55 protein-coding genes, 1 tRNA gene and 1 pseudogene (2 of these 57 only partly in view) are annotated in these 56,732 nt (G+C 59.9%); 26 read left to right on the top strand and 31 right to left on the bottom strand.

Features of this window, described 5'->3' with window-relative positions; translation table 11 throughout:
• The 4 genes from C8N43_RS00605 to C8N43_RS00590 form a co-directional block, all read right to left on the bottom strand.
• Positions 1–918, bottom strand: the 5' portion of a protein-coding gene (locus C8N43_RS00605; RefSeq protein ID WP_107843769.1) for a GMC family oxidoreductase. The gene continues 654 nt to the left of window position 1, outside the view; the window shows 918 of its 1,572 coding nt (coding positions 1–918); its start codon is at positions 916–918; its stop codon lies off the left edge, out of view.
• A 21-nt stretch (positions 919–939) separates the two neighbouring features.
• Positions 940–1,464 carry a Twin-arginine translocation pathway signal gene (locus tag C8N43_RS00600; protein WP_107843768.1) on the bottom strand — a complete coding sequence of 175 codons (525 nt, stop codon included), beginning with the start codon at positions 1,462–1,464 and terminating at the stop codon, positions 940–942.
• A 17-nt stretch (positions 1,465–1,481) separates the two neighbouring features.
• The gene (locus tag C8N43_RS00595; protein ID WP_107843767.1) at positions 1,482–1,877 is read right to left on the bottom strand and encodes a VOC family protein; all 396 of its coding nucleotides are present in this window, start codon (positions 1,875–1,877) and stop codon (positions 1,482–1,484) included.
• Positions 1,878–1,992: 115 nt separating this feature from the next.
• Positions 1,993–2,286: a ribbon-helix-helix domain-containing protein gene (locus C8N43_RS00590; RefSeq protein WP_107843766.1), complete on the bottom strand. Its 294-nt coding sequence runs from the start codon at positions 2,284–2,286 to the stop codon at positions 1,993–1,995.
• A gap of 144 nt (positions 2,287–2,430) precedes the next feature.
• Here C8N43_RS00590 and C8N43_RS00585 point away from each other — a divergent pair, with 144 nt between their 5' ends.
• The 3 genes from C8N43_RS00585 (at position 2,431) to C8N43_RS00575 (ending at position 6,484) form a co-directional block, all read left to right on the top strand.
• Positions 2,431–3,129, top strand: coding sequence for a GntR family transcriptional regulator (locus tag C8N43_RS00585; protein WP_107843765.1), 699 nt, complete (start codon positions 2,431–2,433; stop codon positions 3,127–3,129).
• A 65-nt stretch (positions 3,130–3,194) separates the two neighbouring features.
• Complete coding sequence (locus C8N43_RS00580) at positions 3,195–4,742, top strand: class I adenylate-forming enzyme family protein (protein WP_211308547.1); 1,548 nt, start codon at positions 3,195–3,197, stop codon at positions 4,740–4,742.
• Positions 4,739–6,484: a thiamine pyrophosphate-binding protein gene (locus C8N43_RS00575; RefSeq protein ID WP_211308546.1), complete on the top strand. Its 1,746-nt coding sequence runs from the start codon at positions 4,739–4,741 to the stop codon at positions 6,482–6,484. Before C8N43_RS00580 ends, C8N43_RS00575 begins: the two co-directional genes overlap by 4 nt.
• A 459-nt stretch (positions 6,485–6,943) precedes the next feature.
• Here the strand turns inward: C8N43_RS00575 and C8N43_RS00570 are convergent, their stop codons facing one another.
• The 5 genes from C8N43_RS00570 to C8N43_RS00550 are packed head-to-tail and all read right to left on the bottom strand — an operon-like array spanning position 6,944 to position 9,573.
• Positions 6,944–7,627, bottom strand: a complete 684-nt coding sequence (locus C8N43_RS00570; RefSeq protein ID WP_107843763.1) for a methyltransferase domain-containing protein — start codon at positions 7,625–7,627, stop codon at positions 6,944–6,946.
• A complete protein-coding gene (locus C8N43_RS00565) occupies positions 7,624–8,046 on the bottom strand; it encodes an MAPEG family protein (protein ID WP_107843762.1) in 423 nt (140 codons plus the stop codon). Before C8N43_RS00565 ends, C8N43_RS00570 begins: the two co-directional genes overlap by 4 nt.
• 16 nt (positions 8,047–8,062) lie before the next feature.
• Positions 8,063–8,551, bottom strand: a complete 489-nt coding sequence (locus C8N43_RS00560; protein ID WP_107843761.1) for an SRPBCC family protein — start codon at positions 8,549–8,551, stop codon at positions 8,063–8,065.
• Complete coding sequence (locus C8N43_RS00555; protein ID WP_107843760.1) at positions 8,551–8,940, bottom strand: hypothetical protein; 390 nt, start codon at positions 8,938–8,940, stop codon at positions 8,551–8,553. The genes C8N43_RS00560 and C8N43_RS00555 overlap by 1 nt, the downstream gene beginning before the upstream one ends.
• A 42-nt stretch (positions 8,941–8,982) precedes the next feature.
• Positions 8,983–9,573 carry an SRPBCC family protein gene (locus C8N43_RS00550; protein ID WP_146174137.1) on the bottom strand — a complete coding sequence of 197 codons (591 nt, stop codon included), beginning with the start codon at positions 9,571–9,573 and terminating at the stop codon, positions 8,983–8,985.
• Between the two features lie 112 nt (positions 9,574–9,685).
• On the opposite strand from C8N43_RS00550, the gene C8N43_RS00545 reads away from it, so the two are divergent.
• Positions 9,686–10,282, top strand: a complete 597-nt coding sequence (locus C8N43_RS00545) for a TetR/AcrR family transcriptional regulator (protein ID WP_107843758.1) — start codon at positions 9,686–9,688, stop codon at positions 10,280–10,282.
• A gap of 190 nt (positions 10,283–10,472) precedes the next feature.
• Here C8N43_RS00545 and C8N43_RS00540 read toward each other — a convergent pair whose 3' ends face one another.
• Complete coding sequence (locus C8N43_RS00540) at positions 10,473–11,375, bottom strand: LysR family transcriptional regulator (RefSeq protein WP_245912860.1); 903 nt, start codon at positions 11,373–11,375, stop codon at positions 10,473–10,475.
• A 138-nt stretch (positions 11,376–11,513) separates the two neighbouring features.
• Between C8N43_RS00540 and C8N43_RS00535 the strand changes: the two genes are divergently transcribed.
• The 4 genes from C8N43_RS00535 to C8N43_RS00520 are packed head-to-tail and all read left to right on the top strand — an operon-like array spanning position 11,514 to position 15,651.
• On the top strand, positions 11,514–12,476 hold the full coding sequence (locus C8N43_RS00535; protein ID WP_107843756.1) for a Bug family tripartite tricarboxylate transporter substrate binding protein: 963 nt from the start codon (positions 11,514–11,516) through the stop codon (positions 12,474–12,476).
• Between the two features lie 41 nt (positions 12,477–12,517).
• On the top strand, positions 12,518–12,949 hold the full coding sequence (locus C8N43_RS00530) for a tripartite tricarboxylate transporter TctB family protein (RefSeq protein ID WP_245912859.1): 432 nt from the start codon (positions 12,518–12,520) through the stop codon (positions 12,947–12,949).
• A gap of 3 nt (positions 12,950–12,952) precedes the next feature.
• The gene (locus tag C8N43_RS00525) at positions 12,953–14,461 is read left to right on the top strand and encodes a tripartite tricarboxylate transporter permease (protein WP_107843754.1); all 1,509 of its coding nucleotides are present in this window, start codon (positions 12,953–12,955) and stop codon (positions 14,459–14,461) included.
• The gene (locus C8N43_RS00520) at positions 14,461–15,651 is read left to right on the top strand and encodes a CaiB/BaiF CoA transferase family protein (RefSeq protein ID WP_107843753.1); all 1,191 of its coding nucleotides are present in this window, start codon (positions 14,461–14,463) and stop codon (positions 15,649–15,651) included. The genes C8N43_RS00525 and C8N43_RS00520 overlap by 1 nt, the downstream gene beginning before the upstream one ends.
• Before the next feature lie 447 nt (positions 15,652–16,098).
• On the opposite strand, the gene C8N43_RS00515 is transcribed toward C8N43_RS00520, so the two are convergent.
• The 10 genes from C8N43_RS00515 to C8N43_RS00465 all read right to left on the bottom strand — a co-directional run bounded on the left by C8N43_RS00515 (position 16,099) and on the right by C8N43_RS00465 (position 25,916).
• Complete coding sequence (locus C8N43_RS00515; RefSeq protein ID WP_107843752.1) at positions 16,099–18,288, bottom strand: NADP-dependent isocitrate dehydrogenase; 2,190 nt, start codon at positions 18,286–18,288, stop codon at positions 16,099–16,101.
• A gap of 231 nt (positions 18,289–18,519) precedes the next feature.
• Positions 18,520–18,681 (bottom strand): hypothetical protein, encoded by a 162-nt coding sequence (locus tag C8N43_RS19515; protein ID WP_158269880.1) that lies wholly within the window; start codon positions 18,679–18,681, stop codon positions 18,520–18,522.
• Positions 18,682–18,904: 223 nt separating this feature from the next.
• Positions 18,905–19,681: a hypothetical protein gene (locus C8N43_RS00505; RefSeq protein ID WP_146174136.1), complete on the bottom strand. Its 777-nt coding sequence runs from the start codon at positions 19,679–19,681 to the stop codon at positions 18,905–18,907.
• On the bottom strand, positions 19,647–20,744 hold the full coding sequence (locus C8N43_RS00500) for a hypothetical protein (protein ID WP_107843749.1): 1,098 nt from the start codon (positions 20,742–20,744) through the stop codon (positions 19,647–19,649). The genes C8N43_RS00505 and C8N43_RS00500 overlap by 35 nt, the downstream gene beginning before the upstream one ends.
• Entirely contained in the window at positions 20,741–21,961 is a 1,221-nt protein-coding gene (locus tag C8N43_RS00495) for a DUF4123 domain-containing protein (RefSeq protein WP_107843748.1), read from the bottom strand. The genes C8N43_RS00500 and C8N43_RS00495 overlap by 4 nt, the downstream gene beginning before the upstream one ends.
• A gap of 164 nt (positions 21,962–22,125) precedes the next feature.
• Positions 22,126–22,743 (bottom strand): hypothetical protein, encoded by a 618-nt coding sequence (locus tag C8N43_RS00490; protein ID WP_158269879.1) that lies wholly within the window; start codon positions 22,741–22,743, stop codon positions 22,126–22,128.
• Between the two features lie 8 nt (positions 22,744–22,751).
• Positions 22,752–23,591, bottom strand: coding sequence for a hypothetical protein (locus C8N43_RS00485; protein ID WP_107843746.1), 840 nt, complete (start codon positions 23,589–23,591; stop codon positions 22,752–22,754).
• The gene (locus tag C8N43_RS00480) at positions 23,591–24,526 is read right to left on the bottom strand and encodes a DUF4123 domain-containing protein (protein ID WP_107843745.1); all 936 of its coding nucleotides are present in this window, start codon (positions 24,524–24,526) and stop codon (positions 23,591–23,593) included. Before C8N43_RS00480 ends, C8N43_RS00485 begins: the two co-directional genes overlap by 1 nt.
• A 455-nt stretch (positions 24,527–24,981) precedes the next feature.
• Positions 24,982–25,548, bottom strand: coding sequence for a TetR/AcrR family transcriptional regulator (locus C8N43_RS00470; RefSeq protein WP_107843744.1), 567 nt, complete (start codon positions 25,546–25,548; stop codon positions 24,982–24,984).
• Complete coding sequence (locus C8N43_RS00465) at positions 25,545–25,916, bottom strand: hypothetical protein (RefSeq protein WP_107843743.1); 372 nt, start codon at positions 25,914–25,916, stop codon at positions 25,545–25,547. The genes C8N43_RS00470 and C8N43_RS00465 overlap by 4 nt, the downstream gene beginning before the upstream one ends.
• Positions 25,917–26,071: 155 nt before the next feature.
• Between C8N43_RS00465 and C8N43_RS19930 the strand changes: the two are divergent.
• The 8 genes and pseudogenes from C8N43_RS19930 (at position 26,072) to C8N43_RS00425 (ending at position 39,814) form a co-directional block, all read left to right on the top strand.
• Positions 26,072–26,664, top strand: a pseudogene (locus tag C8N43_RS19930) (phosphopyruvate hydratase family protein).
• Positions 26,665–26,889: 225 nt separating this feature from the next.
• Positions 26,890–33,936, top strand: coding sequence for a Calx-beta domain-containing protein (locus C8N43_RS00455; protein ID WP_107843741.1), 7,047 nt, complete (start codon positions 26,890–26,892; stop codon positions 33,934–33,936).
• Positions 33,937–33,958: 22 nt separating this feature from the next.
• Positions 33,959–34,561, top strand: coding sequence for a hypothetical protein (locus C8N43_RS00450; protein WP_107843740.1), 603 nt, complete (start codon positions 33,959–33,961; stop codon positions 34,559–34,561).
• 656 nt (positions 34,562–35,217) lie between these two features.
• Positions 35,218–36,144, top strand: a complete 927-nt coding sequence (locus C8N43_RS00445; protein WP_107843739.1) for an N-carbamoyl-D-amino-acid hydrolase — start codon at positions 35,218–35,220, stop codon at positions 36,142–36,144.
• Complete coding sequence (locus C8N43_RS00440) at positions 36,144–36,770, top strand: flavin reductase family protein (RefSeq protein ID WP_107843738.1); 627 nt, start codon at positions 36,144–36,146, stop codon at positions 36,768–36,770. Before C8N43_RS00445 ends, C8N43_RS00440 begins: the two co-directional genes overlap by 1 nt.
• Positions 36,770–37,690, top strand: a complete 921-nt coding sequence (locus C8N43_RS00435) for a dihydrodipicolinate synthase family protein (RefSeq protein ID WP_107843737.1) — start codon at positions 36,770–36,772, stop codon at positions 37,688–37,690. Before C8N43_RS00440 ends, C8N43_RS00435 begins: the two co-directional genes overlap by 1 nt.
• Before the next feature lie 3 nt (positions 37,691–37,693).
• Positions 37,694–39,157: a dihydropyrimidinase gene (gene hydA, locus C8N43_RS00430; protein ID WP_107843736.1), complete on the top strand. Its 1,464-nt coding sequence runs from the start codon at positions 37,694–37,696 to the stop codon at positions 39,155–39,157.
• Between the two features lie 9 nt (positions 39,158–39,166).
• The gene (locus C8N43_RS00425; protein WP_211308545.1) at positions 39,167–39,814 is read left to right on the top strand and encodes an aspartate/glutamate racemase family protein; all 648 of its coding nucleotides are present in this window, start codon (positions 39,167–39,169) and stop codon (positions 39,812–39,814) included.
• Positions 39,815–40,119: 305 nt separating this feature from the next.
• Here the strand turns inward: C8N43_RS00425 and C8N43_RS00420 are convergent, their stop codons facing one another.
• The 3 genes from C8N43_RS00420 to C8N43_RS00415 form a co-directional block, all read right to left on the bottom strand.
• The gene (locus C8N43_RS00420; RefSeq protein ID WP_107843734.1) at positions 40,120–40,365 is read right to left on the bottom strand and encodes a hypothetical protein; all 246 of its coding nucleotides are present in this window, start codon (positions 40,363–40,365) and stop codon (positions 40,120–40,122) included.
• Positions 40,366–40,710: 345 nt separating this feature from the next.
• Positions 40,711–40,797 (bottom strand): hypothetical protein, encoded by an 87-nt coding sequence (locus C8N43_RS19925; protein WP_425437070.1) that lies wholly within the window; start codon positions 40,795–40,797, stop codon positions 40,711–40,713.
• A 167-nt stretch (positions 40,798–40,964) separates the two neighbouring features.
• Positions 40,965–41,040 (bottom strand) — tRNA-Thr (locus C8N43_RS00415).
• A gap of 160 nt (positions 41,041–41,200) precedes the next feature.
• Here C8N43_RS00415 and C8N43_RS00410 point away from each other — a divergent pair.
• Entirely contained in the window at positions 41,201–42,073 is an 873-nt protein-coding gene (locus C8N43_RS00410; RefSeq protein ID WP_107843733.1) for a hypothetical protein, read from the top strand.
• 4 nt (positions 42,074–42,077) lie between these two features.
• On the opposite strand, the gene C8N43_RS00405 is transcribed toward C8N43_RS00410, so the two are convergent.
• Positions 42,078–42,338 (bottom strand): DUF2312 domain-containing protein, encoded by a 261-nt coding sequence (locus C8N43_RS00405; RefSeq protein WP_107843732.1) that lies wholly within the window; start codon positions 42,336–42,338, stop codon positions 42,078–42,080.
• A gap of 135 nt (positions 42,339–42,473) precedes the next feature.
• On the opposite strand from C8N43_RS00405, the gene C8N43_RS00400 reads away from it, so the two are divergent.
• Positions 42,474–42,689, top strand: coding sequence for a hypothetical protein (locus C8N43_RS00400; RefSeq protein WP_107843731.1), 216 nt, complete (start codon positions 42,474–42,476; stop codon positions 42,687–42,689).
• On the opposite strand, the gene C8N43_RS00395 is transcribed toward C8N43_RS00400, so the two are convergent.
• A complete protein-coding gene (locus C8N43_RS00395) occupies positions 42,686–43,435 on the bottom strand; it encodes an SDR family NAD(P)-dependent oxidoreductase (RefSeq protein ID WP_107843730.1) in 750 nt (249 codons plus the stop codon). The two genes, C8N43_RS00400 and C8N43_RS00395, sit on opposite strands and share 4 nt — an antisense overlap.
• Before the next feature lie 21 nt (positions 43,436–43,456).
• Between C8N43_RS00395 and C8N43_RS00390 the strand changes: the two genes are divergently transcribed.
• Positions 43,457–44,392: an NAD(P)-dependent oxidoreductase gene (locus C8N43_RS00390; protein WP_281257863.1), complete on the top strand. Its 936-nt coding sequence runs from the start codon at positions 43,457–43,459 to the stop codon at positions 44,390–44,392.
• A 208-nt stretch (positions 44,393–44,600) separates the two neighbouring features.
• Here the strand turns inward: C8N43_RS00390 and C8N43_RS00385 are convergent, their stop codons facing one another.
• From C8N43_RS00385 to C8N43_RS00360, 6 genes are all read right to left on the bottom strand, one after another.
• Positions 44,601–45,644: an ABC transporter ATP-binding protein gene (locus C8N43_RS00385; RefSeq protein WP_107843728.1), complete on the bottom strand. Its 1,044-nt coding sequence runs from the start codon at positions 45,642–45,644 to the stop codon at positions 44,601–44,603.
• Between the two features lie 4 nt (positions 45,645–45,648).
• On the bottom strand, positions 45,649–46,527 hold the full coding sequence (locus C8N43_RS00380; RefSeq protein WP_107843727.1) for a carbohydrate ABC transporter permease: 879 nt from the start codon (positions 46,525–46,527) through the stop codon (positions 45,649–45,651).
• A 1-nt stretch (position 46,528) separates the two neighbouring features.
• The gene (locus tag C8N43_RS00375) at positions 46,529–47,557 is read right to left on the bottom strand and encodes a carbohydrate ABC transporter permease (RefSeq protein WP_107843726.1); all 1,029 of its coding nucleotides are present in this window, start codon (positions 47,555–47,557) and stop codon (positions 46,529–46,531) included.
• Between the two features lie 89 nt (positions 47,558–47,646).
• Entirely contained in the window at positions 47,647–48,900 is a 1,254-nt protein-coding gene (locus tag C8N43_RS00370; RefSeq protein ID WP_107843725.1) for an ABC transporter substrate-binding protein, read from the bottom strand.
• A gap of 199 nt (positions 48,901–49,099) precedes the next feature.
• Positions 49,100–51,196 carry a 3-hydroxyacyl-CoA dehydrogenase NAD-binding domain-containing protein gene (locus C8N43_RS00365; protein WP_107843724.1) on the bottom strand — a complete coding sequence of 699 codons (2,097 nt, stop codon included), beginning with the start codon at positions 51,194–51,196 and terminating at the stop codon, positions 49,100–49,102.
• Positions 51,193–52,239, bottom strand: coding sequence for a phosphotransferase (locus C8N43_RS00360; RefSeq protein ID WP_107843723.1), 1,047 nt, complete (start codon positions 52,237–52,239; stop codon positions 51,193–51,195). Before C8N43_RS00360 ends, C8N43_RS00365 begins: the two co-directional genes overlap by 4 nt.
• An 82-nt stretch (positions 52,240–52,321) precedes the next feature.
• On the opposite strand from C8N43_RS00360, the gene C8N43_RS00355 reads away from it, so the two are divergent.
• The 7 genes in view from C8N43_RS00355 to C8N43_RS19860 are tightly spaced (at most 54 nt apart) and all read left to right on the top strand, a layout consistent with a single transcriptional unit that may run on beyond the window.
• Complete coding sequence (locus tag C8N43_RS00355; protein WP_107843722.1) at positions 52,322–53,542, top strand: acyl-CoA dehydrogenase family protein; 1,221 nt, start codon at positions 52,322–52,324, stop codon at positions 53,540–53,542.
• Positions 53,539–54,249, top strand: a complete 711-nt coding sequence (locus C8N43_RS00350) for a dienelactone hydrolase family protein (protein WP_158269877.1) — start codon at positions 53,539–53,541, stop codon at positions 54,247–54,249. Before C8N43_RS00355 ends, C8N43_RS00350 begins: the two co-directional genes overlap by 4 nt.
• Before the next feature lie 54 nt (positions 54,250–54,303).
• Complete coding sequence (locus C8N43_RS00345; RefSeq protein ID WP_107843720.1) at positions 54,304–55,167, top strand: MBL fold metallo-hydrolase; 864 nt, start codon at positions 54,304–54,306, stop codon at positions 55,165–55,167.
• Between the two features lie 39 nt (positions 55,168–55,206).
• The gene (locus C8N43_RS00340) at positions 55,207–55,620 is read left to right on the top strand and encodes a YeeE/YedE family protein (RefSeq protein ID WP_107843719.1); all 414 of its coding nucleotides are present in this window, start codon (positions 55,207–55,209) and stop codon (positions 55,618–55,620) included.
• The gene (locus C8N43_RS00335; protein WP_107843718.1) at positions 55,617–56,036 is read left to right on the top strand and encodes a DUF6691 family protein; all 420 of its coding nucleotides are present in this window, start codon (positions 55,617–55,619) and stop codon (positions 56,034–56,036) included. The genes C8N43_RS00340 and C8N43_RS00335 overlap by 4 nt, the downstream gene beginning before the upstream one ends.
• 6 nt (positions 56,037–56,042) lie before the next feature.
• A complete protein-coding gene (locus tag C8N43_RS00330; RefSeq protein WP_107843717.1) occupies positions 56,043–56,453 on the top strand; it encodes a protein tyrosine phosphatase family protein in 411 nt (136 codons plus the stop codon).
• Positions 56,454–56,732, top strand: partial view of an SH3-like domain-containing protein gene (locus C8N43_RS19860; protein WP_281257861.1) — the 5' portion only. Its footprint extends 57 nt past the window's final position; only the first 279 of its 336 coding nucleotides appear in the window; it begins with the start codon at positions 56,454–56,456; its stop codon lies off the right edge, out of view.

Genomic DNA, 56,732 nt, shown 5'->3' with positions numbered 1-56,732 from the left:
GGTCATGTGCCGCATGTAGTTGCGGCCAACCTGGCCCGAGCTGTTGGCAAGCCCGTCGGGAAACATCGACGAGGCGGAGTTGAGCAGCAGGCGCGGGCTCTCGAACGAATTGCCCGCAACGCAGACTACCCGGGCCTTTTGCATCTGCAGGTTGCCCTCTGCGTCGAAATATTCGACACCCGTGACCTTGCCCGCGTCGTTGTGCAGGATGCGGGCCACGTGGGACTGCGGACGCACCTCCAGATTGCCGGTCGCTTCGCCTTCGGGGATGTCGACGTAGCCAGCCGACCATTTCGCGCCCCATTTGCAGCCTTGGAAGCAGAAGCCCGTCTGCTGGCACATCAACCGGTCGCGCTTGTCGTCGGCGTTGATGGCCATGCGCCCGGTATGGACGTCCTTGTAGCCGAGCGCCTTCGCACCTGCCTCGAACACCTTGTAGTTGTTGTTGCCCGGCAGGCCCGGACGGTCGCCGGTGCGGGTCACGCCCAGCTTGTCTTCCGCCTTGGTGTACCACGGGTCCATCTCGGCCGCCTCGATTGGCCAGTCGAGCAGAGAGGCACCCTGGACGTTGCCATAGGTCGACGCGGCCTTCCATTCATGCTCTTGGAACCGCAGGCTGGCGCCCGCCCAGTGCTGGGTCGTGCCGCCGACCGATTTCACGATCCACGCAGGAAGCCCGGAGAAGTCCTTGGCCACGCGCCAATCCCCGCTGGTCGTGCGCGGGTCGAGCCAGGCCAACTGCCCGAAGCTGTCCCACTCGTCGTTGATGAAATCTTCCGGCAAGTGACGACCGCCGGCTTCCAGCGCGACGACGCTGACGCCTTTTTGTGCCAATTCATTCGCCAAGACACCGCCGCCTGCGCCGGTGCCAATAATGACGACCACATTGTCGTCGTTCAGATCAAATGGAGCTGCCATAAGTCTGTCCTCCCTTATGGCTCAAAGCCAATTGATGTCGTTGAAACCGCGCTCGAGATAGCCGCCCTGGCTGAAGCTCTCGCCTTCGTAGCCAAAGATCGGCCAGACAGCTTTCTGGTTATAAAGCCCGGTCACCAGGCCGCCGCGGATCTGCTGGAAGAACGCGCTGTCTTCGATACCGCGCAGGATATCGACACGGTCGCGCTCCCACCCGGTGCCAAGATAGCTGTCGTGGCCCTTGCCTTGCGCGGCGGCATCCAGGGCCGCGATCCCGGCCTCGATGCCTTCGGCGGCCTCGGCCGTGTCATAGCCCTTGACCGCAATGACGTAGAATTCGTCCGCCACCTTGTCATGCGGATAGATATCGCGGGCCATCTGGACGAGGGTCGCAAACGTGTCCGGCTTGAGCGCTGTCGTCTCCATCGCCCATGCCGCGTCCTTTGCCGCCATGAAGCCGCTGCCGATCACGAACGAGGCGCCGGCCGCCGTTGCCTGCGACAAGAGCTGCCGTCGTGTCAGCCCTTTCGGGCCCATTCCTTCGGTCATGTCTGATCCTCCCTTTATCATTTGAACCGTCCCCCGCGTTCCAGAACCTCGATCTGGTAGCCGTCCGGGTCTGCGACGAAAAAGAACCGCGCGACGAGCTCGCCGTCGGGCGCGAACTCCACCAGTTTGCGGGGTGCGAGGCCTTCGGCCTCAAAGCGGGCATGCTCGACCTCCAGGTCGCCTACCGAGACGGCCAGATGGCCGTAGCCGTCACCAAGGTCATAGGGCTCGGTCCGGTCCTTGTTCACCGTCAGCTCTAGCTCGAACTCTTGCTCGGCGTTGCTCAGGTAAACGAGCGTGAACTCCGGAAAATCCAGACGGTCCGCGACCGTTAGCCCAAAGGCTTTATTGTAGAACTCGACCGATCGTGCCTCATCAAGAACACGGATCATCGAATGAATTGTCTTGGCCAAAATGCCCGCTCCCCTACGCGATTCCAGTTTGTGAAATCAGCGTAAGGGGTGACCCGGTATGGCTTGGTAGTATGCCTTTACTACCTGCCTGGATTCTTTTCAGGCAGTCTTGCGCTTATTCCGCCGCGAAAGCTGCAGCGGGCTCAGGCCGGGAGATTTCGATGAATTTCAGGCACGCACAACGCAACAGAGATGTGAAATTCTCCGGCTCGCCCCGCAGCTCGAGGACCTCTGAATGAAGTGTCGAAATGAACATCGGTGTACTCACCCCATCGCGCGCGGCGATTTGGTCGAGCGTGTCCCAATAGGCATTTTCAAGACGGATACTGGTACTCTGGCCGTTCAAGCGCAAACGGCGCGTGCGGCTGGCATATCGTTCCGGATCCTGTCCGGCAAAGACATGGCACATGTCAGTTCCTCCCATGTGTTGGCCGGTTCACCTGAAAACAGGAGGCAAATCGACTCAGACTAATAGAATTTCGTATACGAAATACCGAATTATGTCTATTCATCTCGCGCAACCGCCCGATCTGCGGGCGAAGAAGGAGAGCACATGGAATCGATCAAGCCCCAGAAATCATTGGTAGAACAGGTCTACGATATTCTGCTTGATGCCATCTGCTCCGGCGAAATTCCGCCGGGCGAACGCCTGAACCAGGACGAGATCGCGACCCGGCTCAATGTCTCCCGCCAGCCGGTGAACAGTGCGATCTCCATTCTGAAGGCCAATGGTTTCGTCCGCGACAACGGTCGTCGGGGGGGCGTGGTCAGCGAAGTCGATATGGAGCAGTACCGTTCCATCTACGAGTTTCGCGGTGTCGTCGAACCCTTCGCCGCGAAACGCGCCGCCGAACGGATCGGCGATGATGCGGCATCCGAGGCGCGCGACATCCTGCGCGAAGGCAGCGCCGCCATCGAGGCGCGCGATATCAAGCGGCTCCTGAAGGCCGATGTACGCTTTCACCAGACGATCTACCGCTGGAGCGGCAACCACGTCATCGAGGACTCCATGCGCGCGAACTGGCCGCACATGCTGCGCTCGATGACCGAGATTTTGCGCGACCCTGACTCCGCCCGGCAATCGTGGGACGACCATAAAGACATCATGGAGGCCTTGCTTGCACGCGATGGCCCCGCCGCCGAAGCCGCCATGAAGCGCCATATTGGTTTGGCATTCGAGAAGACCCGCAAGGTTCTGGTGCCCAGACGTGGTGGTGAACCGTCGCCGGAGATCGTTCGCAGTGGCACCTGAAACCACGACATTAGCCTGCCGGAAAGGTCCGTAGCCCCGTGTCTTCCTTGCCCCACGCCGGACAAATGCTCGCTGCGCAGGCGCGGTTGCAGCCCAGTCGCGTCGGGGCCCGCGATCTTGAGCGGGAGCTGACCTTCAGCGCGTGGAACACCCGTGCTAATCAGTTGGCGAATGCTCTGATCGGCTTGGGCATCGGCAAGGGTGAGAGGATCGCTATCTTTGCCTTCAACCGCTTGGAATGGGCCGAGATCTATTGCGCGGTGGCCAAGGCCGGCATCGTCGCCGTTCCGATCAATTTCCGCCTGACCCCGCCCGAGGCCCTGTTCATCTGCCGCGATTGCGCGGTTTCCGCGGTGATCGCCGGGTCTGATCTGGTCGGGACAGTAAACACAATCCGCCCCGATCTGGGATTGCCGCCGGAGCGGTTCATCCTGATGCACGACAGCCCTGCGCCGGGTTGGCGGAGCTACGAAGAGGTGCTGATCGCAGGCGCGAAGATAGAGCCTGACGTCCCTATCACCCCCGAAGATCCGTGGTGCCTGATGTACACCTCGGGCACCACCGGCAACCCTAAAGGCGCGATCCGCAGCCATCGCGGGATGGCGATGCTGGCGTTGATGACGCAGGTCGAGCTTGGGCTCGCCCGCCGCGATGACGCGCTTCTGGTCATGCCGATGTGCCATGCCAACTCGCTCAACTTCTTCACTTCTTTTCTGGCCATCGGCGCGGCGGTGACGATCTTCTCGCGCCAAAGTTTCGACCCCGAGCTGTGCCTGAAAACCATCGGTGAGATCGGGGTCACCTTCTCGTCCATGGTGCCCACGCATTACATGATGATGCTCGACGCGCCGAACCGCCATGCCAGCGGTTTCAAGCGGGTCGAGAAGCTGATGGTCTCCTCCGCCCCGGCCCGGATCGAGACCAAGCGCGCCATCATGGAGATGTTCCCCCGCTCCCAGCTCTTCGAACTCTATGGCTCGACCGAAGCGGGCTGGGTCACTCTTCTTCACCCCGACGAGCTGTTCGACCACTTGGGCACGGTCGGCCGCGAAGTCACGGGCTCTGCCCCGGTCCGCATCCTCGACGATGATGGGAACGAGGTGCCAGATGGCGCGGTCGGTGAGCTGTTTTCCTGCTCGCCCTACGCGTTCGAGGGCTACTGGAACTTGCCCGAAAAAACCGCCGAGGCCTTTCGCGGCGACTACCTGACCGTGGGCGACATGGCGCTGCGCGATGAGCATGGGTTCATCAAGCTTATCGACCGCAAGAAGAACTTGATCATCACTGGCGGCGAAAACGTCTACCCGGCCGAGGTTGAAAGCGTCCTGTCCCAGCATGATGCCGTGCGCGATGTCGCGGTCGTCGGCATCGAAGACGCCCGTTGGGGAGAACGTGTCGCCGCCGCCGTCGTCCTTCGACCGGGCGCTGATGTCAGCGCCGACAACCTTCTGTCATGGGCCCGCGACCGACTGGCGGGCCACAAACGCCCGCGCCAAATCGTGTTCCTCGACCAAGACGAGATGCCCCGCAACACCACCGGCAAGATCCTGCACCGCGTCTTGCGCGAAATGCTGAAGGATCAGGTCACCAACACGACGGAGACACCCACGTGACAGAGCGACAGGACCTGAATCAGGACGAAGACAGCGTTGCGGCATGGATGGCGGAGGCCCTGGAAAAACGCGGCATCGATCGCGTATTCGGGCTTCAGGGTGGGCACATCCAACCCATCTGGGACCACCTTGCGCGTCGCGGCATCCGCATCATTGACGTGCGCGACGAAGGCGCGGCCATCCACATGGCTCATGCCCACGCGGAGCTGACGGGTGGTCTGGGCGTCGCGATGGCGACCGCGGGCCCCGGTGTGACGAATTGCGTGACGGGGATGGCCAATGCCTCCCTCGCGCGGGCACCGGTCCTGCTGATCGGTGGCTGCACCTCGCGGCCACAGGCGAATATGGGGCCGCTGCAGGATATCCCCCATGTGGACATCATGCGCCCGGTGACGCGCTATGCCCGCACGGCCCGCGTCGCCGAACAGGTTTTGCGCGAAATGGACGAGGCCATCGCCCGCGCGCAGGGCGACATGGGCGAACCCGGGCCAAGCTATATCGAGGTGCCGACCGATGTGCTGCGCACCCGGATCGCTGCCAATCTGCTCCCACAGGACTGGCTTGCGCCGAAACCCCCGCGCAGGCCAAATCCTGACCCCGACGCACTGGACGAGGCTGTTCGGGCAATCCGCGCCGCCAAGCGGCCGCTCGTCATCAGTGGCCGCGGCGCGCGTGGTGCGGGCGACGCTCTTGTGGGCTTCCTTGATGCGACCGATGCGCTCTATCTCGACACGCAGGAAAGTCGGGGCCTTGTTCCTGCGAACCACCCATCGATCGTAGGTGCCGTGCGCGCCGCCGCCATGGGGCAAGCCGATTTGGTCATAACACTTGGCCGCAAGCTGGATTACCAGCTTGGCTTCGGGTCGCCCGCCGTGTTCCCCGATGCGATCTTCCTTCGCATCTCGGATACAGCGGGTGAGTTAATCGACAACAGGCGCGGAGCGCCCGAAATCCTTGCACCCGTTGCGACGGCTTTGACCGCCCTCACAGAGGCACTTGGCACCGACGCCGGTACGCGCGACGCGGATTGGCTGTTGGGACTTCGCGGCAAGCACAAGGAGCGGATTGCTAAGGGCAAAAGCAATCCACCACCCAAGCTGGGCAACGATGGCAAGATCCACCCGTTGGCGATCTTCTCAGCGATCGAGGAGATCGCGGACCCGGATTACATCGCCGTGGCGGATGGCGGCGATCTTCTCAGCTTCGCCCGCGTCGGCCTGCAGGCACGGACGTATCTCGATGCCGGCGCGTTCGGGTGTCTCGGCGTAGGTGTGCCATTCGCCATCGCTGCAGCGCTCGCGCATCCCGATCGTCAGGTGATCTCGGTCAATGGCGACGGGGCATTCGGGATCAACGCGATGGAGATCGACACGGCGGTACGCCACGGCGCAAAAGCCGTGTTCATTGTCTCCAACAACGCCGCCTGGAATATCGAGCGCTTCGATCAGGAGTTTAACTATGGCGGCCGCGTGGTCGGGACGACGCTGCGCCACTCGGACTACGCCGGTATGGCCCGGGCGCTCGGTGCCCATGGGGAGCGGGTTGAAAACCCCGAAGACCTGCCAGATGCGCTACGCCGCGCGCTGGAAAACGCCCCCGCCGTGATCGACGTTGTGACCTCGCAGGAGGTCGTTTCGTCAGACGCGCAGAAGGGTTTGGGGTTTGTCCCGGACTATCAAGCTCTAACAGCATGGGACGACGCCGAGCGCCGCCGCCGTCAGCGGACAGATCACAGCAAATAGCCCCGAGGTCTTTACTCCGCTCTACGGAAGTGGCTCGGCCTTCCTTGATTTCAGTTCCGTTGCATCGTCGGCGCGACGCGATTTGCATTTCGCAGAGGAAAATCGCGCGCAAACCTGAATCCTCGAAGAGCGAAGAATACTCTCATGAAATCAACCAAAATCATAACCAAGACGATAATATCTGTGATCGTCGCCTGCCCGCACCTAGCGGTGCCAGACCACCGAACGGCCATGGAAAAGTTATCGAAAGCACTTTTCGCCCGCACATTCCTTTCCCCAATCTTACGACATTCTGCGGGTCACCCGTCTGTCGCGACGAGTGGCAGCGAAGCCGACAGAGTTACACGAAACCGTTTTGATTTTCGGGTCTTCTTAAAGGTCACGAAGAGACTTGGAGATTTGATGGCAACGGCTAAACACGACGTGTCTGGTGCCTAAGGTCTGTTCGCCTTGATCAAACTACCTCATAAAAACCTGTGCGAATTGCTTGGTCTTCAAATGCACTTTTGGATCGTAGGTCGGGACGTCGAGCGGGTCGTCGGTTTCACTGATCCAGTTTCGGTCTTCATGGCTCAGGCGTAAGCCCGTCTCTTCAATGAGTGCTCTGAGCTCCTCGGGCACGCTTCGATGCAACGCCCCCGCGGACGCTTGACCAATCCCCGATGGAGCAAGGTTGTCTATCAGCACGAGCTTTCCCTCAGGCTTAAGAACACGAGCGATTTCGGCGAAGACGTTGCTGGGGCGGCCGAAGGTTATGCCTGGCCCCGGCACGAACCACAGCTCATGCGGCCCCTGCAACCAAATGACACGGTCAATTGAGGCCTCATCGGCGTCGAGCGTCTCCCAGGATGAAGAGCTGTACCGCGCATTTGGCTTGCCCGATCTTTCCACCCGCCGCCGTGCATCCTTTCCAAAGAACGCGTCCAACTCGGAAGGCTGCTGCACGGTCAACTGCCCTGAACTGCCAATCAGCTCAAGAAGGAGGCCTGTGAACCATCCCTTCCCTGGCTCCAGTTCCAGCACTGAATGGCCAGGCTCAAGCTCCGCCAATGTCAGCGTATCTGCGGCCCTGCGACGGTTGTCGAAAGCGCGATCCGCGTTGGACCGCCCTTCCGATTTCATCAGTCTTCCCAGCAAGCTCATTGGCCAGCGACAACGCCGATCGTGCCCAGTCCCAACACGACACCGACGGCGAACACGGGGGCCGCGAACAGGAACAGGGCCCAGCTAAGGCTTCGGAACGGCGTGATGCCGAACGCATATAGAGGCAGATAGAAAATCCGCGACACGATCATCGCGAGTGAGGCCCAATATGTCAGCGCCCCCGAGGATCCGGTGATCTGTTGAACGAGGACCAGCGCGATCCACACGGCGGCCACATCGCTCTGGTTGCGCACGGCACGAAGCAATCGGCCCTGTGCCGGGGAATCCGGCGGCGGATCTGCGCGATTAGACAGCGCGTAGGCCGTGCCGCCGATCTTGTCGAGATGGAGTTGCTGTATGACGATGGATAGCCAAAGCATACCACCGGTAACGAAAACGGACCAAAGTTCTAGTGTCATTGTCTTTTCCTAAGTGTCAGGCGGCCAGTGCCGCGGCCTTGTCTGGGTGTATTTTGCCGGTCTCGGCAAAGAGTTTCAGGTCCTCGAGGGTTTCGTCGATCGCGCTGCTGAACTGGCGCCGGATGGCCCACCCCATGAGCACGCCGAAGGGTGGCATCAGGTCCGCGACAAAGGACAGATCGACCTCGGTCGCGCCCCCGGCCCCGTGCAGCTTCCAGCGCCCGCTTAGGTTGCGAACGAAGAAGGGCATGGCTGCCGCCTTGGCATCGTAGGCAAGGACATGGGCTTCCGGGTCGAAAGTGCGTATCGTTTCCGTCACATCGCCGATTGAGGCCGTACAGACGCGCCCTCCAACCGGGGCCCCGGCAAGAGGCACGACAGCGGTGTTGGGTTCGGACGATTGAACCGCCCTCGCCCATTCACCGACCTTGGCATAGTCCGTGGCAAGGATGGACCAGACGTGGTCCACCGGTGCCGACACGGTCAGTGACCGGGCGATCTGCATCACTCGGTCTCCAGACCAACGGAGGACGCGATGTCGAGTTGTTGCATCTGAAGTGTCTCAAGGTTTGCAACACCCGGTAACGCTGCGAATTCAGGCCATGTCAGAGCCTCTTCATTGATGCGGTTCATCGCATCACGATCTGTCCAGTAATTGACCATCGTCCATGTGCCGGCGGGCCCTTCCGCGACGGAGCGCGCGACGAGAGTGTCATACTTGCTCATCTGCGCCGCGATCGGATCGAGAGCGGCCGTCACGGCCGAGGCGTCAGCGCCAGCCTGCGCCTTGAAGGTGACAATTTCGACGACGGTCGCGCTTTCTGCGAAGGCCAAGGCGGGTGTCAGTGCCAATACTGCCATGGCAAGGGTGCGACGGGTTTTTGTAAAGATCATGAGTGGGGCTCCTTGGGTTTGGTGGAATGAGAGGCGTGCGCCTCAAGGCTTCTCGTCACCGCGATATGTGCCGCCGAAGACGTCCACGGCGGTCTGAAAGGTACGGCGCAAGGTTCCAGTCAGAACCGGTTCGATCACCGGGCCCGTGCCAGCGATCCGAGGATCGAAGTAGGCCTTGACGGTCAGGTCGGTTCCGCCGCTTTCGGCTGCTTGGAAGTCGTAGATCAGGATGATGTCGCTGACAGGCAAAGACATGGTCGAGGCCTCGGCATCAACGGTGTAACCAAGGGAATGTGGTGGATCGTAGACGACGATGGGCTCAACCAACTCGCGACCATCGCCGAAGACACAAATGCGTCTGGAGCCGACGCCAAATTGCCCCGGGGTCTCGCTTTGCGAGTGATCAAAGCGCACCTCGACGATGTTTGGATCGTAGAGATCCACGCGAGTGAGAAGCTGCGGCAGAAGCTCGGCAGGCGCGTCATTAAAGGACATTCTGACCGTCCGGCGCAAGGAAACGCCCTCCACGATCGTCGCATCAAGCCTGCGCATCGCATCTTGCGCATTGGTTATCGCAGGCAAACCTAATGTGATCGCCGCCGAGAGGGCGACGTGACAGAGAATGGACCTCATCGGAATGCTCCGTGTTGTCAGGATCGTTTTATAACTTATGTTCTATAATAAATAACGTTTGCCATGGCCGTTGTCCAGAGTTATATACTGAGAATTATAAAATAGGTGTGATATGGCCCGTCCAAGAAGTTTTGACGAAGATACGGTTGTGGATGCGGCGATGGTGGCGTTCTGGCGCACGGGCTTTGACGACACACCCATCAATGCCCTCGAAAACGCGACGGGGATCAAGCGGATCAGCCTCTACAATGCGTTCGGCGATAAGGAGGGGTTGTTCCTCGCGGCATTGGACCGCTATCACCTTGGTGCTCTGGAAGTCTATGAAGGCATGGTGGCACAAGGCGATCTCGACGCGATCCAGAAGCTGTTCACGGCTATGAGCTCCCCCGCCGATCCCGATGCACCGGCCCATGCCGGGTGCCTGATGGTGAACACCGTGCTCGATGTTCGCCGCGCCTCGGAAAACGTAAAAGCGCGCATTGAAGGCTATCGAAAGCTGCTTAGATCTTCGCTTGTGTCCGCTCTCGAAAACGCCCGCTCATCGGGCCAGATGGACGCGGACGATGCGTTGATCGAGCGACGTGCAACATATTTGCTGGGCCTGCTATGGGGCGCATTGGCGATGATACGGGTCGAGGGCAAGACAACGGCTGCGAGAGACATCGCCGATATCGGTAACGCGGTTATCGATAGTTGGCGAAGTTGTTGAGCGACGGCGGAGGTACTGACAAGCGTCCGCGCTAGCAGCGAGCGCAGCCTCGACACTCTCTCTTTATGGCTTGGATCAGTTCTTTTCTGCCGATCAATGAGCGGTCAGATAGTTTCACTTCCAACTCGCCAAGCCGTCATTCGCGCAAAGACGCCCACTATCCGGTGTGGAGAGCAGCGGCGCCTCAGGTTCACACGCTCCCTCTGCCATTGCTTCCTAGGTTGGTCTGCCTGGATTTCGCTTCGAATTGGCTTTGCAGGATACGGCCGAACGCATGGGACGAAGGTTCTGTCTCTTTCCTCTCAGCAATGAAATAGGCAAATTCGATACTCAGTTGTCTTTCCCATGGCACCAGAGCAATTCCCGGCGCCAATGCGGGATCAAGCGAGACGGGATCGGCGAAGGCGAACCCCAGCCCGTCGTGAACCAGCCGGTACGCGGCATTGCCCACGGACACCTCATAGGCGGGCTTGGCAAGACCGGTTACCTCGCGTTCGATCAGGCGGCGAAGCACCGTGGTTTCATCCAGGGCAATGTAGGGAACGCCGATCAGGTCTCGGGGTCCGAGCGCAGGATACGCGGCCAATGGATGCGCGCGCGGAAGGGCGATGCACAACGTTGCTGCGCCAAGTGGGATCGGCTCAAGCTTCTCCACCGGCAAGGGCAGCGCCGAGACACACACATCAAACTTCTGGTGCATGATCCGTCGACCCAGATCGCGGCGCAGCATGATTTCCAGTTTGACAGGCTGGTCCGGATGCGCGCTGGCAAATTCCGCGATGGAGGGAAGCACAAGTCCGCTTGCGATCCGGGTTTGTGACACGATCCGAAGCGGTGGGCGCACATCTTTGCGCATCTGGCTGAACACGGTGGGGAGTTCGTCGATCTGCGCCAAGAGGCTGAGCGCCTCCGGATAAAACTTTTCTGCTTCCGGCGTGGGGATCAGGCGCTTTTGCGTGCGACTGAAAAGCGTGACGTCAAATTCCTGCTCTAGAAGCATAAGCTGACGGCTGGCGGCGGATTGGCTCAGATGCATCCGGTCGGCCGCACGGGCAAGCGTGCCTTCTTCCATGACGAAGACGAAGATGCGCAAAGCTCGTATATTCATTGTTCCAATTTTTCGAATTATAGATGCGATAATTGCGTTATTTGTATGGTGCTCCGTTTGATAGGGTCGAGCAACAACTTTTACCGGGACACATATGAGTGCCGGTGTCTTTGGGAGGACATCATGGAAAGACGTGACTTTATCAAAGCGGGCGTGTCTGCTTCTGCCGTTCTGGCCGCAGGCCCGGCCTTTGCAGAATGGGCGCCGCGCCGCCCGATCAATGCGATTTTGCCCTACTCTGCCGGTGGTGGCACGGATGCCCTGGCGCGTGCGGCGGCGGCCTCCGCCGATGGTATTTTGCCGGTTCCGTTGGTGATCGTGAACAAACCCGGCTCGTCCGGCATCACCGGCGCGACCGAGGCGGCAGCCGCACGGCCCGACGGTAATACGGTCATGGTCACATCGGCGGGGTCGTTCTTGCTGACGTCGATGTTGCGCGACACGGATGTGAACCCCTTCGACAGCTTCGAGATCATTGCCCAAATCGGCAATCTGACCCCGGCCGTCATCGTGCCCGCCAACAGCCCGTTCAAGACGGTGCAGGATCTGGTCGACGCGGCCAAGGCCAATCCCGGGTCACTGCGTTGGGCCCATAACGGACGCGGTGGTTTCCATCAGGTCTCAGGGCAGAGCTTCCTCAATCGCAATAACCTTGAAGCTCAGGACGTGCCCTTCAAGGGCGGCGGGCCTACGCGCGCGGCAGTCATCGGAGAGCAGGTCGACTTCGCCTTCGTCGGCATTCAGCAAGCCGCCGGATTCGAAAACGAATTGCGCGTCCTCGCGCTCGCCGCGCCAGAACGCGATCCGGTGCGCGATGATGTCCCGACGCTGGCGGAGCTTGGCTTTGACTATGTTGCGGTGTCCTCGCCGATTGTCTTCTTCGCGCCAAAAGGCACCGATCCCGAGATCGTAAGCGGCATGGAAGCCGCCCTGAAGGCGATCACCGAAACAGAGCAATTCGCAGCCTTGATGCTGGAGCGCGGAAACGTTCCCGCCTTCCTGAGCGGCGCGGACACTGAGGCGCGTTTGCGCCAGATGCAGCGAGAGACCCAACCGGTGATAGATGCGCTGAAGTCTCAGGGGTAGGCGTGTCGACGCAGGCCTCTCCCGCATCGCGTCCTGTCGGCGTGGCGCTGATCGCGATCGGGATCGGCGCCACCGTCACCAGCATGGGCATCGGGCTGGACCAATATGGACGCTGGGGCGCACGCTTCTTTCCGCTGGCTGGCTCGATCTCGTTGATCCTGTTGGGCATCGCCGAACTCTACGGGGCAAGACCATCCCAACCGTCGGACCGAAAGCACTTGCCCGCCATCTTGGCACTTTTGCTTCTGTCCGTGGCCTATGTCTGGTCGATATCCGCAGTTGGTTATCTGTTCAGTACCGCATTGGCCGCGCCACTGGTGCTTTACATCTTCGGTGTGCGCAACCGGATCGGGCTGTGTGCTGCGGCTGTTCTCTGTCCTGCTATCTATCACGCGGTGTTCTTCGTTGCCTTGGGTGTTTTCCCTCCTTTTGGCCGGTGGTTCGACCTGCTCGATGTACTTGGGGGATATTGACCCATGGACATCTTTGCAGGTCTTGCCACGGTTTTGAGCGATCCCGCTCTCTTGGGCTGGGTGTTTCTGGCCGCGATTGTTGGCATGATAGTGGGGGCCATTCCCGGTCTGACGGCCTCCGCCGCCATCGCGATGTTGCTACCACTGACCTTCTACATGGATCCGTTGCCCGCGCTGGCCTTTTTGTACGTGATCGGAAAATCGGGGCGGTATGGCGGCTCGATCGCCGCAATCCTGTTCAACACGCCCGGCACGGCCGCATCCGCGGCGACGCAACTCGACGGCTATCCGCTGGCACGTCAAGGCAAAGCGGGAAAGGCCATGAAGGTCGCCACCATCTCATCGGTGATCGGCGACTTTACCGGAGAGATCTTGCTGATCGTGGGCGTTGCATGGATCGCGTCCATTGCCTTGAAGCTTGGCCCACCAGAACTGTTTGCGGTCTATTTTGCGGCGTTCATCGTCATCGGGTCGGTGATTGGGAAATCCGTGACACGGGGCCTCGCCTCTGCGGCGCTTGGGGTTCTGGTCGCGATGATCGGGCTTGATCCGATCAGCTCGACCGAACGCTTCACCTTCGGCAGTTTTGATTTGACCAACGGCATTTCGCTTGTGCCATTGATGATAGGGATTTTCGTCCTCGGAGAGGTATTCACGCAAATCGAAGAGCGCGGCGTCAAGGCGGAGATGATGCCGACGGGCGAGAGCGATGCAGACCGCAATGGCCTCACCTGGGCCGAATACAGACCCTGTATGCCGCATGTCATTCGGTCGTCCTTCATTGGCGCCTTTATCGGGATGCTGCCCGGCCTCGGCTCGGCCATCGCAGCCTTTGTGGCGTATGGCGAAGGCAAGCGCCGCGCGAAAAACCCGGACAAATGGGGACAGGGCGCACTGGAAGGCGTAGCCGCGCCGGAGGCTGCTAACAACGCCGTCAGCGGTCCCTCCATGGCCCCCTTACTGACACTGGGCATCCCCGGCTCGACCATCGGCGCGATCCTGATCGGGGTGTTTCTGATCCACGGCATCCAGATCGGCCCAACGATGTTTCTGACAAGCCGCGATCTGGTGTTTTCGCTGTTTGCGTGCGGGCTGATCGGCATCGTCATGTATGGCGTGATCGGCTATTTCGGCGCGGCCTATGTGGGAAGGTTCATCACCCGAATTCCGACGCAGGTGCTCTATCCCATCATCTTTCTGACCTCCTTCGTCGCGGCCTACACGTCTCGGGGCAACCTGTTTGATGTCTATGTCATGGTGGCCGCGGGCTTTGCCGGGTGGGCTATGCGAAAGCTCGACTTCAATCCAGCGGCCTTCGTGATCTCCTTCGTGCTGGCAAGCGGCGCAGAGGAGACGTTCCGGCAGGCCCTTCTTCTGAGCGACAACGGCCTGATGATCTTCGTCACCCGCCCGATTGCGCTCGCGTTTCTGTTAATCGGCTTTGCGGCGCTCTTTGTGCGCATTCGCTCCGTCCATAAGCAGGCGCGATCCGTTGCGTTGAGGGACGCATAATGGTCGCGGCACTGCACGGGATACGCGTGATCGACTGGACCCATGTGCTCGCCGGTCCGGCATGTGCCTATTACCTGGGCCAGTTGGGTGCAGAGGTGATCAAGGTAGAGCGACCCGGACGTGGCGACGCGATGCGCCACAGGGGCGGCAGCGATCCGGTCCGCGCGTCCCAGGGCATGAGCACCGCGTTCCTCACCCAAAGCGCGGGCAAGAAAACCTTGGCCGTCGATCTGGAAACTCCGAGAGGCCGCGAGGTCTTTGAACGACTGCTCCGCTCTGCCGATGTTCTGGTTGAGAACCATCGCCCCGCCACACTTGAACGATTGAGCCTGACAGAGCGCCACACCCGCGACATCAACCCACGCCTGATCCACTGCGCCATGACAGGCTATGGGCGTGACAACGCAATGTCGGACTCCCCGGCCTATGACGTGAATATTCAAGCGATCAGCGGCTTGATGGCGCTGACGGGCACGCCAGAAACCGGCCCCATCCGCACAGGCGCGCCGATTATTGACTACGCCACAGGGTTGGCCGGAGCGTTAGGCGTCATGTCTGCGCTGATGTCACGAAACCACTGCGGTGAGGGCGCTTTTGTCGATGTGTCGATGTTGGAAACGGCCTTTGCCTTGATGAGCTCGACGATCACAGACTACCGCCTGACGGGCACGGAGCCGCAAGCACGCGGCAATGCTGCCAACAGCAGGTCACCGTCCTCAGGGATTTTCCCCTGCAAAGAGGGACACCTCAGCCTCGGCGTCAATGAAGAAGGGCAATTCCGTTCATTGGCAGAGGCGATTGGACGATCGGGTTGGCTGAGCGACCCGCGGTTCGCGACGCCCCAAGAGCGCGATAAGAACAAGAGCGCGCTCGTCAGCGACCTGACCGCTGTCTTGCTTGCCAAAACCGCACATGAATGGGAGGTCATTCTGCTCGAGGCGGGTGTCCCCTGCGCGCGTTTGCGCAGCTTGCCCGAGGCCCTTGATCTCAACCCCGCTAAAGATCGGGCCTTTTCAACCAGAGGCCCCGCCGGATTTGTCGGCTTGCCGTTCAAAGCCGAAACCTACGCGGCCAACTCAAAGCCACGCCCCCTCGGTGCAGACACACGGTCGCTTCTCTCCGAGCTGGCATTCGAGGCCGCAGAGGTCGACGCCATGCTGGCCGACGGCACGGTCGAGCAGGCAGAGTGACAGGGGACAAGCGGAGTTTTTGACGCCCCCAAAGCTAATTGAACGAATGTCTTCGCGGTCATTGTCGGAGTAATCTCGGTGTCGTCACTCCGGCACCGACCCGCTCGGTCAAGGGCGATCCTTTGCGAGCCATTGTCCACTATCGTCGATAATGCGGAGAAACCATTGAAGGAACCTTCAGCTGACGTCTGTATTGGCAGTTTCTGCAAACCCACACATCCGGGCTCATTCAAAATCTCCGTCATGTGGTCAGGTGGTGATGTGCGCCTTACTCGCACCGGCCACTCGCGCGCCCCCGAATCGTCAACGACGGATCGGATCACGATCAGAATTTTTATTGCGTGTCGATTCCCCGGGTGGGACATCATCTAGCCGGCGTCGGCCACCCCTGCTTTTAGAAGCTGAGCACCGTAGAGCGGTGCCCAGCTTGCTTCCCACGGGATAGCCTTAACTCAATATATTATTTAGCGTTTCAGACGGGCGCATCACCGCCGCGGTCTTGCTTGGATCGGTGCGATAATACCCGCCGAGATCGGCGGGCGGGCCTTGTACGGCTGCAAGTTCACTCAAGATTGCGTCTTCGTTGCTCGCCAGGGCCTCGGCAATCGGGGCAAAGTGAGCCGCAAGTTCTGCATCCTCGTTCTGCTCCTTCAAGGCCTCGGCCCAATATCGGGCGAACCAATAATGGCTGTCGCGGTTGTCCGGCTCACCGACCTTTCGGGAAGGCGACCGGCCATTGTCGAGGATGCCTTGCGTGGCGACCTCAACAGCCTTGCCCAGTACGCGGGCCTTCTCGTTTCCCTTCGCATCGGCGAGGAAGATCAGGCTTTCGCCGAGCGCACAGAACTCACCAAGGCTATCCCACCGCAAGTGGTTTTCCTTGTTGAGTTGCTGGACGTGTTTTGGTGCGGACCCGCCAGCACCTGTTTCGAAAAGGCCGCCGCCATTCATCAGCTTCACAATCGAAAGCATCTTGGCCGATGTTGCCAGTTCCAGAATGGGGAACAGATCCGTCAGGTAGTCCCGCAACACATTGCCCGAGACGGCGATTGTGTTCTCACCCTTGGTGATCGTCTCAAGCGAGGCGCGGGTGGCTTCGCGGGGGGCCATGATCTCGAACTTATCGGCCACGCCTTGCGCCTCGAGGATCGGTTTGACGTAAGCAATCAGTTCGGCGTCATGGGCGCGTTGTTCATTCAGCCAGAAGATCGCGCGGCAGCCCTCCGCCTTCTGACGCGAGATGGCGAGGTTGACCCAATCCTCGATAGGGGCCTTCCGGGTCGATGCAGAGCGCCAGATGTCACCGGCCTCCACCTCGTGCTGATGCAGTACAGTGCCGTCATCGAGGATCATCTTCACCGTCCCGGCCTCCGCGATCTCGAATGTCGTCGGGTGAGACCCGTACTCTTCCGCCTTCTGGGCCATCAGGCCGATATTCTGAACGGTCCCGGCAGTGGCGGGGTCCAGCTTGCCGTTCTTTTTGAAGAAGTTGATCGTCTCGTCATAGATCGGCGCGTAGGAATTGTCGGGGATAACGCAATTGGCGTCTGCTTCCTTGCCATCAGGCCCCCAGCCCTTGCCACCAGCGCGGATGAGCGCGGGCATTGAGGCGTCGATGATCACGTCAGAGGAGACGTGAAGGTTGGTGATCCCTTTGTCGCTGTCGACCATATACATCGGTGGACGCTCCGCCATACAGGCGTCGATGTCGGCCATGATCGCGGCGTTGCCTTTGACACGTTCCAGCAGATCGCCAAGGCCGGAATTCGGGTTCACCCCCAACTCTGCCATTGTGTCGCCGTGCTTGTCGAAGACCGGGGCGAGAAAGGCTTTGACCCCATGCCCGAACAGGATCGGGTCGGAGACCTTCATCATTGTGGCCTTGAGGTGCAAGGAGAAGAGAATGCCCTGCTCCTTGGTTTTTTCGATCTCGGCCGCGAGGAAGTCCTTCAACGCCGATACGCTCATGAACGTCGCATCAACGACCGTACCCGCAGGATATTCGATGCCGTCTTTGAGGACGGTCTCGCCAGTTGACGTCTCCAGAACAATTTTGGCCACAGCAGCCGTGCCAAGCGTCGCGGAGGTCTCGTTGGAGAAGAAATCATTGCCTTGCATTGAAGACACATGGGTCTTGCTGTCGGCAGACCAGTCGCCCATGCGGTGCGGGTTCTTTTGTGCGAAACTCTTGACAGCTTTAGCCGCCCTTCGGTCGGAGTTCCCCTCACGCAGGACCGGGTTTACGGCCGATCCCTTGATGCTGTCATACTTGGCGCGCACAGCCTTTTCGGCGTCGGTTTCCGGGGCCTCGGGATAGTCGGGCAGAGCGAACCCCTGAGACTGCAACTCTTTGATGGCGGACACCAGCTGTGGCACCGAGGCCGATATATTTGGCAGCTTGATCACATTCGCGTCTGCGGTTTTCACCAAACGGCCGAGCTCGGCCAGATCATCCGATTGCCGCTGATCTTCGCTCAGATGTTCGGGGAAGGTCGCGAGGATCCGCCCGGCAAGGCTGATGTCTTTTTTCCCTACGCTCACGCCCGCGGCCGCTGCAAATTTCTGAATGATTGGCAGAAACGACGCCGAGGCCAGCTCCGGTGCTTCGTCGACTTTGGTATAGATGATGTCGGACATGAGGTGCTCCCAATGGCTAGAGTTGCGCTCTCATACCCGAAGCCGTCCGGCTCGTCGACAGTATACCGTCGTATACGGTGAGAAAATTTGGGGGTCAAACCGGGGGTCAGAGCGGTGTCATCTTTTCGCTGCGGAAAACGACATGCGCGGTACAGCTAGTGAATTCCGGCACGGACAGTCAATAATAAGGCGGTCACAGATCTCTTGAGCAATCCAGTTACCGGCGACTCTTTATGCAGAATGGACACGCGCGCCGAAGCGGCGGTTGTAAAGCGTGCGGTACGCCTCGGCAGAGGCTGGAAGGTGAGCACGGACCGCTGTCACCAAGGCCTCGTTGGACGTTCCACGCATTGCCTCGATGATATCAAAGTGCTGGGCGATCAGGGGATCCATGTGCGCTGCGTCATCGTATTTCACAACCCGGATGGGCTGGGCCGCGCGAGCGTGATTACCTATCAACTCCGCAAGCCTTTAGGTTGCTACAACACGAATATGGAACCTCGTGGAATTCCAAATTCAACCAGAACACCGCCCATGAATCATGCCCTTTCAGCGCCTTCGCAAAGACGATGGATATATGAGAACTGACGGTGTTCGACCGTCGACCGGCCTCGCACTACGTGTCACACAGGGCATCTGCCGCTTTGGCAGCTAGCGCGTATTTCGTCTCATCTGGTAGAGCCGCCCATTCCCGGTTTCCGAAGACCTGGCGCACAGGCTTGACCAACGGGCTTGTCCAGCTTTTCCCGCCAGCGCGTGCTTTGGAGAAGACCGACAGAGCAAGAAGACATGTCTTGGGTATCGAGATGTCGATCTCCAGCATTGGCTGGTTACCTGATGGGGCGAAGATCGCGGCACCCAGACTGACTGCAAGGCCATCGGAGCGTTCCCAACGCGACAGCGGTATCCGTGTCACGCGCCCGCCGTCTGGCTCTCCTGCCAAGGCGGCGAAGGCTTCGTCGATCCTCCTGCCCCACTCCTTGGGACGTCTCGGGCTCTGGGCGAAATCCCTCACCTTGGAGAACCCTGATGCTTCGAGTGTCTGGACCACGGTTTCCGGATCGATGTCACGGGTCGGGCAAAACAGATCGGCCCGGACCAAAAGCCCGTTTTGAGACGCGACGACATAGCTTCCATTGATGCAGTCCAGCGAAAGCGCGCCACTGTCAAATGTGATGTCCGTATTGGTGCCTTCGCCGCCGAAGCCAGGGTTGTTTTCTTGCGGTAGAAACCCGAGATCAAGCGAGGTGTTCTGCTGCAATGCGTACAGGTTTGCGTAGGGCGAAAGCGAAAGACGCTCGCGCTCTGTCTGCGCCACCGCCCAGACCGAGAGCGCGGCAACGATTGCGATCGCTGCACTAAAAACCGCGCGCATCTGCCGCCATTCTTCCATGTTCGGCCCCGAGATACCTGCGGTCGCCCCCGTCGAAATAAAGCCGGTCAAATTGTGAGACCACCTCGATCGTGTAGGGGTAGCGATCAGCGGCTTCCGTTAGCCAGCCGGACCTGTCGTAGGCGACAATGAACCGGTCCGCGACCTGCGCATCTTTCTCGTAAGAGAATTTTGCGGCGGCGCGATAGCCCCTGACGAGCAAGCCGATTTCGGCAGGGTCGAATGGAATGATCCCGAAGATATCGCTATCAATCAGGTCGTACATGTACTCCTGCAACGTGTAGTTCTGCTCGTTATACAGGATCATATCGGTGCTCGCCGCCCGACGAGCGTCCCCGGTTTCTGCCCGCAGCGAAGCGATGATCCCGTCTTTGATCAATCCGTCACGGTCGACCTGAATATCCCTCATCTGACGAAACATCCGGTTGCCCGGCTGCACTTCGTCCCACCACATTATGAAGTTCCCCAGGCATGTCTCGAACTCGGCGATTTCCGCCTCGGTGCGTGGACGCCCGAATCTGCGGAAATGACGGACACAGAAATCGAAGATCGCGAAGATCTCGACAAAGACAACGGCGTTGCCTGCGATCAGTTTGTTCATCACCCCGGTGATCGCGTTCAGGTCGTGGCGGCCGGTCGTGTTCATGCCACGCCGTTCCTGCTCGTAGACCGTATTTCCATATCCGTGAACCAGGTCTGCCACCTCCCATCGCACGACGTTGGATGCAAAGGCCGCCGCGCCAACGAATGGGATCTGCACGCCGAGGCTTTCCAGCCATCGAAATCCAGCGGCATAAAGCCCGGAGATGCGCGCGATCCTGTCCAACTGTGCGTAGTAGCTACGAATCTGTCGCGCGGGCAGAGGATTGATGTAGCGCAGCATCGGATAGCGCTCGCCAAGATCAGCAGTCACGCCGTCATCCACGGGCAGCTGCAGCGCACGGATCACCCGCGCGGCGGTCGGCTCGTAGAACGGAATGCAGTCATGGCAGTTCTCGCATTCGGTCGAGGGCGGGGCTTGAGGGAATTCGCCGGCAAATTCCCAGCTGCTTCTCATGTTCATCGGGTCATCTCTTCAAAAAGGTTTTCCAAGAATTCGGCGACCTGCTGCAATGGGTCAGCGGGGCTTAAATGAGCGGCCTTAAGCTCTGTATAAAAGGGATTGGCGAGCCAGGCGACACCCAATGCCGCCCCAAGACCAATCGCGCAGCGCTGCACGTCGGCAGGACAGGATGATATCTTGGGGTCGAAGCTCAGGATCAACCCGGCAACCGAGTGCAGGTCTTGATCCGAAAGGTGGCCGAGTGTTTTCGGGGCGATTTGGCGAAGGATGGAGGGCACGTCTAAGCAGTGCAGCTTCCCGACCATCGCCTTGAGGGTTTCGATGGCTTGCACGGGCACATCGGTCTTGTCGTACAGCTCCTTGGCGGCATTCAATCGTTCTGCTTCGGATGCATGTTTGGCGTTGATGATCACCCGCAGGTCGTGATCAAAGCGAGGGTCCAGCCAGAAAGCCAGCCCAAGCGATCCGCACAGGACGGTCAATTTCGCAAGCCCGTGCTGCGTTCGCACGTTTATGCCCTTGGCATGGGCCGCGACGGCTTTGGCAAGATCGGTCCAGTTGTCCTGCGTCGGGGCACTCGCACGCCCCAACGGTATCACGTCGATATTTCGTGCAGCCATCCCCGCTCCGAGCGCTGCGTAGAACGCGGCCTCGCGGGTCTGCGCGAACATCGTCCGCTCCTTTGCCGTCAGCTCCGGCTGCAATGCACCGATCCGTCGGGTCATCGGCTGCGAAGGCCGCAGTGCCAAAACCGCGTCCTCCGCTGGCAGGGTCAGATAAATCTCGGTGACACCTTCCGCGGCAAACCAGGCCTTGCGGCGGGTGACATCATCATGAAGCTGAGAGAAGTATCGCTCCACGATGCTAGGCTCCCAGTAGCGCATGTAGAACCACTTGCCGTTCGTGTCTTTGACACGGTTGAAACGCCTCAAATGGCGCCGGATGCCGTCCAATCCGTTCTCTGCCCTGAAGACGACATGTGGCCCCTGATCCCACATGTGCCAAGGTGCGGACCCTTTGGTAAAGAGCTGCTTTGCCAGACGGCTTTCCGGCTCCAACTCCGCGATCCACGGGGCCTCGTCCGCGAGCTCGTCGAATGCGTTTCCCTGGAAAAGGCATTCGTGGGCGGCCCCAGACGCTTCCAAAATCTCGCGGCATCCCGGCAGGCGCGCCCCATCGAGCAAGAGATACAATTGCCCGCGACCTGCGCTAAACATCGGCTCAAGAAGCGCGTCCGGGACAGCTTTCGTAGGGTGTGATGTGATCTTGGGTGCGAGAGGGATAACTCCGGTGATCCGGTCACAGATAACCACTGGCACGCCGTCATGCGCGCGCGCAGCACGCTCTGCCTCGAAGCCGATCCATGGGTCGTCAATCCGCGTCACTTACGCTCGCCCACAACAGCCACAAACGATACAGAGCACGCCAGCAAGGCCGGGTTCAGGCTTTCGAACATCGCTCTAAGCTCTGGATCCGACGACGGGTTTTCGATTGAAAACTGGGTGATCTCAAAGCCAGGGAATGAAGTACGGCTATTCAACTGTGCAGCGACGCGCGCAAAGTCGATCTCGTCACACATGGAAAGCCCGGGCGCGCCTTTCGGAGCGCTTAATCCGACAGAGATGACCCCGTCGGCCAAGATGTCTTGCGCCATCGCCAAATTATCGAGCTCTAAATGTGCGATGAGGCCCCCAATGTCCGGCCCTGATGCGCCAAAGCGCACCAGCCAGGTTTCCGCCAGTTCTGGCAAGACCTGGCTCTCAGGCCACGACTGAAGGCGGATCGGTACGGCTTCAACAATTTGCGTATCGCATAATTCCACACCCAGGCTCAATGAATGGCTTTGTGACCAAGATAGGTCCGGCGCTAGGCGCGTTGCCCGATAGGCGTCACCATCGGCCTGTTCAAACTGCCATTGGGGAAGCTGATCCAACAGGCAGGATTCAAGCGCTTCGTCCGAAAGTGCGGCGATTGGAAAAAGGATCAAGGATGCGGCCAAGGAAAGGATCAATCGTACCATATCTGCTCAAAAATCAAGTTGTTATATCCTGTACGACGGTGGCTTGGGGCGATTTGCTGTCCGTTGTAAGTCACCCCACGCGTTTCCATCTCCACGAGAAGTCTATCTATGGTTTGTTCATCCCCGTCCAAGAGTGGACCAGTATAGAGAAAATTCCGGCAAGTGACCATTTCGGTCGTATCAGGTGCAAACTGTCCTGTGCCCGGACCGCTCCTTGCGACCGGGCGACCAAGAGAGTTGCCATAGGCGTTGGCGTTCGCCTCGTTGATCAAGGACGGGTGATCCGGGTCAAGCCCTTCGGCGACCCAATAGCCCCGGATATAGTCCCCGGAATCGCCGACATACGTATCGGACATCAGCCTGATGTAATACTTTTGCGAATGGTCACAGGGCAAAAACCGCTGGTTTCCTTCTAACGCTCTCTCCCGCACACGGTGTATCTGACAAAAGGTGCTCCGCGCATCGAGACTAATTTGTATTCGAGTATTCTGTGGGCTGGCCGATCGGATCAGGTTCCGATCCAGCTCTGCCGCAGTCGGCAAACGCGCGGCCCCATTGGTTGGATTGGTCGGATGTCCGCCCTGTACGCCGGACCCATTGATGTAGACGCTGATTTCGAGAGCATAGAATTTTGTACTATTGCTGGGCTGTGTCGGAAAATATTGAGCACTGCATTGAGCCACCTCGGGACTGCCTCCGCCCGGAACTAGCCCATTGCTTGCCGCGTATCTTTCGACCTCTTCTTCGAAAACAGGAAGATAGGAGTCGAACCGATCGTAGATCTCATCATCTTGCTGGTTAATTATGTCTCGGATCGATCCAGCCATTATTTGGATCCCTTGCGAAGTGCGTATTTCGACATTGACGTTGCAACGCTTTGTGCGCGAAGCGGATCACGAACCGGCAGACGCTCCCGGTACCGTTCGATCAGCACCTCTGGCGGGCACAGCAGCAAGGCGATTGCCGCATGCTCGATCGCCAAGGCGCCCTGAAATCCCGCAGTTTCGCAAAATCGGATGACCAAAAGCTGAAACTCTTGGCGCCCTTCCAGCCCGCGCCCGCTTTCATCCCAGACCCTGCCCGCTTCAATCCAAAATCCGTAGCGCGCCAGCGCGTCAAATACTTGATGATCAACATTGTTCGCAGGCTCCGACTTGGAAACACTCATTGTGCGAAGCACATCTCTATCGAACCAGTGTATTTTTCCACCGCGAGGGATCTTCCAGACCGAAGGTGTCCATTGAGTGTGCTGAAAATCGGCTACGACGTAGGTCATGAGCCGAGGATCCCAGAACCTGTACAGGTACCATTTTCGCGAAGCGTCTTGGATGCGGGTGTGCTTCCTAAGGTGGTGGCGCAATGCGTCGAGGCCGAAATCGCACTGCACCAAAACGTAGCCATCCCGGCCCCAACGATGCCACGGCACGTTCTTGTCCGGGTCCCTAACGAATAAGGATTGGCTGAATTTGCAATCTTGCTGGAGCTGAAAGAGCCAAGGCGCAGTTTCTTCGAAATCCCGGGCTGCCGAGTTGTTGAATAGACATCTGGCTCGCTCCCCGTGAAGCGCCAGGGCATCGGATAAACCGGGCAAAAGAGCGCCATCAAGGACCGCATAAACCGGTTCTGGTGCCGACCCGAACAGACGATCTTCCCAAAGATTCGGCGCCACGGATACACGCGAATCCAATTTAGCAAAAGGTGCGTTTGGCTCGATTTGCGAGAAGGGCCAAGCCGAAATTTCACTCGGAGCTGTTTGGAGCATTATCTAATCAAATTGGCCATCAATTCCCTGAGCGTATGTGTGAAAATCTTGCCTGTAAACCGCCAGTTAGGAAGGAAAGCGGATATGTGATCTTTGCAGCCGATGCCTGTTTTATGATCCAAATGTTGCGTGTTCATAGCAGCCGCACAGGCGCCTCTGCGCAAGAGGCGAAACGTAACTGTATAAGGCGCGCTCGATGGCGTCAGGGTTCCAAAGGCCGTCTTCATTCGCAAGAGTTAAAACGGATGCACGAAAGCCATGGTCGGTTATTGCATCGCCTGCGTAGCCCATGCGGCGCACCGCGGCGAAAGACAGATCCAATTCGTGCCCGCACCCGATGCGCGGTTTCGTAGCTGCCCCCTCCGAGCAATGATCCCGCCGACCGATCCGGACGCCCGCCTGACGGGACAGATTTCGCGAAAACTCAAGCTGCCAAAGAGCACCTAGTAGACGTCTCATTTGACCTCTTCCCCTGATAGTGCCTTCGTCAATGTTCGGTCGAAGAGATCAGCCAAGGCCCTTTGCCGCTTCGCCGATATGTCTGGGTTCAGCAATATGATGCCGCTGAAGGCCGCGTACTCGAGATATGCGAACTGATCGGCCGCGCCCGCATCAAGCCCGAAACGCGCCTTATAGAGTTGGCTCACCACCTCCAGTCGGACTGTGTCTGCCTGACGTATGACTTTTCGCACCGCTGGCAGTCGCCGCCCTAATTCCCGGATGCCAAGCTCCAACTTATAATCGATTTCCATGGCCGCCCGGGTCAGCGCCTCGCTTCGGTCTTTCGCAGGGTCATCCGCGTCAATGACAGCGGCGACGTCTTCCGTCTGGACTTTCAACCAGTGCTCGGCAAGTCCGGTCAGAAAACTCTCGTGGTCGTCGAAGTGATGGTAGAACGATCCTCGCGTCAGCCCCGCAGCTTTGCAGATCGCTTCCAGCTTGATCGCATCACAGCCCTTGCCGGACAGTTCCGAAAGGCCAAGCGTGATCCAATCCTTTTTGCTGAACCGAGGCTTCTTCATATTGCGAGCCCCGCCAGGCCCAATCCCGCCACCGGCAGAAAAAGCCAGCCTTGCGGCAAACGGGTATGTGCCTCGCCGAGCACGGCGACCAGACCAATGCCGACAACACAGAAGCCCAAGGCCAGCGCCGTCGCAGCGACGGCGTAGGCCGCCAGCCCGGTCATTGACGCAATCCCGAAGAACGCCGCCATGCAGGCGATGGCCACTGTCGTGAAATGCCAGCAGAGGTACTGCGTGTGTTTCACAACCGGCGCCAATTCCGTTGCCGCAACAAATGGTCGTGCAATCTCTCTCCCGCCGACGAAGACGTGAACGATTAGCCAGATGGCAGCAATCCCGCCAGCAGCCCCGAAAACGATATGATCCATGGTCGATTCTCCCGCCTTTCGAATTTTCATACCTTTTTGTATGCTCTACGACAAGGAAAACATACAAGAAGGTATTTTCGATAGCGGGAAAGGTGCGTGCGAAGACAAAGGGCTAATGGCCATGCTCAACGAAGGTCCTGTAGAGCGCCATCGACATGGGAATGAGGGAACTCGTGTGGTCCCACGGAATATATTATGGATCGCAAACACGTAATCATGGGGCAAGGCACCTCGCTCAGATCCGAGGAAACGCTCTCTTACTTTACAAACTGGTCCTCAATTACCCCGTCACCAGCATCAATAACGGAATGGGTGAGGACGGCTGGAGACTCTCGACTGAAAAGATCTACAGCAAGGGTCAGCTTGAGGGCGACGATCGTTTTGCAACCAATCCTGAGCATTTCGCGGATGGGATCGCCAAGGGCTGTGCGGTCGCATTGCTGGTCAAGCTCAACCAGATTGGCTCGCTGATCGAGACACAGAAGGCGTTCGACATATCGCACCGAGCGCAATTCACCAGTGTCATTTCGCACCGCCTTGGTCAGACCGAGATACAACACTCACAGACCTCACGACGGCCACCAATTGCGGGCAGATCAAGACCTCGTCGTTGCCCCGTTCTGACAGTCTGGCAAAAGACAGTCATTTTATCCGGATCGAGGGACCACTTTGCGAGACCGCGCAGTTTGTTGGCAGGTCAGAATGGCCATTCGCTGCAAGCGCCAACTCAACCAGGTCTCGCGCGTAAAAAATTCGTGTCCCTATGCACCCGAATTCAAAGTGAAATTTTAATCTGAGTTTTCACTGCGAATACGAATCCGTTGACTCAACGTCAGGATTCTGTGACCGTTAACTATTCGCAATTTGTTCGCGAGATGTAACTGGTGGGATCGGCTCGTATAGTTGGGGTCGATATAATTATTTAATTCAAAGTCTTGCCAGGTTCTCTCGCCTTGTTTTGGGGGTGAAGCCTTTGGCCAATCTTGACAACTCTGACCGCGTTGCCATCGGAACTCTGACTGAATTGGAAGGGACGGGTGCGGACGACATCCTGACCATTTCTGGCGCATTTCGGCTTGCGGGAACCAGTACCGGGTTGATCGATGGTGGTCTCGGCTTCGACACTTTGCGGATTTCCGGCTCCAATTTAACCGCAACAACGATTTCAGGTATCGAACAAACCGAGTTCGAAACCAATGGCACAACGACAATTGAAGCCGATCAGATTGCCAATCTTGGAACGATACTTCTGACCGGAAGCGCTTCGACGAGCGGCGGATTCCTAAGCCTTGTCGGCAATTCCGGAGATATCGCGGATTTTTCAGGACTGACTTTAACAGGCACCCAGACCCTGACCGTTCGCACCACAAGCGGCTTTTTCTCCGGCGACAACCTGACCGTGGATTTCTCGGGCGCGAATGTCTCCAGCACAGCGGGTATCGTTTTCAACGGTGGTGGCGCGAACGAGACGGTTACCGGGACAAGCGGCGACGATATCATTAACGGCAGCTCGGGCGATGACATCATTGATGGCGCTGGCGGGAATGACACGCTGAATGGCGGCTCTGGCAACAATGCTGTTTCTGGTGGTGCCGGAGATGACGAACTTATTTCGAGCACGACTGCGACCGGAACACTCGATGGTGGCGCTGAAAACGATACGATCAGAGTAACCGGCAGCTTTCAGAACGGCACGATCACCGGTGGCTCAGGCACAGATTCACTGTTCCTGATAAGCGCGAACCTGACTGGCACAACACTATCGGGCCTCGAGACAACCGTACTTGAGAACAATGGAACGCTGACGATTGGTGCGGAGCAAGTCATTAATCTAGGCGCAGTATCCCTAAGCGGATTTGCATCGACGAACGGCGCATTTTTCAGCCTTCTGGGCGCGTCTGGTGATACGGCTGATTTCTCCAATCTGACGATTGGGGATGGAGAGGAGGTCACAGTCCGCTCTAATTCCGGCTTCGGCACGAATGATGCTCTGACAGTAGACTTTTCCGGCACGACAGTTCTGGGCACCGGTTTCGTTGATTATGACGGCGGGAACGCGGACGAAACGATCACAGGCTCGACCGGTGACGATCAGATCACCGGTGCGGGTGGCAATGACGTCATCTCGGGCGGTTCTGGCGACGACGCTCTGGACGGCGGCTCTGGCAACAACACGATCACGGCTGGTTCCGGCAATGATACGATCAATTCCGCGGCCACGGCCACCGGCAGCATCGACGCGGGCGCCGATGAAGACACGATTACAATCAACAGCTCCTTCCAGAACAGCACTATTGACGGCGGAACCGGAACGGACACCCTGCGATTGACCAGTGCAAATCTTGCGGGCACGACCATTGCCGGAGTGGAAGCCACCGAATTTGCCGATAACGGCTTCATGACCGTTGATGCCGATCAGATTGCCAACCTCGGCTCTCTGAGCCTCACCGGCTTCGCGGCAACAAACGGAGGCTTCCTTCTTGTTTCCGGCGCCTCCGGCGAAACCGCTGATTTCAGCGGCCTGACCATCGGCGACGGTCAGGAATTGGACATCCGCGTAAGCAATTTCTTTGGGACCGGAGAAACGCTGACCTCGGACTTTTCTGCTGCGACAGTTCTTGGCACCGGCCTGATCGATTACAATGGCAGCAACGCGGACGAGACCGTCATCGGTTCTGGTGCAGGGGACGAAATCACAGCCGCCGGCGGAGATGACGTGATCTCCGGTGGCGCTGGCAACGACTTACTTGACGGCGGATCAGGCGACAATTCGGTCCTCGGTGGTGCCGGAAATGACGAGATCACATCGTTTTCGACTGCGACAGGCACTTTGGACGGTGGAGCCGATGACGACACGATCACAGTCAATGGCAGCTTCCAGAACAGCTCCATCGATGGCGGCACTGGCACCGACACATTACGCATTGGGGCGTCCTCGCTTGTCGGGACGACTATCGCGGGCATCGAGGCTACAGAGTTCACCAACAACAGTTTCAAAACGATTGATGCAGATCAGATCGCCAATCTTGGCACGACGATCCTGACCGGCAATGCGGCCACGTCCGGCGGCTTTCTGCTCCTGTCCGGCTCGTCCGGTGATACCGCCGATCTTGGGGCCTTCATCATCAATGATGGGCAAGAGCTTAATATTCGCACGTCCAATTTCTTTGGAACCAACGATCTTCTGACCGTCGACCTATCCGGCACGACTGTTCTTGGCACAGGCCTGATTGATCTAGATGGAAGCAGCGCAAACGAGACATTCATCGGATCCAACGCGGCCGACGAAATCAATGCCTTCGGAGGCGACGACATCGTGGCTGGCGGTGGCGGCGACGACATTCTCGATGGCGGTTCAGGTAACAATGATGTTTCGGGCGGTGCCGGGAACGACACGCTGAATACGACCGGCAGCTCCACGGGTACGCTCGACGGCGGCGCGGACGATGATACGATCTCTATCACGTCCAATTTCCAAAACAGCTCTATCGATGGTGGGACCGGAACGGACACGCTTCGCCTTTCAAGCGCCAGTCTCGTGGGTACGACCATCGCAGGGATTGAGGCTACAGAATTCACCAACAATGGCTTCATGACCATTGATGCCAGCCAGATCGGCAATCTCGGCACGCTCACCTTGACGGGCTCGGCAAGCTCCAATGGCGGCTTCCTCCTGCTATCAGGCAATTCAGGCGAGACCGCGGATTTCAGCGGCCTCGTGCTCGAAACCGGACAAGAGCTTGATATTCGATCCGGTAACTTCTTTTCGACGGGCGACGCACTCACCGTGGATTTCTCCGGTGCGACTGTGAATGGCACTGGCCTTATCGATTTCAACGGCAGCAATGCCGACGAGACGATCACCGGCACTGATGCGCGCGATGAAATCAGCGGAGCCTCTGGCGATGACATCATCAATGGCGGGGGTGGCGACGACCTGCTCGAAGGCGGCGCTGGCAACAATGAGGTCTTCGGCAACGACGGCGATGACACCCTGAACGCAACCTCGTCTTCGGGCATTCTCGACGGCGGAGCCGACGACGACACGATCAACGTCTTCTTCACCTTCCAGAACAGCTCAATCGTAGGCGGCACCGGCACCGATACGCTGACGCTACAAAGTGCGAATATCGTCGGCACGACAATCTCCGGGATCGAATCCACTCAGTTCCTTAACAATGGTTTCATGACGATGGATGGTGCCCAGGTCGCCAATCTGGGCGCGGTGACGATGTCGGGAAATGCAGTCACCAACGGAGCGTTCCTGTCCTTGCGCAATTACGACGGTCTGAACATCGATCTGTCGAACTTCACCCTGGGTGATAATCAGTTACTCGACGTGAGGACTTCAGGCGCGACCACGGACACGGTTCGCATCGATTTCTCCGGCATCACGACCGGCAACAACGTGACTTTGCGTTTCTTCGGCACTTCATCAACCGAAACGGTCGTGGCCTCCGACAGCTTCGATGATTTCGCGGGTCAATTCGGCGATACGATTTCCTACGAAACCGATACGGCTGGGGTGACCATCGACCTGCGCAACGACCAGGTGTCCGGCGGGATTGCACAGGGCGACGACATCACGGGCTTCGGCAATGCCATCGGCGGCTCGGGCGCTGACATCTTTGTCAGTGACACCGGCACCAACAACTTCGACGGCGGCGATGGCTCAGACATTGCGGTTTTCCAGGGCAACCGCGCCGATTACACGATCACGGTGAACGGCAATACCGCCGAGGTTGTCGACAATAACGGCTCGACCAATGGCTTCGATGCAACCGTGAACACGGTCGATGTCGAAACCTTGCGCTTTGCCGACGAGGATGTCGTTATCATCGAGCCGGATCTGCCACAGGTCTCTATCAGTGGCGCCCCAAGCCTGGATGAAGGCGACAGCGGAACCACGGACTTCACCTTCACGGTCACGCGCAACGGCAACATCACTAATCCAAGTACTGTGGATTTCGCGGTGTCCGGCGGCTCGGCCGATGCGGCAGACTTTGCAGGAGGTGTTCTGCCTTCTGGTACGGTCAGTTTCGCGGCAGGAGAGATGGAGCAGACCATCACCATTCAGGTTGCGGGCGATACTGAGATCAACGAGGGCAACGAGACTTTCGAAGTCACGCTCAGCAATGCGGTCGATTCAGAGATTGTCGGCGGCGGCACTGCCATTGGCACGATCCGCGACGATGATCCTCTTGATCGCTTCTTCGTAGATGACCCGGATGCCCAGCAGGAGGGCAACACAGGCGACACGACGACATTCACGTTCACGGTCACGCGAACGGGTGAGCTTTCCGGGACGAGCACGGTTGATTACAATTTCAACTTCGGCAGCGTGAATGCGGATGATTTCGTCGGCGGCGTCATCCCGGCAGGCGGGACACTGACATTCGCAGCGGGTGAAACCGAACAAACGGTCAGCGTCGATATCGCTGGCGACGTCATCGCGGAAAATGACGAAATCATCCGCATGAACCTTACCAATGCGACCGACGCGACGATTGCGGACAGCATTGGATTTGCAAGCGTCCTCAATGATGACAGCTTCGAGCCGACCCTCACCATTGCCGATGCAGGCACGCAGGACGAGGGCGACAGCGGAGCCACAACATATAACTTCGTGGTTACGCGCACAGGCGACCTCAGCAATCCGACGACGGTTGATTTCGATTTCAACTTTGGCTCCGTCAACGCGGCGGACTTTGTGGGCGGTACGCTTCCCGCGCCTGGCACGCTCACTTTTGGCGCGGGCGTCAGTGAACAGACGATCTCTGTTCAGATCGCAGGCGATACCGAGGTCGAGAGCAACGAGGTCATCCGCGTCAATCTGAGCAACGCCAACAATGGCCAAATCGCGGACTCAGTGGCATTCGGCTTTGTGACCAATGACGACACACCGCCGCCAACAATCTCGATTGCCGCCGCCGCTGATCAGAATGAGGGCGATGCGGGGACAACCGATTACACCTTCACTCTGACGCGGAGTGGCGATCTGACGGGCACCAGCAGCGTCGACTTCGCCGCCGTTGGCGGAACTGTGAACGCGGATGACTTTGTGGGTGGTGTCCTTCCATCCGGGACGCTCACCTTCGCCGCAGGCGAAAGCACCGCCGACATCACTGTGCAGATCGCCGGTGACACGGATGTGGAGGCCAATGAATCCATTCGTCTTGTGATTAGCAACCCGACCGACGCCACACTCATCAATACCGTGGCCTTCGGTGGTGTCTTGAACGACGACACACCGCCTCCTGCCCTCAGCCTCGGAAACGCGACCAGTGCCAATGAGGGCAACACGGGCACAACGGATTTCGTCTTCGAGGTCACACGCACCGGTGACCTGTCCGAGGCCAGCAGCGCGACCTTCGCCGTCCAAGCGACAGGCGGCGTATCTGCTGATGACTTTGTGGGCGGCGTGCTTCCAACCGGCACGGTCAGCTTCGCCGCAGGCGAAAGCACAGCCGACATAATCATCCAGGTGGCAGGCGATACGGATTTCGAGGCGGACGAGCAGATCATTCTGCGTCTTTCCGACCCTCTCGGGGCGGTCCTGAGCGATGACACCGGCGTGGCCACTATCCTGAACGACGATGCGGCGCCACTGCCCACGATATCGATCTCCGATGCTCCCGCATTTGACGAAGGCGACACAGGCTCGACGGATGTGACCTTCACGCTGACACGCGGCGGCGATCTTTCGCAGGCCAGTAGTGTGGATTTCAGCGTCTCGGGCGGCGTCAACGGTGATGATTTCGTCGGTGGCATACTGCCCTCGGGCACCGTGACCTTTGCGGTGGGCGAAAGCACGGCATCAATCACGGTCTCCGTGGCAGGCGACACCGACATTGAAGGTGCCGAGTCGCTTGCTGTGGTCTTGTCCAACCCGACCAACGCGGTGATCATCGACGACACCGGATCGACGATCGTACAAAACGATGACGTCCCACCGCCCGTGCTGTCCATTGCTCCTGCGGCGACACAGGACGAAGGCGATGCTGGAGCAACCACATTCACGTTCACCGTCGCGCGCACGGGCAGCCTCTCAGAGGCCAGCTCTGTCGATTTTGCGGCGTCCGGCGGCACTGTGGATGCGGCGGATTTCGTGGGTGGCGTCCTTCCATCCGGAACGTTGACATTTGCACCAGGCCAATCCGAGGCCACAATTTCGGTGGATATTGCCGGCGACACGGATGTTGAGGCCGACGAGCAAATCTCGATCCTTCTCAGCAATGCAACCGGCGCGACCATCCTGAACGGCGTTGGCACAGCCACGGTGGCCAATGACGATGTAGTAGTCGTTCCCCCGCCGACCCTGTCGATTTCCGATGCGGATACTCAATCCGAAGGTGATGCTGGGGCCACGACATTCACCTTTACTGTCACACGCTCCGGTGACCTGTCGGACGCAAGCAGTGTCACCTTCGGCGCCGTCGATGGCACGGTGAATGCAGATGATTTCGTCGGCGGCGTTCTTCCCGCGGGAGTTCTTGCCTTTGGCGAGGGTCAATCAGAAGCCACGATCACCGTTTCGATTGCTGGTGACACCGATGTCGAAGCGGACGAGATCATCCGCCTGGAGCTCCTTTCCGCTGAGAATGCCACCATTCTCGACCGGGCTGGGGTCGCCACGGTCACAAACGATGATGTGGCGGCCAAGCCTGAAATCGTGGGGACCGAGGGCCGCGACTTCTTGCGCGGGACCGATGACGGCGAGATCATTCGCAGTCTTGGTGGCAGCTATGATCGGATGATCGGCGGTGGCGGCGAGGATGAATTTGTCTTCGGTGCCGAAACCAACAACGGCATCCGTGAGCGTGATGTGATCATGGACTATGAGGTCGGTGTCGACAGCATTGTTCTCGAAGCGGGAACGACCATTGGATCGATCCGTGAAACCTCGTCTCAAGTTGTCATTTTCCTCGACGGAGATCGGGATGCAATCTATGTTCGAGGGGATGGTGTCACCGCTGATAATCTTACCATTTTGTCTGCAGATGCCTTTGAATTTGTATGAGTATTGAGTGAGGAACAACGTTATGCGCCACTTAATCTTCGCTGCAACCGCAGCTGTTGCAACCATGATCGGCGGTTTTGCATCTGCCGCAACTCTTGGTTTGACCACCGGCGACCCAGAGCTGACAGCAGGTATTGCTGATTTCGATTATCTCGTGTTTGAGACGGATGGCGATCTGTCCACATTTGGCGCCACCGTCGATGAAGCAATTGGCGTCTCGCTGAATGGTGACGGGTTCCTCAGCATTGCTTTTGGGTTCTTGTTGTCCGATCCGACGAATGACTTTAGCGGCGGCTTTGATGTGCAGGATGATGATGGTGAGTTCCTCGCCGGCGATCTGATCGCAGTTGGCTTCACTGAAAACCAGATCGAACTTCAGTTCGGAGGCCTCAGCGGCAGCGGGGCGGGCAACTTCAATGACACGGTGCTCGCGTTTATAACCTTTTCAGATCCGCTCGGCACAAACCCGTTCAATGCCTTCGTAGACCAAGATTTCTTGGCGGCATCTGTGACGGTCCAAAACGTAATTGATCCGGTAAACCCGATCCCGCTGCCCGCGGGCTTGCCCCTTCTTCTCGGTGGTCTGGGCATTCTGGCTTTCGCGCGACGTGCGCGTCGCGGCTAGAGCGTTTACGACCTGATCTAATTTGGAACAATGCGGCTCAATAGAGCGGCAGCATGTCTTGGCACAAACCGCAATTTGTTCCCCAACCCTACTGAATGCGCGCTTTCCGACAGTCGACGCGAATGCACCGCGGGCAGGAGATGCTCATCAAAAACGCATGAAACAGCGGGCGTCGAAGCGGGCGGACATAGAAGGGCCTCATGGTCGCGTGACGCGGTGAAATATCGAGGTTCAGCCCAAAGCCGACCTACAACCGAAGCAGTCAACGCCGCGGCGCGGCCCGTCGAACCGCACGTTCGCTGCAACCGCAGAATGAGTTGATGGACGAATTCGCACTTTGTGGGCAAAGCTGCTCGACCAGACACTGACCAGTTACGACGCAGTGACCAGCCCTATTCGAGTGGTCCATTTTGAATGTATTTTCATGATTGACCTTTAGGACGCTATTCACGTCGCACCTTGTTCAACCTGCGGGCGCGTTATTCCGCGCTGACGGTCCTAAAGCTAGCGCTCATGGACAGCGCGGCTTTCTACGGCAGTTTCCCTTCTCAAACAACTTCCCTAGGGTAAAACAAAGATCCTCAGGTTTTACCCACTCCTTTGGCCGGTAGCGCGCCTTACAGGAAACATGATGTTGATGAGAAAAGGGACGTCTGATGCGTGAAATTTCGACTGCTGCCTTGCAGATGGGCCCAATCCAGAAATCCGAGAGCCGCGCAGAAGTGGTCGCGCGCATGATTTCGTTGCTCGAACAAGCCCACGCGGCGGGTGCGGTTTTTGCGGTCTTTCCTGAGCTGACCCTGACAACTTTCTTTCCGCGCTGGTATGTGGAGGACCAAGCGCAGGTTGACCAGTGGTTCGAGGCTGAGATGCCCGGGCCGCACACCGCGCCACTCTTCGCCCGGGCGCGCGAACTGAAAATCGCGATGAGCTTTGGATATGGTGAGCTGACGCCCGAGGGGCAGCACTTCAATACGTCGATCCTGACCAATCGGGAGGGAGAAATCATTGGCAAATACCGCAAAGTTCATCTGCCGGGGCATTCCGAGTATGACCCGGAGCGCGCATTCCAACATCTTGAAAAACGATATTTCCTGCCCGGCGACCTGGGGTTTCCGGTTTGGCGCAATCTTGGCGGGATCATGGGCATGATGATCTGCAATGACCGCCGCTGGCCGGAAGCCTATCGCGTCATGGGGCTGCAAGGCGTGGAGATGGTCACGCTTGGCTTCAACACGCCGTCTGTCAATTCGCAGATGAGCAGCGAGGGCCCCGAAGACCGGTTGTTTCATCACCGGCTCAGCTGTCAGTCGGGTGCTTATCAGAATGCCACATGGGTCGTCGCCGTGGCCAAGGCCGGGGTGGAAGATGGTCATTCACTGATTGGCGGCTCTCTTATCGTGGATCCCAATGGCAAGATCGTGGCCGAAACCAAGACCGAAGAGGACGAAATGATCGTCCATCACTGCGATCTCGAGGCCTGCAACTTTGGGAAGTCGACGATCTTTGACTTCAAGCGCCACCGCCGGATTGAGCACTACGGGCTGATCACGCAGCGTGCTGGCGCGGAGCCACCCGATTAATGTTTGCCGATTTCTCCGACCTGACCGCCCATGATCGCTACAAACTCCTGAGCGCGACAGTGATGCCTCGCCCGATTGCCCTTGTCACGACGCAAAGCAAGGCCGGTGTTTTGAACGCCGCACCCTTCAGCTTTTTCAACGTCTTCTCGGAGGACCCCGCGCTCGCCGTTCTGGGATTGGAAACGCGGCGCGACAATGATCGCATCAAGGACACGACCGCCAATATCGCGGCAACGGGCGCGTTGGTGATCAACCTTGTCGACCGTGCCTTGGCCGGGCCTATGGTCGCCTGCGCCGCGTCCCTTGGTCCGGAAGAGGATGAGCTGACCTTTGCCGGGCTTACGGCTTTGCCCTCGCGCAAGGTCTCGGTTCCGGGGATTGCCGAGGCACCTGTGCGGCTGGAATGCACTTTGTTCGAATTGCGCCAGATCACTGCGCGCAGGCATCTTTGTATCGCCGAAGTGCAGGCCATCACGGCGCGCGAGGGGATCATCGACCCAGATACATTTCATGTCAGCCTTGATGCCTATCGCCCCATTGGCCGCCTAATGGGACAAAGTTATGCTGAGCTGGGAGAGGTTTTCGAGATCGCCATCCCGCCAGCCCCCGGAAAGGAAGCCTCTTGATGCTGAACGAGACCGCCGCGGGCGTCTACATCATCTCCGCCACGCCGTTTACCGGGACGGGCGAGATCGACTACGCCAGCACCGATCAGTTGGTAGAGTTCTATTTGGAGCACGGCGTCAGCGGGATGACGATCCTTGGCATGATGGGCGAAGCGCCGAAACTGTCCTCGGACGAGGCGCTGGCCTTCATGTCCCATATGCTCAAACGCGTGGCTGGGCGGGTGCCTGTGATCGTTGGCGTCTCGAATGCCGGGATTGCTAATATCGCAAGCTTGAGCCACGCCGCAATGGACCAAGGTGCCGCCGGTGTCATGATCGCGCCTCCGCGCGGTCTGGGAACTGACGAGAAGCAGCATGGCTTTTTGTCCCAATGCTGTGAGGCGCTTGGGCCGGATGTGCCCGTTTGCTATCAGGACTTTCCGTTGGCCACTGGCGTGTCGCTATCGGCGGAGCTTTTTGCCCGGATGGTGTGGGATTTTGAACAGCTGGTCATGCTCAAGCATGAGGATTGGCCGGGGCTGAACAAGCTGACCAGGATCCGCACCCTTGAGCGCCGCAGAGTCTCGATCCTCTGTGGCAATGGCGGGATATTCCTGCCCGAAGAAATGGCGCGTGGGGCTGATGGCGCCATGACCGGCTTTGCCTTCCCCGAGATGCTGGTCGCCGTCGTGCGGCTTTGCAATGAGGGTGCATATGACGCGGCCAGTGATCTGTTCGATGCTTACTTGCCCATCATTCGGCTGGAACAACAGCCGGGCGCGGGGCTGGCCATTCGCAAAGAGATCCTGCGTCGAAGAGGTGCGTTGAAGTGCAACGCGGCCCGTATGCCAGGACCCACGCTGACGCGCGAAGACCATACGGAGATCACGCGACTTATGGCGCGGCTGGATCGGCGTTTGATCGACTTAAAGGGGAGCTGAGGGATGGCAACATATGACACAGTAATCACCGGCGGCACTGTTGCGAATGCCTGTGCCACGTTCAAGGCGGATGTCGGGATCAAGGACGGACAGATTGCTGCTCTCGGATTGGGTCTTGGTGATGCGCAACACGTGATTGATGCACGTGGCAAGTACGTGCTGCCCGGCGGGATCGAGACGCATTGCCATATCGCGCAAGAATCCTCGATGGGCATGATGACAGCCGATGATTATTTCACTGGTAGCGTCTCAGCAGCCTTCGGTGGCAATACCACGATTGTACCCTTTGCCGCGCAACAGCGTGGTCAGACCATCCCTGAGGTATTGCAAACCTATGACGACCGCGCTGCGCCGAAATCTGTACTCGATTACTCCTATCACCTGATCGTCACCGACCCGACCGAGGTGGCGTTAAAAAAAGACCTTCCCGCAGCCTTTGCGCGTGGCATCACGTCGTTCAAGGTGTTCATGACCTATGACAAGATGATCGTCTCGGATGAGAAGTTCCTCGATATTCTGGTGATGGCGCGCGAGAACGGCGGGCTGACAATGGTCCACGCCGAAAACAACGCCATGATCAAATGGATGGTGGGGCGGCTCCTTGAGCGCGGGTATGATGCGCCGAAATACCATGCCGTCAGCCATCCAGCCGCCGCCGAGGTCGAGGCTGTGCGGCGCGGAATTGCGCTTGCGTCATTCGTCGAGGCGCCGCTGCTGTTTGTCCATATTTCGACCGATGCTGGGGCCCGCGCAATTGCCGAAGCGCGCATGGACGGCCGCATGATTTTTGGCGAGACATGCCCGCAATATATGTTCTTGACCGCCGATGATCTGGATCGCCCCGGCGTTGAAGGTGCGAAGTTCTGCTGCTCGCCGCCTTTGCGCGATGTCCAAACCCAGACCGATATGTGGCGGCATCTGAATGCGGGCTCACTGCAGCTCTATTCCTCAGATCATGCGCCATACCGTTTTGACAAGTCTGGCAAGCTTTCGACTGGTGACACCCCACCCTTCAAAACGATCGCCAATGGCCTGCCGGGGATCGAGCTGCGCGCGCCGCTTTTGTTCTCCGAAGGGGTGCAAACGGGCCGTATCACGCTGGAGCAGTTCGTTGCACTGACCGCGAGCAACGCAGCACGGCTCTTTGGTATGGGGCACCGGAAAGGCGCGATTGCGATTGGCTACGATGCAGATATCGCAATCTGGGACCCGGAAAAGACGACGCAGGTGACTGCCGCAGGCATGCATGACAACATGGATTACACCCCCTTTGAGGGGTGGGAGTTGAACGGCTGGCCGGTCACCGTGATCAATCAGGGCCGTATCATCGTGGATGGTGGAGAGTTGAAGGCCAAAGCCGGCGATGGCAGTTTCATTCCCCGCAAACCTTTCGATCCAACCGGGTTTTTACCCCCGCGCGCCCCCGAGATGGCACAGGCCACAAATTTCGGCGCGAAACTGTTCTGAGGGGCTGAAATGAAAAGGATACTGGTGATCAACCCCAACTCGAATGCCGCTGTGACCAACGGGCTGCAGCACTGCCTTGCGCCCCTCCAGATAAAGGGACAGATCGAAATCGAGTGCATGACGCTCGCGGAAGGACCGTTCGGGATCGAGACGATGCTTGACGCTGAAAGCGTGGTGCTGCCACTGCGCCGCGTGGTTCTGGAGCGAGAAGATGCAGATGCCTATGTCATCGCATGTTATTCTGATCCCGGGCTGGCGCTTTGCCGCGAGGCGACACCAAAACCGGTCTTTGGCATTCAGGAAAGCGGACTGTTTTCCGCGCTGCAACGTGGGGCGCGGGTGGGGGTCGTGGCCCTTGGCACCAAATCTATCGCGCGCCATTTGCCCTACATCCGTGCGCTGGGTTTGGAAAGCCGCTTGGCCGCAGAACGTCCCTTGCACCTATCAGTTGCACAGAGCGAAGAGGCAGCAGCCTTTCCCCGGATCGAAGAGGTTGCGCGGCTCCTCGTCGAGGAGGACCTGGCCGACACGATCCTGCTGGGCTGTGCGGGGATGGCGGGCCATGTCAAACGGCTGGAAGATGCGTTAGGTGTACCGGTCACGGAACCGACCCAAGCTGCAACGGTCCAGGCCCTCGGCGCGGTATTGCTGAACTGATCGAACCGGCGGCCCCTGCCCGGTCACTTGGCCGCACAAGCTCTGCTCTTGGGCAACGCCCTCTCAGGCCTTGGTCTGGCCCATCCGCTCAAGAAAATCTAAAGCTCTAGGTCCGACCGGGCAACAAGACCCTCCCTCATTTGTGTGCTCAGGTCACTAAGGGTAAGATTTGTGGCGGATGAGAACCATCGCAATCAAGCTTTGGGTGGCGGCTTAATCAACTCGCCCTGCCTTTCAATCGACACTGGGCAATAATGGCTAATTGTCGTGACCTCGCTCGAATGTGCGATGTTTTGCGAGAAGGCCTAGAACGCCTCGCCTGTCGGGTACGCGGTATCCGCACACTTCACCACGGTCTTGCGGAAAGCGTGAGGGATGAATGGCGGTAAATCGGCGCGCCAGGAAGCCTCTTTGATCACAGCGCGGATGGCGTTTTTATAGATGTGGCGTTCAAACCCAACAACTTGGAACTCTCCCTCGACGGGCTTAATCTTGAGCGGTGGAAACAGTGGATCGTCGGGGCAACACCGCGCGACCTCTTTGAGGTACATGACCCAAGCTTTGAGGCAAGTCAGATCGTCAGTATCGATCGGCAGGAAATATGTGGTGATCGACTTAGAGGCCTAAGTATTAACCTCCCGCGCGTCCTGATAAACGCATTCTTCGAACAAGTTAATGTGTTACAGACCCACGGACGCCACCGCCCCGCCCCGCGCGCCCGTCAGCATCGGAAATGCAAAGGGAGCTTTATTGGAGCGATCAATGTCCGTGACCTCAGGCCTGTAGAAAATGCATGACGCGCCAACCTTCTCGAACGTTTGGCCTTTGGCCTTAATGCGCATGCGTCTTTCTTCTTGTGTCGCTTCGCTTGGGTCCTGCCCATCCGCCAAGAGCGCCTAAGTGATGTCTCGGGCTTGTCGCGCTTTGGCCAGCGTCACCGCTGGATAATCCCCGATCACCAACGGGCGCTCTTTGCTATCAATCCGGTAACGGGCATAATTGGGGCTACGCAGTTTTTTCGGTTTTCATCGTACCCCCAATCTGGGGGTGCGCTGCTGAACGTCACAAAATAGCGCTGGACAACTGACCTCGATAAGGCCCTGATAAACAAAGATTACCGGACGTTTTCGATTAAATCTGGACGGTGAAATGGTGCCCCCACACGGACTCGAACCGCGGACCTACTGATTACAAATCAGTTGCTCTACCAGCTGAGCTATAGGGGCATTCGACCGCTGTATAATGCGGCGAGGGCGCGGGACGCAAGGCTGCAAATGCCACAGTGCGCACGACCTGTTGAGAGCTGCAGCAATTCGCATTGGTCCTGCCACCCTCGAGCGGTTAAACAGTCCCAAACGGATCAAGTTGCAGAGTTCCCCGACCTGAATGGAAATCGTTCTACATATCGGCGCGCACAGCACGGATGAAGACAACCTTCTGAAATGCTTCTACAAAAACCGTGACGCGTTGGCGCGGCAGGGGATCGTCGTGCCTGAGCCCTCCCGGTATCGGCCGGCGATCAGAGAAACCATGCAGGCGCTCATCGGCGATGTTGCCCCTCTCGAGACGCAGGAGACGCTGCTTGATCTCATCATGGATGAGGACAATGCCGAACGGGTGATCCTGAGCCATGAAAGCTTCCTATGTGTCGCGGGCCGGGTGCTGGGCGACGGGGTGCTTTACCCGATGGCCGGGCTCAAGGCCGCGCGGCTGCGCAACTTGTTCTCACGTCAGGATTTGCGCATCTGCATCGGGCTGCGCGATCCCGCAACCTTCATTCCTGCGATCTTCGAGCGGGCGCAGGAGCCCAATTTCGAGCTGTTTCTAAGCGGGGTCGACCCGATGGCCGTGCGCTGGTCGGAAATGATCAGCAGGATCCGCCAGTCTGTTCCCGATGCCCCCATCGACGTGTGGTGCAACGAAGACACCCCGATGATCTGGCCGCGCGTGCTCGACCAGATTGCGCGACCGGCGGATGGCTTTGTCTACGAGGGCGTGAATGAGTTTCTGGGTACGATCATGGGACGTGGCGGGCTGAACCGGCTGCAAGCCTATCTGGCCTCCCATCCCCCGAAATCGGAAAGCCAAAGGCAGCGGATCATTGCGGCGTTCCTCGACAAGTTCGGGGCCGAGAACATGGAGCAGGAGATCGATCTGCCCGGCTGGACCGAAAGCTACGTGGCGCAGATGACCGAGCTCTACGAACGCGATCTCGAGGAATTGGAGCGTATGCCCGGCGTCACATTTGTGACGCCCTGACGGATCACATCCCGAGCGCTTCTTTGTAAAGCTCCAGCACCGCTTCTTCTTCCGAGATTTCTTGCGGATCGCGACGCCGCAACGCCATCACCTTACGCAGAACCTTGGTGTCGTAGCCGCGGCCCTTGGCTTCTGCCATCACTTCTTTCTGCTGGTCGGCGATATCCTTCTTTTCCTGCTCAAGACGCTCGTACCGCTCGACAAACTGGCGCAGCTCATCTGCTGTGACACGGTAAGTGCTATCAACGTCGGAAGTGTCGGACATGGGCGCGGCTCCTTAAAAGAAAAACGAGGCAGAAGGTCCTTCGGATACAAGGCCCCTGCCCGCGCTTCAAGAGCCTTTCGGTTGCGCGCGCGCTGCCGCTGCGCTAGGCGAAGCGCAGCACGACAGGAGCGCAACATGGCCAATCTCATCCCGCTTGGAACGATCATCACCGTCATGGGTCTACTGGGCCTTGGATGGTGCATCGTCAAAGTCGCGAGGGCCAAAAAGCAGGGCCTGAGTGACGAAGAGCTGCATGCGGTGCTTCAATCGACCATGGGCGCCAACCTCGGCGCGTTATTGCTCGCCTCCGTGGGGCTGATGATGGTCGTAATTGGGATCATCCTGCGCTAGATCGAGCCCGCCTCGACCATGTAGTTGCTCGCGGTGCACATCGCGGCATCGTCGGACGCCAGAAACAACACCATTCGCGCGACATAAACCGGCTCGATCAGATCGGGCAGGCATTGGTTATTTCGATGATTCTCAATGGCTTCCGGGGTCACCCACAGCTCTTTCTGACGCTCGGTCATGATCCAACCCGGCACGACTGTGTTCACGCGGATGCGGTGTCCGCCCAGATCGCGCGCCATGGTGCGGGTCAGGCCATGGACCGCAGCTTTCGCGGTGGCGTAGGCGGGGAAGTTGCCGACGGCCTCCCACCAGGAGTTGGACCCAAGGTTAATGATACTGCCTCCGCCTGCCTCGATCATACCCGGCGCGACGGCCTGCATCGCGAAAAACATGTGCCGCAAATTGGTGTCCATCCGCTCGTCCCAATAGTCCGGCGTCACCTCCCGCCAGTCGTGGCGGTCGTCACGGGCCGCGTTGTTGACCAGTACCTCGAAACTGCCAAGCTTTTGGGATAGCTCGGAAATCGCGGTCTGGGTCGCGTCGATATCGCGCAGGTCACATAGCCGATAAGCCGCCCCCGTCGCCTTGGCCAAGGCAGCAGTCGCATCCGCGTCGCGATCCAGAAAGGCAACCTTTGCGCCCTGCTCCGCGAAGGCTTCAACGGTTAACGCGCCGATGCCCGATGCGCCGCCGGTGATCAGTACGCGCTTGTCCTTCAAACTGGGATAGGTCGCGAATTCGGGCATGGCTTTCTCCTTGTCATCTGGGTGCAGGCGGGGTCACACTCCGCCGCGAAAGGGAGAAATGCAATGACCAAAGAGCGCGTCGGATTTGTCGGAGTGGGCCTGATGGGCCACGGCATGGCCAAGAATATTTTGCAAGCAGGCCATGAGGTTAGCGTGATTGCGCACCGCAACCGCGCGCCGGTCGAAGACCTTGTTTCGCTGGGAGCGTCGGAAGTGGGCACCTTGGCCGACATCGCGCGCAGCTCGACGGTCATTCACATCTGCGCCCCCGGCAGCCCGCAGGTCGAGGCGATCGTGGCCGAAATGATGCCGCATATGCAGGCGGGATCGGTGATTGTCGACTGCTCCACCTCCGACCCCGGATCGACGGAGAAACTGGCGCAAAGCCTTGAAGATGCAGGGTTTCACATGACTGACGCGCCCTTGGGCGGCACGCCGGTTCAAGCGGAGTCGGGACAGTTGGCGACCATGGTGGGGGCGTCGGCGGAGGTCTTCGCGCGGATCAGGCCGATTTTGCAGGCCTGGGCCAAGGACATAGTGCATCTTGGGCCGTCGGGTGCGGGGCATAAGATGAAGTTATTGAACAACTTTTTGGCCATGGGATACGGCGCGCTCTATGCGGAGGCGCTGGCGGTGGCAGAGAAGTCCGGCATCACCACCGAGCAGTTTGACAGCGTGATCCGTGGATCGCGGATGGATTGCGGGTTCTATCAGACCTTCATGGGCTACGCCGTCGAGGGGAATAAAAACGCGCATAAGTTTACTTTAACCAATGCTTACAAGGACATGCGTTATCTCGCCTCGATGGCGGACACGGCTGGTGCCGCCAATCCGATGGGGGCTGCGATCAAGAATTCCTACGCCTTGGCGGTCAACACCGGGGGGGATGGGCCGGAAGATTACGTGCCGCATCTGGTGGACTTCGTGGCGCGGGCAAATGGTGTGAAAAAGGGTTAACGGCCCTCTGCGAGAGCCCCAAAAACGCTGTCGGACATCTGTCGGCTTTTAGTCGGACTTTTGTCGGGCACGGCAAATGTTAACGCCGTCACTCAAGGCGGGGCAGAAGGCCGTGCGAACGGCCTTCCCTGACGCGAATTCGAATTCGCGTCTGAAACCGTCTTGCAAGACGGTTTCCAAAAGCCGCGTCGACGCGGCTTTCCCCCGCTCAGAGCCGCGCGCCGGAAGCCGTATCGAAGAGGTGGCAAATCGAAGCCGGCACAGACGCCTTCACTTGTGCGCCAATCTCGGAGCGATACTCCTTGCCTGCCTTGATCGCCATCAGCGACGAGCCGGATCGGACGGTAACCATGGTCGCGTCCCCCAGAAGCTCCATCGAGTAGACCGGGGCCGATACCTCGCCGTCGCCATCGGTCATGGCGGCATCCTCGGCGCGGAAGCCGAGCGTCACTTTTCCATCGGCAGCGGACAGGCGCGACACGGTGATATTCGGAGCCGAAAACACCCCATCTCTGATCTCGCCCTCGATCAGATTCATCGCCGGGTTGCCGATGAAGCTGGCCACGAACGTGTTGGCCGGGTTGTCATAGATCTCGGTCGGCGTGCCGACCTGCTGGACGATCCCCTTCTCCATCACCACGACGCGGTCGGCCAGGGTCATCGCCTCGATCTGGTCGTGGGTCACGTAGATCATGGTCACTTTCAGCTCGTGGCTGAGGTTCTTGATCTGGGCGCGGGTCGAGACGCGCAGCTTGGCGTCAAGGTTCGACAGCGGCTCGTCCATCAGGAAGACGTTCGGCTCGCGCACGATGGCACGGGCAAGCGCCACACGCTGGCGCTGGCCGCCGGACAAAGCGGCGGGCTTGCGGTGCAGGAACTCGTCCAGCTCCACCATGGCGGAGGCGCGCATGACGCGCTCTTTATGCTCGGCCTCCGGCACCTTGCGGACCTTCAGCGGGAAGCGAATGTTCTCGTAGACATTCATATTCGGGTAGAGCCCGTAGCTTTGGAACACCATGGCGATGTCACGGTCCTTGGGCTCCATATCGTTAACGCGTTTTCCGTCGATCAGTATGTCGCCCTCGGTGGGGTCCTCCAGCCCCGCGATCATGCGCATTGTCGTGGTCTTGCCGCAGCCCGAAGGGCCGAGCAGCACCAGAAACTCGCGATCCGCGATGGTCAGGTCGAAATCCTTCACCCCGATGAAGGTGCCCCACCGCTTGTTGATATTCTTGAGCACGATCTCTGCCATGGGATCAGCCTTTCACGGCACCGGCGGTCAGGCCGGAGACAATTTGACGTTGGAAGAAGAGCACCAGCACGAAGAGCGGCGCGGTGGCCGAGACCACGGAGGCCACGGCGAACATGACGTTGCCCTCGGTCTGGGTAGTGCCAAGGAAGCTTGCGATCTTGGGCACCATGGTCTGGTTCTCTTTCGAGAGCAGCATCGCGGTGACCGCGAAGTCGTTATAGGCGAGCAGGAACGAGAACAGCCCCGTGGTGATCACGCCGGGCCACATGACCGGGATGATCACATGGCGGAAGGCCTGAAAGCGGGTGCAGCCATCGACCATGGCGCTCTCGTCCAGATCCTTGGGAATTTTGGTGAAGAAGGAATGCAGCATCCACAGCGTGAATGGCTGGTTGATCGCCACCAGCACGATCACCGTGGTGGCCAAGTGGCCCCAGAGGTTCCATTCAAAGAACGGCAACAGGTAGCCCGCCACCAGCGTGATCGGCGGCATGGCGCGAAAGATCAGCGCGGTGATCAGCAGCCAGAAGACGTATTTGTTGCCCGAGCGCGACAGGGCGTAGCCGCCCAGCGTGCCGATGGTGAGCGAGGTGCAGACCACGAAGATGCAAACCAGCGTAGTGTTGATCGCCGCGCGCCAGAACTCTTCCTGAATCCACGCGCCCTCGTAGCCCGCGCCGGTGAAGGGCGAGCCATAGGTCGCTTCGGTCCGCGGACCGGTCAGCGCGTCGGTCCAGTCGGTGATCGAGAAGAAGTCGAGCTCGACCTTGAACGACCCCCACAGCGTCCACAGGAACGGGAAGGCCGCCATGAACAGCCAGATCACCAGGAACAGCGTCAGGCTGATGCGAAGGGCGGGGCTTTTGCGTTGGGCGCGCGACATATCAGTGGGTCTTTGCGTTGAAGTCGCGCCAGGTGCGGATCAGCACCGGCGAGAGCAGGATGGCGACGCCGATGATCGTCAGCACGGAGGTGGCGGAGGCCGAAGAGAGCAGCCGCGTCTCGCCACCGAGATCATTGTAGATGATCCAACTGAGCGAGGTCGCGTGGGCCTCGGCGTTGAAGCCCACGATTTCCTCGAAGACGCGGAAGTTGTCCATCAGCTTGATCAACGCCACGAAGGTCACGAGCGGGATCAGATGCGGGATCACCACGTAGCGGATTTGCTGCCAGCGGGTGGCCCCGTCGATTTGTGCGCTCTCGAGCGTGTCCTGGGGCAACGTCTGCAGGCCTGCGTAGAACACCACGAAGGCAAAGGGCGCGGAATGCCAGATGCCGTAGACAATAATCGATATCCAGACCAGCGGGGTGGACGCCTTGAGGCTGAGGTTCGGATCATCGGCAAGATACTGGATCAGCGAGCCAATCACCCCGCGACTGTCGATCATCCAGAACAGGATCAGCGAGCCAATGATCGGCGTCACGATCATCGGCAGCAGGGAGAAGAAGATCACCAGTCCCTTGAGGTGGCGATGCAGCGAATTGACCGCCAGCGCGATGATGAAGCCGAAGACGATCAGCAGCGGCGTGGCGGTGAACGTGTAGGTCAGCGTGAAGGCCATGGCGCGGTAGAACGGCAGGTTGCCAAGGCGCGAGAAGAAGGTGCCCCAGCTGTCGGTGGTGCGCCACAGCTCGGCGACCTCGCCAAAGGCCAGATGCCCGCGGTCGAGATAGATTTGAAGCCCCACGAACCGGCCCAGCGGCTCTGCGGCGCGCAGCGCCTCGGTCGCCTGCTGGTCGATTGTGGTGGAAGTGGTTGTGCCGAACGGGCCGGAATTCTCGACGGTGATCAGCACCGCCTCGTGGGGGGCGTAAACCGACTGGATCAGCACGGAGATGATCGGAAGCGCGATGAACAGCAGCATCGCAAGCCCGGTGGGCAGGAAAAACCAGAAGAATGTGCGGTGTTTCATGGCGTATCCCCCGAAGCGCCTCGCCCTGCCCCTAAGGGCGTGGTCCGGGGGCGGCCGCGCTCATGGCCACCGCCCCCGGTATGGATTGCTTACTGCAGGAAGCCGTTTTCCTTGGCGGCTGCCGTGTAGGCGGCCTCGACATCGGCCAGCGCCTGCTCGGCGCTTTCCTTGCCCTGCATGAAGTCCGCCAGCTCGGCGCCGAGCGCGGTGTGCAGCAGACCCTGGTAGGGCAGCATCGGGTAGGGCTTGGAGGCCATCTCGACCGCGCCGAACACACCAGCGGATTGCGCGGTGGGCTCGTAGCCTTCGATCAGCCAAACGGCCTGCGGCGAGGTTTCTTCGTTCAGGATCGACGGATCAATCGCGGCCTTCATCGCGAGGAAGGTCGCCTCGGCGTCCTCGTCGGAGATGTTCTTGGCCACGGTCCAGCCGTCCCACCACAGCGTCGTGGCAGCGATATCACCACCGCCCACGGTCATGGGGGATCCAAGGGCCGTGTGCTCGATCACTTCGGGCGCGGTGCCCTCGGCGTCGACCAGCGCGCCGGTGCGCGAGCCCCACATATTCATCAGCGCCACGTTGCCGGCCTTCCACTCTGCCGAGGTCAGGTTCGAATCGTGGGTCAGGAAGTCGGGGTTCATGTATTCCGACAGCGACTTCATCATCTCAAGCGCGGCGACGCCTTGCTCGTTGTTGATGGAGACCTCGGCCGTGCCGGGCTTAAAGAACTCCCCGCCATAGCCGATATACATGTTGTTGAATTCTTGGGCGAGGTTCCAGCCCGCCTTGTAGGCTCCGCCCACGGGGTTCTCCAGCAGGCCCTTGTCCTTGATGACCTTGGCCGCTGCCAGCATCTCCTCGTAGGTCTTCGGCGGCTCGACCCCGGCCTCGGCCAGGATATCGGCGCGGTAGACGAGGTGCTGCGCGTTCGCCATGAAGGCCACAGCCATGATATTGCCACCCACGGTGATCAGCTGGTTGGCCTGAATGCCGTCGCCATGCTTGGCCACCAGATCATCGAGCGGACGGATGATATCTTCGTTCATCAGCGCCACGATCGAGGAGTTCGCGACGATGGCGGTGGTGTACTCCGCCGGGTTGCCCGACATGCCGGCCACGTTGATCTTCTGGTGATCGGCGGTGAGGTTCGTCTTCACCTCGACCGTGTCGGAGGCGCAGGCCATGGCCCCTGCCCCGATGGTCTGGATCGCCGGGAATTCGTTGCCGACGATGCTGACGCGGCCCGCTTCGATTCCGCATTTGGCATGGCCATCCGCCGCCGCCATGGTTCCGAACGAGACAGCTGCGGCCGTTGACAGCAGTGCGAGTTTGAAATGTTTCATAAGGTCTTCTCCCTGGTGTGGGGCGGGCCGTTTGCCACGCCTCCTGTCTTCCTCAGCAGCCTAGGATGCACATTCACCCCCTGTCGAACGCTACGTCTCGAAAGGCGCGAAATTCTCGCTTTATCGGGTGTGAATACGTATTCCTGGCAGCATTGGCATCGACACTGGCAAGGCGCAGGCGTCATTGCAAGATATATATTCAGTTCAGATCAGCAAATTTGCGGCGCTCGCGGGCCAGCTCGCGCAGAAGCGGCGCGGGCGTCCATAAATTCGGCGCTTGCGCCTGTAACGCCTCAAGCCTGCGCATGATCAGGGCGGGCGTGGTCGTGTCCGCCTCGAACATCGGCCCGCCGCGGCTGCGCGGGTAGCCGAAGCCGTGAATCATCACCGTGTCCACGTCGCCCGGGCGCGCGGCGACACCCTCGGTGAGAAGCTGCGCTCCGGCATTGACCATGGTCAGCAACAGCGTGTCGCGGATCTCGGCTTCGGTAAAGGACTGCTCCGTGATACCGTTTTCGGCCCTATGCGCCGCAATCAGCTTCAGCACATCGCCATTGGGCACACCGTCGCGCGCGCCTTCCGGGTAGACGTAGTAGCCGCGATGGGTCTTCTGCCCCAGCCAGCCCTGCGCCACGATCTTGTCGGCGATCTCGACATAGCGCGCGTCAGCATCGCGCGGGCTGGATTGACGCCGGGCGTGGGCGATGTCGAGCCCCGACATATCCGCGACCTGATACGGCCCCATCTTGAAGCCGAAACCGCGCATCGCAGTGTCGATCTGCTGGGGTGTCGCGCCCTCTTCAAGCAAGATATCGGCCGCAAGCCGATACGCCTCCAGCACGCGGTTGCCGATGTATCCCGCGCCGACGCCGCTTGAGACTTTTGCCCGCACGGCCACCTTGCCCAACCGTTTGACCAGCGCCTGCGCCGTGCTCACCGCGGAGGCGTCGGCGTCGTCATGCACGGCGACCTCCACCAGCTTGTTCACCTGCGCAGGTGCGAAGAAATGCAGACCCACGGTGTCATTTGGCCTGCCAGTGGCCTGCGCGAGGCGCATCAGATCAAGATAGGACGTATTGGTCGCGAGCACCGCGCCCTGTCGCGCCTGATCGCCGATTTCCTTTAGAATTCTGAGCTTTAGCTCTTCATCCTCACCCACCGCCTCGATGATCACATCGGCGTCGCCCAGCGTGTCGAGCTTGGTCGTGAGCTGCAGATGCGTCAGCGCGGCGGCACCTTGCGCCTCGGACAGGCGGCCCTTGGCGATGGCGCGCTCGTAATGGGTGCCGATCCGCTCGAGCGCCGTGTTCACGCCGCTTTCGCCCTGCTCGACCAGTGTGACGTCGAAGCCGCGCTGCAGACATGCAATCGCGATACCCGCCCCCATCATCCCGCCGCCGACGATGCCGATGCGGGAGATGTCGCGTGGCGGCGCGTCTTCGGGAAACTTGGCGGCGGCGCGCTCGGCGAAGAAGGCGTGGCGCATGCCCTGGCTTTCGGGGGAGCGGAGGCATTCCTCGAACGCCGCGCGCTCCATCTCAAGCCCGGTCTCGATCGGCACCAGAAGGGCGGCTTCTACGCAATCGATGATCTTCAGCGCCGCGCGGCTTGCCTGCCCTGTTTGCTTAAGCTCCGCACGACGCGCTTTGGTGGCGGCCATATACGCGTTCGCGTCAGAGAATTGCCCGCGCTGCTCCGCAGTGGGATGCGGCATGGAAAGCTCGCGCGCGAAGGCGACCGCCGCCTCGCGCAGATCGCCGCCGGTGACGCGGTCGATCAGCCCCATCTCGGCGGCGATGCCCGCGCTGACCGGCGCGCCCGCCAGCATCATGTCCATCGCAAGCTCCGCGCCCACGAGGCGCGGCAGCCGCTGGGTTCCGCCCGCGCCGGGCAGGATGCCAAGGTTGATCTCGGGCAGGCCGACGCGCGCGTCGGTTGAGGCGATGCGGAAATGCGCGCCCATCGCAAGCTCCAGCCCGCCGCCCAGCGCCGTGCCGTGCAGCGCTGCGACGACTGGCTTGCTGCACGTCTCGATCATGGTGCAGAGCTGGCCCAGACCGGGTTCCTGCGCGGGCTGGTTGAACTCGCGGATATCGGCGCCGGCGGGGAAAGTCCGTCCGTTGGCACAGATCACGATGGCCGTCACAAGCGGATTGGCCTCTGCCGCGCTCAACGCAGCCGCGATCCCGCGCCGCACGGCCCCACCGAGGGCGTTGACCGGCGGATTTTCGATCACGATGAGCGCGATGCTGCCCTGCCGCTCGAGCCGGACGGGATGTTTAGGAGCCTGTTTCATAGGGCTTTTTCGCTTGCTTCCTGCGCTATGTCCACCGCCTGTTTGATCAGCACCGGGATGGCGGCGGCGTATTTCCGACCGGCCTCCGGGTTCGACGCGTTGCCACCCTCGGCCCGCGCGACCACGCCTTGCAGGATCGAGGCGAGCCGGAAGTAGCTGAACACCAGATAAAACGCCCAGTTGTCGGGCCGCGCGATGCCGCGTGCGGCGCAGTAGCGCGCCACGTAGGCGTCCTCGTCAGGCAGCCCATGCGCTGCCCGGTCCACGCCGCCAAGCCCGCGCATGCCGCCCGCATGCGGCAGCCGCCATTGCATGCATTGATAGGCCAAGTCCGCGAGCGGGTGCCCGAGCGTCGCCAGCTCCCAATCCAGAAGTCCAATGACGTCAGGGGCTTGCGGCGCGAAAATCATGTTGTCGAGCCGGTAGTCGCCATGGACCAACGCGACCTGCCCATCATCCTCGGGCTGATGCAGTTCCAGCCAGGCCATCAGGCCGGTCATGCCGCGGTCCGGCGTCTCGACCGAGGCCACGTATTGCCGCGACCACCGGTCGGTCTGGCGCGCAAAGTAGTTTCCGGGTTTGCCGAAGTCAGACAGCCCAACGGCGTCGACATCCACGCTGTGGAGCGCCGCGAGCGTGTCGGCCATTGCCGTATAAATCTGTCCGCGTGCGTCCGGGTCCAGCTCCGGCAAAGCCGGATCCCAGAAGATGCGCCCGTCGAGAAAATCCATGACGAAGAAGGCGCGGCCGATGGGCGAGGTTTCGTCGGTCGCCAGATGCACCATGCGGGGCACGGGCACATCCGTGAGGGCGAGCGCCCGCATCACCTGATATTCCCGCTCGACGAGGTGGGCAGAGCGCAGCAGAACCCCCGGCGGCTTGGCGCGCAACACATACGCGCCGCTGTCGCAGACCAGCTTGTAGGTCGGGTTCGATTGCCCGGTGGAGAACTTGTCGAGCCGCTGCACGCCCCCCAGGTCCGGCACCTGCTCCGCCAGATACGGCGCGACATCCTTAATGGTTAATTCCGCGGCTCCACCCATGGCCCGACATTACCCCGCTTTGTGCAATTGACAAGCGCCCCGCGCGCGTCGACCCTCATGGCCAGTTCAAGGGAGGTTTCGGATGGATCTAGGCATCAGTGCACGGCTCGCCCCCGTGCTGCGCGAGGTTGCGGACATGGTCTCGAACGAGATCGCCCCGCTCGACGCCGAGTATTTCGCGCAAGTCGAGGTGGGGGACCGCTGGACCCACAACGCGCGGCAGCTTGAAATCATCGAGGGGTTGAAGAGCAAGGCGAAAGACGCGGGGCTGTGGAACCTGTGGTCGCCCGTGACCGGCCACGCCTTTTCGACAGTGGAATACGCCTATCTGGCCGAGGAGATGGGCAAGGCACATCTGGCCCCCGAGACCTTCAACTGCAACGCGCCGGACACCGGCAACATGGAGGTGTTCGAGAAATACGGCTCCGACGACATGAAGTCGCGCTGGCTGGAGCCGCTTTTGGCGGGCGAGATCAGGTCGGCCTACCTTATGACGGAGCCCGATGTTGCGTCCTCCGACGCCACGAATATCGCGCTGTCCTGTGTGCGGGACGGCGATGACTACGTTCTGAATGGCGAGAAATGGTGGGCGACCGGCGCAGGCGATCCGCGTTGTGCGGTCTACATCGTCATGGTGCGCACGGCGACGGAGGGGCCGCGCCACCAGCAGCATTCGATGATTGTTGTGCCCTCGGACACGCCCGGTATCGAGAAGCTGCGCGCGATGCAGGTCTTTGGCGACGACGAGGCCCCCCATGGCCACATGCATATCCGCTTCACCGATGTCCGCGTGCCCGCCTCTGCCATGCTACTGGGCGAGGGTCGCGGCTTCGAGATCGCCCAAGGGCGGCTTGGGCCGGGACGTATCCACCATTGCATGCGCGCCATTGGCATGGCGGAGAAGGCGCTGGCGCTGATGAGCCGCCGCGCCTTGGCCCGCGAAGCGTTCGGCAAACCACTGGCGCAGCTGGGCGGCAATTTCGACTACATCGCCAACGCTCGGATGCAGATCGAGCAGGCGCGATTGTTGTGCCTGAAGGCGGCGTGGATGATGGATCAGGGCGACGCGCGGGCCGCCGCGCCGTGGATCAGCCAGATCAAGGTCGAAGCCCCGCGCATCGCGCTCGAGATCACCGATCAGGCCATGCAGATGCACGGCGCTGCCGGCATCAGCCAGGACACGCCGCTCGCGCGGCAATGGGCGCATCTGCGCACCTTGCGTCTGGCCGATGGCCCGGACGCGGTGCACCGCCGACAGGTCGCCCGGGCGGAGCTGAAGAAATACACGCAGGAGAAGATATGATGGAGGAGTTGCGCTACACGGCGGATGTCGAATGTGTCGGCACGGTCTTCCGACCGGCGGGCGACGGGCCGCGCCCGGTCGTATTGGTTGCGCCCGCCTTCGGTGGCGTCGGCCCGTTCTCGAAATCCAAGGCCGGCTACATCGCGTCGCTAGGCTACATCGGGGTCGAGGTCGACTATTACGGCGGCGGCTGGCGAACGGATGATCGCGATGCTGCCAGCGCGAAGATGGGCGAGTTGCAGGCCGACCGCCCTGCCCTCGGGGCACGGATGGTGGCGGCGCTGAAGGCCGCGCGCGGTCTGGAAGGCGCGGACCCAGGCCGGGTCGCGGCGATTGGGTTTTGCCTCGGCGGCAAGGCGGTGCTGGACCTCGCGCGCTCTGGCGAGCCCTTGGCAGGCGTCGTACCGATCCACGGCTTGTTCGACGCGCCGGAGGGCGGATCGGCCAAGATGAACACCTCGGTCCTGGCGTTGCATGGCTGGGACGATCCACTGGCGACCCCCGACGCGGTACTGGCCCTGTCCCAAGAGCTGAACGCGGTGTGCGACGACTGGCAGATGCTGGCCTTCGGCAACACCGGGCATTCCTTCACGAACCCCGCCGCGCAGTCGCCGGAAGACGGCATGGCCTATAGCGCGCAGGCCGATGCCCGCGCCTTCGCCGCGCTGGAGGCTTTTCTGGTGGAAAGGTTTGCGAAGACGGCTTGACGCGAGACCGCAAGACATCATATTCGTCTAAATGAATACGTAAGGAGCTTCTCCATGACCCCCGACGTCAAAGCCTTCTTCGACGAGGCCACCAACACGGCCTCCTACGTGGTCCGAGACCCGCAAGGCGCGGCCTGCGCCATCGTGGATTCCGTGCTGGACTTCGACTACGCGTCCGGGCGCACGGATACCGCCTCTGCCGATGAGATCATCGCTTACGTGCAGGCCGAGAAGCTTGACGTGGCATGGATCATCGAGACCCATGTGCATGCCGACCACCTGTCCGCCGCGCCCTACTTGCAGGAGCGGCTTGGCGGCAAGATCGGCATAGGGGCCGAGATCACGACCGTGCAGGACACGTTCGGCAAGGTGTTCAATGAGGGCACGGCGTTCCAGCGGGACGGGTCACAGTTTGACCGCTTGTTTGTCGAGGGCGACAGCTTCCATGTGGGCCAGATGCGCGCGGATGTGCTGCACACGCCAGGCCACACGCCCGCCTGCATGACCTATGTGATCGGCGATGCGGCGTTCGTGGGCGACACGCTGTTCATGCCCGATTTCGGCACCGCGCGCTGCGATTTTCCCGGCGGCTCGGCGGGCGATCTCTATGATTCAATACAGAAGATCCTCGCGCTGCCCGACGAGACCCGCATCTTCGTGTGCCATGACTACAAGGCCCCGGGCCGCGACGAGTTTGCGTGGGAAACCACGGTTGGCGCAGAGAAAAAGTCGAATGTTCACATCGGCGGCGGCGTCAGCCGCGAGGACTTCGTGGCCCTGCGGGAGGGGCGCGACGCGACGCTGGGCATGCCCAAGCTGATCGTGCCGTCCCTGCAGGTCAACATGCGCGCGGGCAACATGCCGGAGCCGGATAAGGACGGCAAAGTGTTCTTGAAGGTGCCGGTGAACGGGCTGTGACGCAGCCCCAATAGCAAAAAGAAGAGAGAGAGGGAGCAGATGCCACTGGATTGGATGATGGGACTTGTCGGTGGGCTGATGATCGGCACGGCGGCTGCGATTTACTTGCTGCTGGGCGGCCGGGTCATGGGGGCCTCGGGCATTTTGGGGGGCCTTGTCGACGGCTCCGGGCGCGCGGGCGAGAGGTTGGCCTTTGTCGCCGGACTGATCGCCGTGCCCGCTGTCATTGTCGCAGTGCAAGGCGGGGCTCAGACGCATTTGACCTCGAACGTCGCGACGGTTGTAGCTGCGGGGCTTTTGGTGGGCTTCGGCACCCGGTTGGCCAATGGCTGCACCTCGGGGCACGGCGTGTGCGGCATCTCGCGGCTCAGCCCGCGCGGCATCGTAGCGACGCTGATCTATTTGTTGGCGGGCGCGGTGATGGTCGTGGCGATGCGAGGACTATTCCAATGAGGGTTCTGGTTTCTCTTCTCGCAGGCGGGCTCTTCGGGGCCGGATTGCTGGTCTCCGGCATGACCGATACGCGCAAGGTGATCGGCTGGCTCGACATTTTCGGCGCGTGGGATCCGACGCTGGCCTTCGTGATGGGCGGGGCGATCATCCCGATGTTCTTCGCCTGGCGGCTGGCCGAAGCACGCGGCACAGCACCCGCGCGCCCCGAGACCAGATTGTCGCCGGACCTGATCGCAGGCTCGGTTCTGTTTGGCGCAGGGTGGGGGCTTGCGGGGCTGTGTCCCGGGCCCGCGGTGGCTTCGCTGTCCTTTGGCGGGTGGAACGGGGCGCTGTTCTTCGCCTCCATGTGCGCGGGCATGGCCGCCCTGCCCCCGGTTCGCAAGCTCTGGACGGGACCGCCTGCCCACAGTATCTGAAGTCTCATGGACATCCGCACGCTTTCCCCCGACTTCGCCGTCAGCCCGCAAATCCATCCCTCCGATCTCGAGGCGATCAAGGCCGAGGGCTTCACCCATATCATCTGCAACCGCCCCGAAATGGAAAGCATGCCCGGCGATAAGCCCTCTGACATCGAGGCCGCTGCGAAAGACGCAGGGCTCAGCTTTTCGGACAACCCGGTGGTGATGGGGCAGCTGACCATGGAAAACGTCGCGGGCCAGCAGGTCGAGGGCAAGGTTCTCGCCTATTGCGCATCTGGCACACGGTCGGCCATCGTGTGGGGGCTGGCGCAGGCGGGCAAGCAACCGACCCCGCGCATTCTGGCGGCGTTGGAACAAGCTGGCTTCCCCATGCCCCATATGGGGCCACAAATCGACGCGTTGGCGAAAGGTTAGATGATGGAGCATCCCGAGCGCCGTTGGCACGACATGGGCGGCGATGCTGCCGGACCGGTCCCCCAGGACGGCCACGATTTCGCGATCTGGGAAAAGCGCGTTGACGCGCTGGTGATCCTGGGTCAGGGCCGTGGGCATTTCACCGTGGACGGGCTGCGCCGCGCCTTGGAGGACATGGGCCAAGACGCCTTCGAGACCATGACTTACTACGAACGCTGGGTCGCCGCGCTGAACCAGAATCTGCTGGAGGCTGGCGTTTATTCGGTAACCGAGCTCGGC

It is taken from the genome of Litoreibacter ponti, from assembly GCF_003054285.1.
In the GTDB taxonomy this organism is placed as follows: domain Bacteria; phylum Pseudomonadota; class Alphaproteobacteria; order Rhodobacterales; family Rhodobacteraceae; genus Litoreibacter; species Litoreibacter ponti.
The sequence above is the reverse complement of the archived record's forward strand: the minus strand, read 5'-3'. Positions and strand labels throughout refer to the sequence as shown.

What these genes read in the sequence shown, in the direction of transcription:
- C8N43_RS00360 (WP_107843723.1), bottom strand. Translation starts at nt 52,239, where the DNA reads ATGGGTGGAGCCGCGGAATTAACCATTAAGGATGTCGCGCCGTATCTG.
- C8N43_RS00590 (WP_107843766.1), bottom strand. Translation starts at nt 2,286, where the DNA reads ATGTGCCATGTCTTTGCCGGACAGGATCCGGAACGATATGCCAGCCGC.
- C8N43_RS00445 (WP_107843739.1), top strand. Translation starts at nt 35,218, where the DNA reads ATGCGTGAAATTTCGACTGCTGCCTTGCAGATGGGCCCAATCCAGAAA.
- C8N43_RS00545 (WP_107843758.1), top strand. Translation starts at nt 9,686, where the DNA reads ATGGCCCGTCCAAGAAGTTTTGACGAAGATACGGTTGTGGATGCGGCG.
- C8N43_RS00385 (WP_107843728.1), bottom strand. Translation starts at nt 45,644, where the DNA reads ATGGCAGAGATCGTGCTCAAGAATATCAACAAGCGGTGGGGCACCTTC.
- C8N43_RS00435 (WP_107843737.1), top strand. Translation starts at nt 36,770, where the DNA reads ATGCTGAACGAGACCGCCGCGGGCGTCTACATCATCTCCGCCACGCCG.
- C8N43_RS00370 (WP_107843725.1), bottom strand. Translation starts at nt 48,900, where the DNA reads ATGAAACATTTCAAACTCGCACTGCTGTCAACGGCCGCAGCTGTCTCG.
- C8N43_RS00550 (WP_146174137.1), bottom strand. Translation starts at nt 9,573, where the DNA reads ATGAGGTCCATTCTCTGTCACGTCGCCCTCTCGGCGGCGATCACATTA.
- C8N43_RS00495 (WP_107843748.1), bottom strand. Translation starts at nt 21,961, where the DNA reads ATGTTTAGCGCAGGTCGCGGGCAATTGTATCTCTTGCTCGATGGGGCG.
- C8N43_RS00340 (WP_107843719.1), top strand. Translation starts at nt 55,207, where the DNA reads ATGCCACTGGATTGGATGATGGGACTTGTCGGTGGGCTGATGATCGGC.
- C8N43_RS00335 (WP_107843718.1), top strand. Translation starts at nt 55,617, where the DNA reads ATGAGGGTTCTGGTTTCTCTTCTCGCAGGCGGGCTCTTCGGGGCCGGA.
- C8N43_RS00500 (WP_107843749.1), bottom strand. Translation starts at nt 20,744, where the DNA reads ATGAACATGAGAAGCAGCTGGGAATTTGCCGGCGAATTCCCTCAAGCC.
- C8N43_RS00400 (WP_107843731.1), top strand. Translation starts at nt 42,474, where the DNA reads ATGGCCAATCTCATCCCGCTTGGAACGATCATCACCGTCATGGGTCTA.
- C8N43_RS00425 (WP_211308545.1), top strand. Translation starts at nt 39,167, where the DNA reads ATGAAAAGGATACTGGTGATCAACCCCAACTCGAATGCCGCTGTGACC.
- C8N43_RS00395 (WP_107843730.1), bottom strand. Translation starts at nt 43,435, where the DNA reads ATGCCCGAATTCGCGACCTATCCCAGTTTGAAGGACAAGCGCGTACTG.
- C8N43_RS00505 (WP_146174136.1), bottom strand. Translation starts at nt 19,681, where the DNA reads ATGGAAGAATGGCGGCAGATGCGCGCGGTTTTTAGTGCAGCGATCGCA.
- C8N43_RS00580 (WP_211308547.1), top strand. Translation starts at nt 3,195, where the DNA reads ATGCTCGCTGCGCAGGCGCGGTTGCAGCCCAGTCGCGTCGGGGCCCGC.
- C8N43_RS00560 (WP_107843761.1), bottom strand. Translation starts at nt 8,551, where the DNA reads ATGCAGATCGCCCGGTCACTGACCGTGTCGGCACCGGTGGACCACGTC.
- C8N43_RS00555 (WP_107843760.1), bottom strand. Translation starts at nt 8,940, where the DNA reads ATGATCTTTACAAAAACCCGTCGCACCCTTGCCATGGCAGTATTGGCA.
- C8N43_RS00365 (WP_107843724.1), bottom strand. Translation starts at nt 51,196, where the DNA reads ATGAAACAGGCTCCTAAACATCCCGTCCGGCTCGAGCGGCAGGGCAGC.
- C8N43_RS00330 (WP_107843717.1), top strand. Translation starts at nt 56,043, where the DNA reads ATGGACATCCGCACGCTTTCCCCCGACTTCGCCGTCAGCCCGCAAATC.
- C8N43_RS00585 (WP_107843765.1), top strand. Translation starts at nt 2,431, where the DNA reads ATGGAATCGATCAAGCCCCAGAAATCATTGGTAGAACAGGTCTACGAT.
- C8N43_RS00440 (WP_107843738.1), top strand. Translation starts at nt 36,144, where the DNA reads ATGTTTGCCGATTTCTCCGACCTGACCGCCCATGATCGCTACAAACTC.
- C8N43_RS00375 (WP_107843726.1), bottom strand. Translation starts at nt 47,557, where the DNA reads ATGAAACACCGCACATTCTTCTGGTTTTTCCTGCCCACCGGGCTTGCG.
- C8N43_RS00355 (WP_107843722.1), top strand. Translation starts at nt 52,322, where the DNA reads ATGGATCTAGGCATCAGTGCACGGCTCGCCCCCGTGCTGCGCGAGGTT.
- C8N43_RS00450 (WP_107843740.1), top strand. Translation starts at nt 33,959, where the DNA reads ATGCGCCACTTAATCTTCGCTGCAACCGCAGCTGTTGCAACCATGATC.
- C8N43_RS00410 (WP_107843733.1), top strand. Translation starts at nt 41,201, where the DNA reads ATGGAAATCGTTCTACATATCGGCGCGCACAGCACGGATGAAGACAAC.
- C8N43_RS00520 (WP_107843753.1), top strand. Translation starts at nt 14,461, where the DNA reads ATGGTCGCGGCACTGCACGGGATACGCGTGATCGACTGGACCCATGTG.
- C8N43_RS00570 (WP_107843763.1), bottom strand. Translation starts at nt 7,627, where the DNA reads ATGAGCTTGCTGGGAAGACTGATGAAATCGGAAGGGCGGTCCAACGCG.
- C8N43_RS00480 (WP_107843745.1), bottom strand. Translation starts at nt 24,526, where the DNA reads ATGCTCCAAACAGCTCCGAGTGAAATTTCGGCTTGGCCCTTCTCGCAA.
- C8N43_RS00405 (WP_107843732.1), bottom strand. Translation starts at nt 42,338, where the DNA reads ATGTCCGACACTTCCGACGTTGATAGCACTTACCGTGTCACAGCAGAT.
- C8N43_RS00600 (WP_107843768.1), bottom strand. Translation starts at nt 1,464, where the DNA reads ATGACCGAAGGAATGGGCCCGAAAGGGCTGACACGACGGCAGCTCTTG.
- C8N43_RS00380 (WP_107843727.1), bottom strand. Translation starts at nt 46,527, where the DNA reads ATGTCGCGCGCCCAACGCAAAAGCCCCGCCCTTCGCATCAGCCTGACG.
- C8N43_RS00470 (WP_107843744.1), bottom strand. Translation starts at nt 25,548, where the DNA reads ATGAAGAAGCCTCGGTTCAGCAAAAAGGATTGGATCACGCTTGGCCTT.
- C8N43_RS00350 (WP_158269877.1), top strand. Translation starts at nt 53,539, where the DNA reads ATGATGGAGGAGTTGCGCTACACGGCGGATGTCGAATGTGTCGGCACG.
- C8N43_RS00485 (WP_107843746.1), bottom strand. Translation starts at nt 23,591, where the DNA reads ATGGCTGGATCGATCCGAGACATAATTAACCAGCAAGATGATGAGATC.
- C8N43_RS00465 (WP_107843743.1), bottom strand. Translation starts at nt 25,916, where the DNA reads ATGGATCATATCGTTTTCGGGGCTGCTGGCGGGATTGCTGCCATCTGG.
- C8N43_RS00525 (WP_107843754.1), top strand. Translation starts at nt 12,953, where the DNA reads ATGGACATCTTTGCAGGTCTTGCCACGGTTTTGAGCGATCCCGCTCTC.
- C8N43_RS00420 (WP_107843734.1), bottom strand. Translation starts at nt 40,365, where the DNA reads ATGTACCTCAAAGAGGTCGCGCGGTGTTGCCCCGACGATCCACTGTTT.
- C8N43_RS00535 (WP_107843756.1), top strand. Translation starts at nt 11,514, where the DNA reads ATGGAAAGACGTGACTTTATCAAAGCGGGCGTGTCTGCTTCTGCCGTT.
- C8N43_RS00345 (WP_107843720.1), top strand. Translation starts at nt 54,304, where the DNA reads ATGACCCCCGACGTCAAAGCCTTCTTCGACGAGGCCACCAACACGGCC.
- C8N43_RS00515 (WP_107843752.1), bottom strand. Translation starts at nt 18,288, where the DNA reads ATGTCCGACATCATCTATACCAAAGTCGACGAAGCACCGGAGCTGGCC.
- hydA (WP_107843736.1), top strand. Translation starts at nt 37,694, where the DNA reads ATGGCAACATATGACACAGTAATCACCGGCGGCACTGTTGCGAATGCC.
- C8N43_RS19515 (WP_158269880.1), bottom strand. Translation starts at nt 18,681, where the DNA reads ATGGATCCCCTGATCGCCCAGCACTTTGATATCATCGAGGCAATGCGT.
- C8N43_RS00565 (WP_107843762.1), bottom strand. Translation starts at nt 8,046, where the DNA reads ATGACACTAGAACTTTGGTCCGTTTTCGTTACCGGTGGTATGCTTTGG.